This is a genomic window from Larkinella ripae (assembly GCF_054780775.1).
In genome coordinates, this window is sequence record NZ_BAAGVR010000009.1 from 1 (window position 1) to 55,157 (window position 55,157).

Below are 55,157 nucleotides of genomic sequence, written 5' to 3' on the forward strand. Positions count from 1 at the left end.
GCTTAAAGTATCTCTTCTCTTTTCACCCGCATCTGTCCACTTTAAGTTGACGATATACAGTTATTGTTTTTTGCCTTAGGTAGTTCAAAAGAAATTCAAATAGTTTTTGATATTCTTCTACAGACACATTGCCTTCGCTTATCAATGAACCAGTCATAATTGAAAATGCCAGATCTAAATTCTCTCCGTTAGCTATAAAATTGAAATATGGGATTGCAATTTGCTTTTCCATATTACTTCTGTGAGCAATGTAAGTATTCCTCAAATCCATAAGTTTTTCATGAGTATTGAGTAAATCATCCTCTCCTTTAAAGCAGTCTTTTTTGTTAAGGCTTGTAATGCCTGGGCCTGCACTAGTGAATAACTTGCCATAAGTGACAACAATTGTATACCAATAGCTTTGCAGAGTTAGCATTTCTTTTTCATCTGTATTTTCATTATCAGTTTTTGCATTTCCACTCTTGAGATAGTTCGACAATTTTACAATAAAATTTAAGTCATCCTGTAACAGTTTTAGCGGTGCAACTCTCTTCGCTAAATGAGGTGGTAAAATATATGCTGGGTTATCTGCGCTTTTTTCCTTAATTCGATTCTTTGCTATTTCCTCATTAGTTAGACCGTCTGAGATTTTATCAACTTTCATATTTTTAGATTCGGAGTTTAAATCTGAACGTTTCGATATTTCAGGTATGAATAAGCCGTTGTGCGACTGATCTTTAGCTGGCGTGCAATTTCAGAGACGGATACGCCGTCACGGTGCAGGGATTCGACCACCCTGGCCTGCCGTTTGGCTTCGTCGGTTAATCCTTCCGGACGCCCCAGAACAACCCCTTTCGCTTTTGCCGCAGCAACACCGGCGAGGGTTCGTTCTCGGATAGTTTCGCGTTCAAATTCAGCCAGGCTGGCGAAGATCCGGAACACCAGTCTATCCTGGGCAGTGGTCGTATCAATTGGGTCGTTTAGGCTGATCAGGCCGACCTCGCGCTTCTCCAGATCACCAACAAGCTCAATCAAGTGTTTTACATCCCGGCCCAGCCGATCCAGTTTCCAAAAGACAATGGTGTCGCCGGCGCGGACGTGTTCAATCATTTTGTCCAGCTGGGGACGCTGGGTTTTGGTACCGCTGATTTTCTCCTGGTAGATTTTCTCACAACCGGCTTTCTGAAGCGCGTTCAGTTGGAGGGAAAGGTTCTGGTCGAGGGTGGAAACTCGGGCGTAGCCAATTTTCATAAAACGGGTGTTCAAAAAAACGACCGGTTTCCTGAACACTGCTCCAGTGCGGCAAACCGGTCGTGATTCTTAAATATATGTGTTCAAAAAAACTGTTCAAAAAATCATGTTCAGGTTTTTAATAAATGGACGGTTTTTTGAACAGTTGCTTCAATGATTTAGAAGAAGTTTATTACTAAGGAGTATTAATCAGCAAATCGAGCGGTTTCCTGCACAATGCCATGAACTGAACTTTTTGAATTTTGCCTCTAAAAAACACGCCCCGCAGCGCCATTGGGCGGTTTCTCCATTCTCAAAAACTAGTTTCAATTCGGCACGTCTTCCGAATCCACCTAGGACAAGACCCATAACAAAGTGCGGCTATAACTAAACATCTCTGAACAGCGTTGACTTTCAGCGGGCAGAAGACCCGGTCGCCGTCAATCGCAGCGCTTTCACCTCGGCGATCTGCCCCTTCGGGACTGAGCTGGCCCGTAACACAATCCGCTGATTGCCCACGGGCAGCTCGAGTCTCCCCAGCGACAGCCACGCCCAGTCTTTCTCGTAGACTTCCTTGCGCGGAATTCGGTCCGGGCTGGCTTTTAAGGGCGGGTCGAAACCGCCTGGCAGGCTTTGGTGCACCGTCTGTTTAGCCGCTGTCACCGTCACTACCGCTCCCCGAGCCGCATCCGGCGCCGTGTACGCCAGGCTCAGTTGATACCCGCCCGGTCGCGTGACTACCACATCCCACCAAATCGAATCGGCGGGTGTCTGCCAGTTGATGAGCCAGTCGTTGGCCCAGCCGTTGCCTTGTTTGAAGCGCACCTGACCCGAAAACCGGGCCTCCGGTGCCTGCAACAGCACCCGACGAGCGGCCACCGGCGCAGGTCGGGACAAATCGAGCGCCTGGGAGACCTCCCCAAACCAGCGGTCGTAAGCCGCTTGCAGAGTTTGCACCTGCTGGGGCTGCCGGGCGGCCATATCGCTGGTTTGGGCGGGGTCGTCGAGCATATCGTACAGCTGGGTCTGCCCGTTACGCCGAACCAGCCGGTACTGAGCCGTGCGAACACCCCCCGGCTCGGCGGGAAGCCCCTGGCTGCTCATCCCGGCAACGTGCGTGAACAGCATGCGGTCAGCCAGCGTATCCGTCCGGCCCGTCAACAGGCCCCCCAGGCTGCGGCCATCGAGGGGATGGACGGCTTTAAAGCGCAGACCGCCTAAGTCAACCAGGGTCGGCAGCAAGTCAATGTGGGCCGCAATGGGCTGAATTCGGGTTTGGGGGCGGATTTTACCCGGCCAGCGCACAAACAGGGGCACGCGTACCCCCCCTTCGTCCACCGAACCTTTGATACCTTTCATATCCCCATTGAAGCGGTGGCCATTGGGGCCGTTGTCGGTGGCAAATACCACAATGGTATTTTGGCTCAACCCCAGTTGGTCCAGCTTAGCCAGCAGCCGGCCCACATTATCGTCCAGGTTTTCAACCATACCGTAGATGCTGGCTTCTTCATCACTGAGTCCCTTAGCCTTGTATTTATCAAAAAACCGGTCAGGGACCTGATGGGGGCTGTGGGGAGCGTTGTAGGGCACGTAACAAAAGAAGGGCCGGGATTGATGGGTTCCCATGAAGTGCAGAGCGGCATCGGTCAGGACGTCGGTGATGAATCCTTTGGTGGCGACCATCCGGTCGTTGTGTTGTAAGTGGGTGTCAAAGTAATTATTCCAGTGACCCGCACAAAAGCCCAGAAACTCGTCAAAACCCTGGCTGTTGGGGTCTTCGGGGGCGTGTTCGCCGTTGTGCCATTTTCCGAAACAGCCGGTCGCATAGCCGTTTTGGCGGAACACCTCCGCCAGCGTGAGTTCATCACTGCGCATGCGTTCCCAGCCCTGAGTCACCGAAACCGTGCCGGTGCGGAGGTGGTAACGCCCCGTGAGCAGACTGGCGCGCGTGGGTGCACAAAGGGGGCTAACGAAAAAGCGCTCGAACTGGGCTCCGCTACGGGCCAGCCGGTCGAGGTTGGGCGTTTCCACGAAGCGATTTCCGTGTAGACTCAGGTCGCCCCAGCCCTGGTCGTCGGTCAGGATGAACAGTACGTTAGGCCGGGCCGGGGCTGGCGAGGGAGCCGTTGCGGGCCGCCGGGCGATCCCGGCGCCGATGAGCAGGACCAGCCCACCCATCCAAAAAAAGTTTTTCATCGCTATCAGGTTAGGGGTCAACTCAGGCCGGTTTTGGCGTTTCAAAGGCTACGGTTTCGGCCGCGGGGCAGCCGCTTGAAAGAAACAAAAAGAACGCCGTAAGGCCGGTGATAAAAAGGCGGTTTTGGCTAACTGAAATACGGCTGCTTCCATCGGGCGTTAAAAGTAAGAAGGTTTGCTAATAAATTAAATAGAGGTGGCGGTAGATGCGGACGCGCCGAAGGCAGCGGGCCAGACTGGACGCTTATACTCGTAAGCTGATTGGTACTCTTTCTGACAGGCTGCCATTGTGCCCGGCATCAGCAGGGCGTAAACCAAAGAGGTCAGGGCTGTAAACCGATGCGAACAGGGATACATATTACACAGATCCGCTGACTTCAGCTTTTTGGAAGACCGTCCGGAACGGGCGAGAAGGCTGGATGGCCCGAGCACAAGGTGTTTGGAGCCGCCATTTTGGCATCGCGTGTGAACCAACGACCGAAAAGAATGATCTGTGAGTAGAGTTATGCACCTTGTCGCTTACTCGTATCGTACCAAGCCACCAACCGACTGAATCCGCAATTTGAACGCACCGAAATTCGTACGTAAACCCAGAATCCTATGCGTTTTTATTCCTTCCGTAAACCGGGCCTTTTTGGCCTTTGCGCCGTCGGACTCATCGCGATGAGCTTCTGGATCAGTCCGGCCGAGGCACAACCGGCTGGGGAACAGGCACGTCCACGCATTGTAGTGACGGCGGACCCCGAACTCGATGACAATAACTCCCTGATCCGGTTTCTGCTCTACAGTAGCGATCTTGACGTGGAGGGCCTGATTTATGCCAGTAGTCAATTTCACTGGAAAGGGGATGGCAAGGGAACCAGGTGGTTTGTGCCCGGCCGGGAGTATACCCGGTTTGGGTTAAACCGGTGCCCCTGTGAGTCGTGGCGGTGGGCGAAAGACGAACGCTTCATTCATGACGCCGTTGAAGCATATGCGAAAGTCTACCCGAATCTGAAAGTGCATAACTCCAGGTATCCCGCTCCCACGACACTCCTGTCAAAAATCCGGTATGGCAACATTGATTTTGACGGGGATATTTCTAAAAACTCTCCGGGATCGGACCTGATTAAGGCCCTGATGCTGGATGATAAACCGGGTCCGCTCTTTATCACCGCCTGGGGAGGGCAGAGCACGATTGCCCGGGCGCTCAAATCCATTCAGGAGCAGTACGAATATACCGCCGACTGGGACGCCATTAAAAAGAAAATCTCGCGGAAAGTCGTGCTGCTGCCTTCCGGCGACCAGGATGATACGTATGCCAGCTACATCAAACCGAACTGGCCGGAGATGGAATACCGGCAATTCCGAGGTGGACCCAACTACGCCTACGGAGCCCAGTTGGGCGCAAAACCCGAAAATACACCTTATTTGACGGCGCCCTGGCTGAAGGAAAACGTTCTGGAGCGGGGACCCTTGGGGGCTTTATACCGGGTTTGGGGCGATGGGAAACAAATGGTCGAAGACGATAAGCTGGATTATTTTGGACTGACCGGCTACACCGACGACGAGTTGAAGAAAATGGGCTACGTGGTGTGGATGCCGGTGCAACCGAAAGGCTCCTGGCTGGGCGAAGGGGACGACCATACGTTTATGAACATGCTGGGTAACGGCCTGCGGGCTTACGAAGCTGGTTCGTATGGGGGCTGGGGTGGTCGCGAGGTAGCCAGCAAGGGCGCTGGCAGTAGTTCTTTCTTTGCGGTTTCTCAGGATACCAGCGCCAACGCCATGGCAACTGCCCTGAGCACCTTAAATGCCCGCGAGAAGGATTCGGTCTACCCCAATTTTTTTCCGCAGGCACAGCGTGATTTTGCGGCACGTTTGAAATGGTCGGTAACCGCGAAGTACGCCAACGCCAACCATGCGCCGGTGGTAAGAATAGAAGGCCCTCTGACCGTACTGGCTTCGGCGGGAGAAAAAATACGATTGAATGGCGCCGTTTCCGATCCGGATGGACATACGGTTTCGATCAGCTGGTGGCAGTTTCAGGTGGGGAGTTATCCCGGTAAGGTGACGATCTCAAATCCGGCGTCAGCCCAGGCCGAAGTGCTGATTCCCGCCGATGCGGTCGGCGGCCAAACAATCCACCTCATTCTGGAAGCTTCGGATACGGGAACCCCAGCCCTGACCAGCTACCGGCGTGTCGTGGTCACGGTCCGAACGAAGTAACGGCACCGGTTTTCATCCCATTTTTAGCTCCATTCACCCCATTTTTTTATACTGCTTGTCGGAACCCGGTATTCTTGCCGGAGTTCACGGGCGCTTTCGAAGCGCATCCATCAGATCGCGTCGTCCGAAGCGGATCGCCAGGAGCGGTACGTCCGGTTTTTCGGAGGGATGCGATCTGAAATCAGACGTTGTCACCCTATTCATTAACCGGATCATGATCGGAAGCTACCTCAAAACATCGCGACGCAACTTGCTGCGCAACAAGCTGTTCTCGTTCATCAACATGGTTGGCCTGGCCATCAGTATGTCCGTCGGCCTGCTGCTGATCGCGTTTGTGCTCGACCTGCGTTCGTACGATAAGTTTCACGAAAAGGGAGAACGGATCTATCGCATCACCAGCAAACTGACGACAAATCGTGTACAGGACGGTAAGTTTGCCACCACGTCGATAAAAACCGGGAAGCTGATCCGGCAGAAAGTGACCGGCATTGAAGAGGTAGCTACTTTACGCAACGACTTTTCGCAGGACGCCCGGGTGGGCGACCAGATTCTACCCGTCAGGGGCTTCTGGGCGGAGCCGTCACTCTTCAGAATTTTCACCTTTCCGATGCTGGAAGGCAATCCCGAAACGGCACTGAAAAATCCGTACTCGATCGTTCTGACCGAGACGGCCGCGAAAAAGCTATTCGGCAGCGCCGACGCGCTGGGCAGGGTAATCAAATTCGACACCCTCGATTACCAGGTGACCGGTGTTATGAAGGACGTGCCTTTCTTTTCGCACATTCATTTTGAAGCGTTGGTGTCATTGTCGACGGCCGAGCAGCTTAACAAAAACAACCACGATTTCTCCGACTGGACCAGCATGTCGTCGAACTTCGTCTACCTGCTGCTGCCGCCAACGGCCAACAGGGCTTCCATCCAGTTGCAGCTTGACGCTCTTGCCCGGGAGGAAAACCGCACCGAAGAGGCCACGAAAATCCAGCTTGAGCTTCTTCCGCTGGACAAAATCGTGGTGGGGGAGAGTTTCCGATCCTCCGAGGGCGGGCCGGGCGCCGTGGGACCCCACATGCCTCCGCTTGTGCTTTGGATACTCGGCGGGCTGGCCTTCGTGGTGATCTTGTCGGCCTGTTTCAACTACACCAACCTGTCCATGGCCCGGGCCATGCGCCGTTTCAAGGAAGTAGGGCTGCGCAAAGCGATTGGCGCCGGAAAGAGTCAGGTATGGCAGCAATTCCTGGTCGAAGCGGTCATGATCGCCGTGGCGGCCCTGTTGCTTTCCTTCGTCCTGTTTCTCGTCCTGCGGCCACAACTCATCAGCCTGGCTCCGGAAATGCAGCGCACGGTGAAGCTCGCGCTGACTCCGGCAATGGTCATCGCCTTCCTCGTTTTTGCGGTCACTGTCGGGATGATTGCCGGTTTTCTGCCAGCTCTGTTCTTTTCCAAAGTCAGCGCGATCCACGCGCTCCGGAATGGGGTGTCGGTGAAAGGATTCAAATACGTCACACTCCGACGCGCGCTGGTGGTGATTCAGTACACGCTCACCCTGATTTTTATCACCACAACCGCCATTGGCTACGTGCAGTACAAAAACATCCTGGCCTTCGATCTGGGCTTCAACACCGAAAACATTCTGAACATAACCGTGCAGGGCAAGGCTGATGCCTTTCTGAAAGACCTGAGCGAAATGCCGGAAGTAACCGCATTATCGCGCTCGCTCATCATCACCAGCGTTGGAAACGCCTGGGGCGGGTTTGTAAAATACGACAATTCGCGCGACTCGGCGCTGGTCCTGACGAACCACGTCGACGAAAACTACCTGGCGCTGCATGAGTACAAGCTCCTGGCCGGGGGCAATTTCAGGGCACGACCCACCACAGCCGCGGCCGCCACCGAAGTGATCGTCAACCAGCAAGTCTTAAAACGATTTAACATTGGGAGCAACGACCCCGAAACCGCCATTGGCAAAGAGATTACGTTCAGCAATTTTCATGGAACCCGCAAAATGACCATCATCGGCGTCATGAAAGATTTTCACTACGGCAAGGTCGACAACCTCGTTGGGCCGGTCGCTTTCATGCCCTGGACGGCCGAAGACCGGACCGTTATCAACGCCAAAATACAAAGCAGAGATCTGCTGGCAACGAGAGCCAAAATTGAATCCGCCTGGAAGAAGTTTGATCGGGTGCATCCCATTCAGGCCGAATTTTACGACGAATCCATCGAAGAAGCGTACCGCGAATTTTCCGTCCTGATCAAAATCATTGGCTTTCTTTCCTTCCTGGCCATTTCGATTGCATCGATGGGCCTGTTCGGCATGGTAGCGTACACGACCGAAACCAGATTGAAGGAGATCAGCATCCGTAAGGTGCTGGGCGCCAGTTCGGGTAGTCTGATCTATCTGCTAAGTCGCGGTTTTCTGGTCCTGCTGTCGGTATCGGCCCTGATTGCGCTACCCGTAACCTACCTGTTCTTCGAAAAATTTGTGCTGACCCAATTCCCGTATCATACTCCCGTGCGGGTTGCCGAATTGTTCGCCGGTTTTCTGGCGGTTCTGCTGATTGCATTTCTGCTGATTGGATCGCAGACCATGAAGGCGGCAAAGAGCAATCCGGCCGAGGTTCTCAAAAGTGAATAAAGCGTACGGCCTGCTGCCGATAATCCTGGAGCAAAAACCGCAATCGTTTCGCAATCGGGTAGGAAAACCGGCATAGCCGGTTTTTTTATTTCAGCTGCTTGATTGACTAGTCGTTCGCAGGCAATGCTTCGCTGACGAACCCGAAATAAAAGGTATTTAAAAAAGTTGAAATAGTACTTACTACCTAATTAGGAAAAATAATTGGTCGGGTTTGGCTAAAAATCCATAAACCGCCCCATTTTCCCTTATTGCATAAAGCGTAGGTCGGCCATAAAAAAGCCTGATTTGGAGAGATAATACACAAATACCTCCTCAAATCAGGCCCAATCATACGTACATCTTATCCCATAAAATCGTTTTTTTAAGGAATCGAATTATCAGACAAGTTTCTTTTTTGTTTCTAAATTAATACAAACTTTAATGCAGTAACTAAGTAAAAAGACTTAATTTATTATTCGGTCGCTTTTTCTGACCAGAATAAACTTTGAGGAAGAAATAGGCTGGGAAACTGCTGAGCGACCAATGGTCGGAAAAGACTGCCAAGTTGGTAATGAGCAAGGAAATTGATTGTTTTACATGCGGCATCTGGTTCTTCAGTGGATTTCTTGAAGCCTATTCGGATAAAATCGGCATGGTACATCTCCGGCATGGCTTTCAAATAGAAATGTCTGGCAACAAGCTGATAAAATCAGCCTCTTCGTTTTATAATTTAACATCATTGAGTAAACTTATCCATCTTTATTTATAGTATTTATACTGTATTTTGTTTGGTTCTTAGGAGAAGATTGAATAACTATAAACAAGATATTCCAGGTTAAATCGCGCCAATCATATGAAAGCTGATCGTTATACGGTATGTAGTTTCGTTTGTTTCGTTTTTCTGTTGACGCAGTGTAAGCAGAACCAGGATCTTCCGCAAGCTCAGATTGATCAGAACGGGTTCTCAATTACTGATTTTTCTAAATCTCCACAGCTCAGCATTTCCAAAAATTGTACGGTTAATGGTCCGACCTTAAAGATGACGTATACGCTGGAAGAACCGGAAGCGGAGGTTGGCATCAATCAATACTTCGCAGTTGCGAAAGGATTTGAAAGTGAATTTTCTTTTTCGGGACAGGCCGGGCACTTTTTACAAATCAGGCTTTTAACGGAGGATGGTTTTTACAATCCTTATGGAATCAGTAATTTCCTCACTCAAAACAGTTTTAACATCGGCCATTCCATCACCAAACTTGTACAGGAAAGTTCATTACCATCTCTTTTTGATGGACAAAAGCATACCGTGAAGATTCAAATTCAGAATCAGAATGAGGTAGGTCTGGTAACAAAAATATTTGTTGATAACATGAACCAGGCGGCTTTTATTGGAGAAGACACCCTGGCGTTTGATCGAGATGAGTTATTTACGTCCGGGCCGCTGGCAAAGCGCCGGGTTAGTTTATTATTTTTCGGAAATTTCAATCAGGGAGATATCACCGTTTACAACTGGTCCTTCAAGCCCTTATGATTCACGGGCTGGAACTGACAAAATATACCCTAACTGGTGAATTATTTAAGCTGTCTAACGAGCAACCGGATCAGGTAAGCGAAGGTCAGACCGGCGAACGCACCAGCGCCACCCCAGAGGATGTCCCGCCAGTTAAAATACCGTCGGGGTAACAGCAACTGACCTGCTTCGGCCAGGATTGCAATGGCGGTTAGACCTATAAATGCGAGCAGCCACCTACCGGGTCGGGCGTTGGTGGAGGAGAGCCATAGGCCGGTAGTTCCGCCTAAAAAGAGAAATGGAATAGCCGTTCTCAAATCGCCGTTGGCGCGTCTGTCGGTCCAACGGGCCAGCCAGTGCGGAACGAACCACACCTTATCCATTCTAGGATCGGGTATCCAGCTTAAATAAAAAACAAGGGCAACCCCCAGCGCTACCAGCAAATAAACAATACGCATCCGTTTTTATACTTTTCACGAAGGTAGCGCGTATCCTCAGTTGGTGCAATCGGGGACTGCTTTTCTAGCTAGTTAAAACACAGATTATCGCCCTGGACTTTTCTAAGTAAAGGTGAAGCGGAAATTAGTTCTGATTAATATAAAAAGACGGCTGTGCTGGTTACCCCGTACCGACATGGGCCAACCGATTCAAAAATTTTCACTTCTTTGGCCCGGTTCGTATTAGTTAGTTCTCCGTACCGCCAATAGTCACCCATGATTTATTTAGTGAGGAAGTACATTGGGTCTATTAATCACCCCAAAAAGAAAAACCGGAGTCTTCTCCGGTTTTGTCAATGCCTTGGACGGTAATAACGGTGAGTAAAACAGAAGCGGTAGCGGAACAGGATTTCAGATCAGAAATGCTGACCGTTCCCGGGATCACTTTAATACTTTTAAGAAGCCTTTGTTTTTGTAGGGTTTTAGCGCAACGTGACCCTCATCAAGTAAAGGTTTTACAAATTTCGTTTGCACGACCCAGAAAAGCGGCTCACTCTGATGTCTTACCACTGAATAGTCTTTACCGGTGCTGAATAGCCGGTTGCACACACGCATCGCTTCCGCTTGATTGGCGTATTGATGGTTCTGAGCCTGGGATAATGCTTTGGCAAGCCGGCTCAACCGGAAATAAGAGCGAATAGATGTAATCATATTTTATACACGTTGAGGTATTTTTACTCAATTATCTGTAATTATCAGACAAACAAAAAATGTCTGATATACTTTTTGATAAAAAAGATAAAATCTTGCAGCGAGATGACAAAATAATGCAATCATCAAACGGTTTTTAAGACCAACAAAACCGCCGTCGCCAACCGGGAGAATCCTGAGAAGGCGGGAGCGCCTGCCCTACGGGCACTTGAATAAGATTACCACATGCCGTAACTTGTCGCCCGTGGGGATCGTGTCGTGCAGGCTTCCGTATCGAACAATGACCAGCAGGAGGGGCGTGGAGCCGATTCGTTCGTGGTCAAAAACAAATGATGAAACATAAACCTACGCCTGCCCGCCTTTCGGCGAAAAAGGCTTATCTACTGATTGCACTCCCTCTGTTGATGCTGGTATCCATGCTGCTGGGCGGCTTCGACCGGAAAAAACCGGGTGCCGCAATTTCCGGCGCGAATCCGCGGCCCAACATCATCGTCATTATGGCCGACGATTTGGGGTTTTCGGACATGGGTTGTTACGGGGGCGAAGTGCACACCCCGACGCTGGACTACCTGGCCAGCAACGGCATCCGGTACCGGCAGTTTTACAATACCTCGCGCTGCTGCCCAACCCGGGCGGCCCTGCTGACCGGCTTATACAACCAGCAGGCCGGCATTGGCAAAATGACTGAAGCAGAAAACGAAGCGGGCTACCGGGGACACCTGACGGACAATACCGTAACCCTGGCCGAAGTCCTGAAATCGGCGGGTTATCAGACGGCGATGACGGGCAAGTGGCACGTTTCCAATACCAACGTCCAGAAAAACCCGCAGGATCAGATGGCCTGGCTGAATCACCAGAAGGATTTCGGCGATTTTGCGCCCCTGAGTCAATATCCGACCAGTCGTGGTTTCGACCGGTATTTTGGCAACATCTGGGGCGTGGTCGATTTCTTCGATCCGTTCAGTCTGGTGAACGGCACCGAACCCGTCAAAACCGTGCCGAAAACCTATTACCATACCGACGCCATCAACGACACTGCCGTGGCTTACATCCGGTCGTTTCAAAAAACGGCGGCACCGTTTTTCCTGTATGTGGCCCATACGGCACCCCACTGGCCTTTGATGGCACCGCCCGCGGATATTGCCAAATACCGGGATACGTATAAAACCGGCTGGGAAACCATTCGGAAAAACCGGTATCAGAAAATGGTTAAGATGGGTTTGATCGATCCGGCCCGGACTCCGCTTTCAAAACGCTGGCAGGACGAAGCAAGCTGGGAAGCCAATCCTGATAAAGAATGGGACGCCCGGGCGATGGCGGTACATGCGGCAATGATCAACCGGATGGATCAGGGAATCGGTCGCATCATCCAAACCCTGCGCGAAACCGGCCAGTTGGAAAACACGCTGATCTTGTTTTTGTCGGACAACGGAGCCAGCCCGGAAAACTGTGCCGCCTACGGCCCCGGTTTTGACCGGCCGAACCAAACCCGGACCGGGCAGGAAATTGTTTATGACCTGAAAAAGCAGGTGATGCCGGGCGCGCAAACTTCCTATGCGTCCATTGGTCAGCGCTGGGCGAATGTGGCCAACACGCCCTTCGCCTTGTGGAAAGCCGAATCGTACGAAGGCGGGGTGCGCACGCCCCTGATTGCCTTCTGGCCAAAAGGCATCAAAGCGAAAAAAGGCGGTTTTAGCGATCAGGTTGGCCACGTTATGGATTTTATGAGCACGTTTGTCGAACTGACGGGCGCCCAATATCCCTCCACATTCCGGGGCCACGCCATCACACCAACCACCGGCCTGAGTCTGGTTCCTTCTTTTCAGGGAAAGAAAACCGGGGGACACCCGAACCTGTTCAACGAGCATTTTGGGGCGCGATACGCCCGGTCCGGCAACTGGAAACTGGTGTCGGCCAGCCGCGACACCACCTGGCAGCTGTTCAATCTGGCCACCGACCAGACCGAAACCCAGGATGTGGCCGCCCGGTATCCCGAAAAAGTGCGTGAGCTGGAAAGCCGCTGGCGTCGGTGGGCTACTACGCATCAGGTCTTTCCCAAACCCGGCAAAAAATAGGCGGTTTTGGGGTCGGGCGGTTTTCAGCAATCCGGTTCTATCGCCTTCCAGTCGCCTGGTTTTGAAGGCATTTCGGGGACGCAATTGATCCCGGTCCTGCTGCAATTCAGTAAATACTTCCCGCAGTTCGCCCACGAATCGTTTTCAAGGCGGTGGTCTGGCCGGTTACTTTTGGATGAACAAACAGTAACTCTCCAACAACACTACCTCATGAACGCAATGAAACACATTCTGTGGATGGCCGTGCTGCTAAGCGCAACGGCCTGTAGCAAACCCGAAATCGACGGGCCGGCCGACTCCGGAAAAACCGAACAGGGCATCGTCCAGGGGCGGGTGGTCGACGGCCAGGGCCAGGGCGTGGCCAATGCCGAGATCATCGCCAACAGCACCGATTGGCACAACAAAACCACCACCGGGTACACCGATGCAAAGGGAAATTACCGCTTCAAACTACCCACCGGCGTTGCCGAAGGCTCCTACACGGTCAGCGGTTCGGTAACGATCAAGTACCACAGCAAGAATTTTAAAATGGCGCTTTATGAGGAAAATTCGCGGGTGTTTTCGGCCTACGAGGGCGCGGTTCGCAATTTTGTGTTTCGGTTGACGGGCAAACGCACCGCCGATGACGACGAAACCGCCAGCCCGCTGGGAGCCACGCTGGAAGTGCATCACGATGTCAACCACCTCGAATCGGAGAACATTGAACTGACGCTCGAACCCGACGGCCCGCTGGTGGACGGCAGCACCGGCCGGAAAATTGTCACCATGATGCCAACCGCCGGGTATAACATCAAAGACATTCCGCTGGGGAAATACAAGATTTCGGCGCGCGACAAAGCCAGCGGGCAACGGCTGGGCGTAACCATCATGGATTCGTTCAAAGACTACGCGCCGTCGGTAACGGGTTTGTTCGAAGATGATGACTTCATTGGATCGGAACACTTCCGGCTGGGCCTGCTGGTGGGCGTTCTGTAAACAATTTAAATAAACGATTCGGCGTTGGGGCCATTTCCGAGGGCGACTCTAACGCGGTTCTGAAGCTCCAGATCCAGCAGCCGGGCGTATTCGGTCCATTCTTTTTCCAGACTTTTAAATTTGTCGCTTTTTTCCAGGTCTTTCTGGTCGAGTTTTTCGTCGGCATCCTTGTGGTAGGTCGCGGCCAGATCCAGGGCGTAGGAATACATATGACGGATTTCATCGAAAGAAAGCTCATTTAATGATTTCATGGAAACAGGAGTTAGTTCTGAAATACAAACCCGCAAACCGCCGGAAGGTTTTGCCCGATGAGGGGAAGGGGGATGTATTCCGGCAGTTGCGGGCTAATTAAACCCGCAGCGCCACCAGTTACCAGCTTTTCGCTACCAGTTACCAGTCTGTCGTTGTGGGCTTTGGGGCCGCCCGGTATTTTTGTTTCATCAAATGGCCATTCGCAGCTCAATTTCAGCCATTTTTATTCTTATTCATTACCGGCAAAACTACGGTGCTAGCCAAACCGAATTTTAAACAACTCTTACTACACACAACAATGAACACATCAATGCCTCCTGTCACCGGCGCTTCTCTGCTGGACAATTACGTTTCTGTCCTGAAAAAGTACAATGATTTTGAGGGTCGTGCCCGCCGTAGCGAGTACTGGTATTTCTTTCTGACCAATATCATCATCACCCAAAGTTTGAATTTTGTCAACATTCTGCTCTTCGATGGGCTGGCGGTGATCGGCTGGCTGAACATGCTGTTTAACCTGGCCATTCTGGTGCCGTCGATCGCGGTGGCCATCCGGCGGATGCACGATGTCGGTAAAAGCGGCTGGTTTGTGCTGGTTCCGATTTACAACCTGATTCTGGCCTGTACGGAAGGCGTGAAAGGAGCCAACGAATTCGGAAACGACCCGAAAGCCAAAGCGGCTCAGGTCGCCTGATTTCGAATCGACGCATCGCACGAAGGCCAGCCTGATTCATCAGGCTGGCCTTTGCCATTTTCGGGCTTCAGGGCAGCGGTTTTCAAAAACCGGTTTTCTGCTATTTCCGGACCGCTACCAGAAACAACCGGGGAAACGGCAGCAAAACCGTACCGTCCGGAAAAACCGGGTAAGCCCGCGCGATTTCCTGCTGATACTGCGCCAAATACGCCGATTGTTCGCTGGCATCGAGCGGTTCCAGAAACGGCCGGAGCCCGGTTCCCTTGAACCATTCGACGATGGCTGCGGCCCCGCCCGCGAGCGGGTGGAAATAGGTGGTGCGCCAGAGATCCAGCGCGCGGACTTTTGGCTGTAACAACCCGTAATACCAGTGGGCACCTTTGCGCTCCTGCCGGTTTTGCGCCTGCGCCAGTTTTTCGGCCCAGGGGCCGTTGCTGGCCACTTTGCGCATCAACTGGTGGGCCGGTTCTTCGAAATTGTCCGGCATCTGGATTACCAGGCTGCCACCGGGCGTCAGTTTGTTCAGCAACGCCGGGAGCAGCGACGCATGATCGGGAACCCACTGCAAAGCGGCATTGGCCAGAATAACATCAAAAGGTCCTTTATTGGCCCAGGTGGCAATATCGGCGATTTCAAACGCCAGATCGGGCAGCCGCCGACGGGCCGCTTCAATCATGTCCGGGGAGCTGTCCATTCCGGTAATCGTGGCCTCCGGAAAGTGTTGGCGAAGCAGTTCGGTGGAGTTGCCCGGACCGCACCCAATGTCGGCTGCGGTTATTACATTCATCGTCGGAATGCGGGCGAGCAGATCCTGAATCGGGCGGTTTCGCTCGGTTTCGAATACGGAATATTGTTTAGCTGACCAGCTCATCGGAAAGGCGGTTTTCGGTTCAACGGGTTTGCGAAGATAGGGCGGATCCGTTTAAATAAACGCTGACGATGGTTCAGCAATGAACCCGGTTTCGTCCAGTCGATTTGATCAATCGGAGCGGGGCTACCGGCCAAGTTGATCCACGGGCTTTTGAACCTGGGCCACTGCCGGTAGTGAATTTCCGGCCTGGAATTAATTTTGACGGCAGGCACCGATTCGACCGACTGTCCGGGCCGCAGTTCCGGCAAGCGGATCTGGCAGCGGGCAAAAAGCAGGATCTTTTTTTGCCTAATAACGGATAACGTATCGTCCTTTCCGCATTCAACTATCACGGCGCCATGAAAAAAGAAAGTCTTTTTGTCGCAAAAGCTCGTTTGAAGGTTGCAAAGAAAAAAAGTGGCCGCTCAGCCACTTTTTGGTTGAAATTAATGCGCTATCCCGATGAGTGGGAATTGCGAAGCGGCAGTGCCTGAGCGGTGAGTTGCCCGTTCCTTGTTTGCAATGCTGGATAAACGGCCGGTTTTAGGGGAGCCGTTGAAAGAAGCTGGAAACCTTATGCCGGATTCAGTCAAACTTCGGCCATACTGAACAGTTTTTCGATCTTGGCTAGTAAGTCCTTCAATACGAAGGGCTTGACCAGATAGTTAGTGGGAGAAGCCTCCAGAATAACCTGATGGGCGATGGGCAGGTCGGCGGAAGACATCAGAATGGTGGGAAAATAACGGCTGCTTTCTTTCAATTTCTCAAGAACTTCCAGGCCGCTAAAATACGGCATCAGTAAATCCAGCAGCAGCAGATCCGGTGATTCGGATCGAATCAAATTAATGGCATCCCGCCCATTTGTCGCGAGTGACACCAGGTATCCGGCATGAGTTAACTGAAACATCAGTAATTTACGAATATAGGGGTCATCATCAACAACGAGAATTCGGCGCTTTCTATTCATTTACGTTGGTTGTTAAAAAGAAGAGTTCTGGTTACAAATTGATACTGCAAAAAAAACTCGGGTATTGAAATGGGCCAGTCTGGATTAAAAAAATGGATACCAGATGGTCACTAGGTAGTGACAAAATAAAGACCATTTTGCTGGATTGCGACTTTTAGCCGATTCGATTTAAGCGGATTTTAATTGATTCGCGGGGAAGAGCTCTAAAGTTAACCGGGTTTTAATAAAAGCATCCCTTAACCAAGAATTAGGCCAGGATTACACAAAATGTCAATTTTTACTTTTTGGTAACTGGTTACGCCGATGATCAATTGTGCTTACGTAAAACCGGTAGAGAAGATCCTGAAATTGTCATCCTGACGCAGAAACGAACTACCGGAGTGAAGATCTGATTGGTGTAAGGGCGCTCAAAATGCCGCGTTCCTGGAGATGCTTAAGTCGCAAAGCGTTTTTTAAACCGGCTCTTACCAAAAAACGTTTTGGAGCCATTGCATCATTTTAACTGCCTTCCTGAAAAACCGCCGGTGCAATTGAGAGTTGTCTAGTGAAACGAGCAGCGCCATGTTTCTTTTTTTCTCCCACGTCGCTCTGGATGGTTCGGTGCACTCTCATTGCCTGGGCGATGCAGAGATTGAAATTCATATGGAATTACTGACCAGCTATGCCAACTATGGTTATGTGCTGCTTTCCGCCTTTCTGATCGATGAGGTCGGGCATCGCACGGATCTGCCGGTTGAGGTTTTCAATGGCGACCCCATTGGTCCGCACATGCGGGAATTGCAACAGGAATACTGCTTCGTGTTAGACTCATAACACTAACGCTGTAAAAGATTGCTTCAGACGGCTGGGATGAGGAGCGTCCGGGTCGCCGGATCGACCGGTTTTATTCCAACTGCTCGGGCAGGCAACGGACCGAATCCGGGGGATTTACCTCTCCGCCTTGAGGAAAGCCAGCCGGTTTTTTACGGATTCCAGAGCGGTTTTTGCCCGTACTAATTGTTGCTGGTATAAAGTAAGCATCGACTGATTCTGGTTAATGAGCACATTTCGTCGAAAGGTATCGGCAATTTTTTCACTCCGAATCCGCATCACCTCGATCCGTTCGATCATTTTGCCAAGCAGCGCGATCCGTCGCTCATAAAACCGGAGTCGCCTTTGGGTCAATGAAATAAGCCAGGGAATGCTGACAGAGGCTGGGTGAGCGGGCAATCCTAAAAGCCGCTGCCATTCTTTCTGTAAGCGTTTAATGGGTTTTGAGAAGCACTCGCCGTTAAAGGCTTCAACGGGAAGACTGATTACGTGGTTACTATTTTCCCGGTCCATCAGATAGGCGACCTGCAGCTGATTATTATCCATAGCCAGGAAACTGATCACATCAAAAGCATCTTCCTCATTGGGAAGGGCACAGGTAATTTCCTGCGGTTGCTTCTCACCATCCACCATATTGACCAGAAGCAAAATTCGATCTTTATCCATTGATTGTAGGTGTTAATGAGATTAAGATCACGTTTTACGAGTTCAGGCAAACCGGAAGTATAAAGATAAGAGAACAAACCAGAAATGAGCGGGCAGAGTCATCATTCTTACTATTTGGTAGTAAATGATCAGAGCGGTGTTCGGAATTCTGGAGAAACCCCGGCGGTAATGCACGAACTTTTCCTACCCATTAGGTATATACGTTATCGTGGATAAGTTATAAAATTGGTTGTAATACTCTTTTGACGCCGGGCTGATCAATTGCCGCAAACATTCGGTATAGGCTTGGCAAACCATTAGCGCAAACGATTGCTTCAGAGCCTTTTATTCTTCAACTCTATTGAATTTTATACCTAACTAATTGTAGGTTTTTGGGAAGCTTCTCCCGTCATAATCCAATTGTTCATACAGATAAGAAAATTTTAGGAAAGATTTTTTAGTTGTCTTCTTGACAATTAAAAAATAAATGTAAACTTTACAATTATAAAAAGCTGCCTTTCTTACTCAGGAAGTATAGGCTTAATGCAATGTCATTCCCTGGCACAGTACAGGCCATTGGCGTAACACCGGTGATTGCTTCGGCGGCTACCCCAACGACGCCGACGCTGAAAGAAACCCGGCTTTACGATGTGCCGACGCAGGCCGGAAAAGTTTATACGCTGGTGAAGCCGGAACCTGATTGTTGAATGGTAACCCTATGATGAAAATGATAAAACGATTCTACTCGGCGGTTTGCCTGGTCGTTGGTATTCTTCTGAGCAATGCCGTCGTTGCCCAAACGACTACGTTGGTTAACCCAATCCTGACCGGATTCTATCCCGATCCGAGCATTGTCCGGGTTGGTACGGATTACTACCTCGTTACCTCCACCTTTTCGTATTTTCCGGGCATTCCGGTTTTTCACAGCCGGGATCTGAAAAACTGGAAACAGATTGGAAACGTCATCGACCGGCCTTCCCAAATGGATTTTCTGGGTGAACCCCTGACGCGGGGCCTGTTCGCGCCCGCCATCAGCTATTACAAAGGCACGTACTACCTAACCTGCACCGACATCGATCACGACGGCAACTTTGTGGTGACAGCCCGGAATCCCGCCGGTCCCTGGAGCGACCCGGTGAAGATTCCGCAGGTGCGGGGCATTGACCCGTCCATTTATTTTGACGAAGAAACCGGCAAAGCGTATATCCTGTATAACAGCGAAGCGCCTGACCATAAACCGCTGTATTCGGGTCACCGGACGATCCGCATGTACGAATTTGATTACCAGAATCTGAAAGTGGTCGGGGAAGAAAAACAACTGGTGAATGGTGGGGTAGACCTCAGCAAAAAACCGGTCTGGATTGAAGCGCCCCACATTCTGAAGCGCAACGGCTGGTACTACCTCTACGCGGCCGAGGGCGGTACGTCGGTCAACCATTCGGAAGTGGTGCTGCGGAGCAGGGAGGTCTGGGGGCCGTATGTGCCTTTTGAGGGAAATCCGATCCTGACGCAGCGGGGATTGCCCGCCGACCGGAAAGACGCCATCACGTCGGCGGGACATGCCCAGTTTGTGGAGGGGCCCGATGGCAAAATGTACTCTATTTTTCTGGCCGTCCGGCCCTACGAAGGCGATTATTACAATACCGGCCGCGAGACGTTCATTGCGCCCGTGACCTGGACAAACGACTGGCCCATGATTGAGCATGGTGAAAAGGCTATTTCGTATACCTATCCGGTTAATTACAAGGAAGTTCAACAAAAAGGTGCACTGCCGCAATCGGGAAATTTTGCCTACACGCTGACGTTCGACAAGGAGCTGGACCCGACGCTGTTGTTTATGCGCACGCTGGATAAAACCGGGTATTCGCTCTCGAAAAACCGGGGCCTGACGCTGAACCTCAAACCCGAAACCGTCATGGATTTAGGCCATCCGGCGTTCATCGGCAAACGCCAGCAGCACCTTTACAGCACGGCGGAAACCGAACTGAGTTTTACGCCCAAAACCGATAAGGAAAAAGCGGGTCTGATCATTCTTCAGGATGAAGGCCATTTTTACTGGCTGTGTCAATCCCGATCGCAGGAGAAAGACGTGCTGCAACTTTACAAAAGCAAGCCCCGAACCAAAGAGCTGGAATTGCTGACCGAAGTACCGCTGACCGCAAAAACCGGGAAGGTGGGGCTGCGCATCAGCTCGCAGGGCGACACCTACCAATTTCATTTCTCGACCGATGCTAAAAACTGGACGCTGCTGAAAGACAAGGTCGACGCCAAATTCCTGAGTTCCAAAGTGGCCGGCAGCTTTATCGGCTGCCTGTACGGGATGTATGCCACCTCGTCGGGCGAAGCCAGCACCAATTCGGCTTCGTTCCGGTACCTGAAATACGCGGGGAATGATCCCATGTTCCCGAAATAAGAGCAGGGGTTGGTAACTGCGCAGAAACCAAACTCAACGGTCGTTCTCGTCCGCTTCGAAATCCCTAAACCAACAAACCGATGCGCCAATTTCTAAGTATTCGTATTTTGGCCTTGTGGAGCTTCCTGGGCCTTTCCGGCAGCACTTTCGCCCAGCCGCCCCGCGGCCCGCTGGTCATATCACCCCAGATCAACGCCGACAAAACCGTTACGTTTCGCTACCTGGCTCCGTCGGCCAAGGAGGTTAAGGTAAGCGGGCAGTTTTTAAAAGCACCCGTCGACATGAGCAAAGATGGGCAGGGCATCTGGAGCGTGACGGTGCCGCCCGTCAAACCGGATATCTATCCCTACAGCTTTCAAGTGGATGGCGTGACCGTCATGGACCCCGCCAACGTCGCGTTTTTCCCGAACGAGCGGTTTAAAGCCAGTTTGGTCGATGTGCCGGCCGATACGCCCCTGATTCACGCCCTGCGCGATGTGCCCCACGGGGCCATCAACTACGAATTTTATCCGTCGCTGGAAGGCACGACGGGTTCGCTGGTGGTGTATACGCCACCGGGCTACGACCAAAACCCGGCTAAAAAATACCCGGTTTTTTACCTCATCAGTGGCACCACGGATACGGAGGAAACCTTTTTTAAGGTCGGCAAAACGAATTTGATCCTGGACAACCTGATTGCGGAAAACAAAGCCAAACCGATGATCATCGTGATGCCCTACGGAAACATCGCAGCCCGGGTGGCCGAACAGAAGGGCGGTGCCAAACCCGCCGATCCCACGGTGCGGGATGGAGCCGATGCGGTCAGGCGGGCCACTGATTTCGCGACGGATCTGGTGAGCCGGGTCATTCCGTATGTCGAGAAAAATTACCGGACGCTCGCCAATCGGGAAAACCGGGCCATTGGCGGTTTTTCGCGCGGGGGCGGGCAGACCCTCCGCACGGCGTTTGGCAATCTGGATAAATTTGCCTGGGTGTGCAGCTACAGTTCGTACCTGTCGCCCGCCGAAATGGACCGGAGCTTTCCGCAAATCGGTGGGAATCCCGCCACTACGAACCAGCAGTTAAAGCTGTTCTGGGTGAGTGTGGGCAGCGACGATTTTCTCTACCCGGGCACCGTTGAATTTATGGACTACCTGAAGGCGAAAAAGGTAAATTTCAAAAGCCTGATTACCGACGGTGGTCATACCTGGATGAATGTCAAGAAGTACGTTGCCGAAACCGCGCCTTTACTCTTCCGCTAATCCGTCCAGCCTGATGAAAAGCACGCTCTATCTTCTTTCGGTTCTGCTGCTGGTTTCGGTCGTGGGCTTTGGGCAGCGCCCGCCCGCCATCAGTTCGCCCGACGTGCACCCGGATCACCGCATCACGTTTCGGTATTTTTCTAAAAAAGCGCAGAAAGTAACGCTGTACGGCGAGTTTCTGAAAGCACCGGTCGCCCTGACGAAAGATACATCCGGCATCTGGAGCGTGACGGTACCGCCGGTCAAACCGGATCTTTATCCGTACAGCTTTTCGGTCGATAGCGTTCAGATGGCCGACCCGAACAATACCTACCTCTTTGCGAATGAGCGCTTTAAACGCAGCATCGTCGATGTGCCGGGCGATCAGCCGCTCGTGCATTCGCTCCAGAATGTGCCGCACGGAAAAATCAGCTACCGGTTTTATCGATCAGGGACGTTGGGAACCACCCGGCAATTGCTGGTTTACACGCCACCCGGTTTTAACCCCAACGGCAAAACGAAATACCCGGTTTTGTACCTGATTCACGGCGGTTCGGATACGGAGGAAACCTGGACCAAAGTGGGCCGCGCCCACCTGATTGCCGACAACCTGATTGCCCAGGGGAAAGCCAAACCGATGCTCATTGTGATGCCCTACGGCAATGTCCGCCCGAGCCCGATGCCCGACTTTACCAAAGAGATGGTGACCGACATTGTGCCGTTCATCGAAGCGAATTACCCGGTCAGCAAAGACAGTAAAAACCGGGCGGTGGCCGGTTTTTCGGTGGGCGGTGGACAGACGTTAAACATTGGCCTGACCCATCCCGACACGTTTGCGTACATATGCTCGTATGCCCCCTATACCGCCACGGAAGAATTTAAAAAGAACTTCACCGACTGGTCGCCCAATGCCGGGCAGCTGAACGGACAACTGAAGCTGTTTACAATCAGTGTGGGCACCGACGATTTTCTGTATGAACCCGTCAAAAAGGACATCGCGATGTTCAGGGAAAAGGGCCTGAAGGTGGAGTCACAGATTGTGCCGGGCGGCCATACCTGGATGAACTGCAAGCTTTATCTGGCCACTACGTTGCCGCAGCTTTTTAAATAGGACATAGATACCCTTAATCCTTTACTACCATGACGCGTAAAACCATAGCCGGATTGTTTATCGCCGTTTTCATGAACGCACCCTGTTTCTCGCAGGCCAGCCAAACGGCGGTTCTGGAGGATTTTAAACCCTCCACGCTGAATCAGCCGGGGCAGGAATTCCCGCAGGTAAACTCCCAGGGCTACGCCCGGTTTCGGGTCAAGGCACCCCAGGCCGACAGTGTTCGGGTGAGCCTGGGATTGGGCGGTCGGGGAGGAACCAGACTCGCCAAAGGAGCCGACGGTTTCTGGACCGGCACCACCGAAGGCCCGCTCGACGAAGGCTTTCATTACTACCATTTAACCGTGGATGGCGGGATCTTCAACGATCCCGGTGCGTTGAATTACTACGGTTCGGTCCGGTGGGAGAGCGGCATCGAAATTCCCGCGCACGATCAGGCGTTTTACGCCCTGAAGGACGTGCCCCACGGCAGCGTGCAGCAGATTCTGTTTCCGTCCAAAAGCACCGGCACTTCGCGCCGGGCGTTTGTCTACACCCCGCCCGGTTACGAAAAAGACAAAGCCAAAAAGTACCCGGTTTTATACCTGCAACACGGCTGGGGGGAAGACGAAACCGCCTGGAGCAACCAGGGACGCGCCAATCTGATCATGGACAACCTGATCGCCGACGGCAAAATCAAGCCGTTTGTCATTGTGATGACCTACGGCATGACCAACGAGGTGAAATGGGGCCGCATAAAGGATTTCAAAATTGAACACTTCCAGACGGTTTTGGTCGACGAGCTGATTCCGTACGTGGATGCCAATTTCCGCACCCTGGCCACCAAGGAAAACCGGGCGATGGCGGGCCTTTCGATGGGCGGCATGGAAACCCACGCTATCACGCTCAACAAACCGGACGTTTTTGGATCCTACAGCCTTTTGAGCGGTGGCGTCTACACGCCGGACGAGCTCACCGGAAAACCCAAGGCCAAACTGATCTTCCTGAGCTGCGGCAGCAAAGAAAATCCCGACCGCGTCAGGAAGGCGGCTGCCGATTTGAAAGCGGCCGGTTACAACGCGGTTTCGTACGTTTCCGAAAAAACCGCCCACGAATTCCTGACCTGGCGTCGCAGTTTGCATGAGCTTGCTCCCCTGCTGTTCACCAAGTAAAAAGCCTGAAAACCGACCTGTCACATGAAGATTAGTTTATTTCTGAACCGGGCGTCCGTCGCCGTTGCGACTGCCTTTCTTTTATTCATTAACACGGCGGGTTATTCGCAAGTCCGCGAAAAAGAAATGCCCAAAGGGTTCGATCAGGTGCGCCCGGGCATTGCCACCGGTAAACTGGACTCGGTGCAGTACGCGTCAAAAACCGTCGGTACGAGCCGCAAAGCCCTGGTTTATACGCCACCGGGGTATTCGAAAAAAAAGAAATACCCGGTTTTGTATCTGCTGCACGGCATTGGGGGCGATGAAAAAGAATGGCTTCGGGGGGGCAATCCGCAGGTGATTTTGGATAATCTGTACGCGGAAAAGAAACTTGAGCCGATGATTGTGGTGATGCCCAACGGCCGCGCCATGAAAGACGACCGCGCCGTGGGCAACGTGTTTGACAAAGACAAGGTGGAAGCGTTCGCTACGTTCGAGAAGGATTAGCTGACCGACCTGATTCCGTTTGTGGAGAAAACGTACGCCGTCCTGAAAGACCGGGAACACCGGGCCATTGCCGGGCTGTCGATGGGGGGCGGGCAATCGCTCAATTTCGGTCTGGGGAATCTCGGTCAGTTTGCCTGGGTAGGCGGTTTTTCGTCGGCACCCAACACCAAAAAACCGGAAGAACTGGTGCCCAACCCGGAAGAAGCGAAAAAGCAGCTGAAACTGCTTTGGATTTCGTGCGGTGACGCCGACGGACTGATCCCGTTCAGCAAGCGCACCCACGATTATCTTTACGCAAACCACGTTCCGCACGTGTATTACATCGAGCCGGGCGTACACGACTTTAAAGTCTGGAAAAACGGCCTTTACCTGTTTTCCCAGTTTCTGTTTAAACCCGTTGACAAGGCTTCCTTAACCAGCTATACCCTGCTGGGCTCACCAGCCTCCACCAACATCCGGTCCGCCAAATACCCGCAGATTTTGCCCGACAACCGGGTGGTTTTTCGGGTCAAAGCGCCGGAGGCTCAGATGGTCCAGATTGATCTGGGCAAAAAGTGGGCGATGGTGAAAGACACCAGCGGTTTCTGGACGGTCACGACCGATTCCAGCAGCCGGGGGTTTCATTATTATTCGCTGCTGATCGATGGCGTGGCCGTTGCCGACCCGGCCAGCGAAACGTTTTACGGCATGGGACGGATGGCGAGCGGCATTGAAATTCCGGATCGGGACGGGGGCTATTACGCCCTGAAAGACGTACCGCACGGGGATATTCGGCTGAAACGCTACCTGTCAAAAACTTCAAACACCTGGCGCGAACTGTACGTTTACACCCCGCCGGGTTACGACCAGTCGGCCGAGAAATACCCGGTTTTATACCTGCTGCACGGCGGGGGGGAAGACCAGCGCGGCTGGGCCACGCAGGGGAAAACGGACCTGATTCTGGATAATCTGATTGCGGAAAAAAAAGCGAAACCGATGCTGATCGTCATGCTCGACGGGAATGTGAACAATGCCGGAGGGCTGGCTGGCTTCAACGAAACTGTGTTGCGGGCGTTTGAAAACGAATTGAAACAGGGCGCCATTCCGTTTGTCGAAAGCAACTTCCGGGTGCAGGCCGACGCTAAAAGCCGGGCCCTGGCGGGGCTGTCGATGGGCGGGTTGCAAACCCTGTACGCCGGAATCAAAAACACCGATCTGTTTTCGGCCCTGGGTGTGTTCAGTTCGGGCTGGTTTGCCAACAATCCCAAGCTGTCCGACCCGCAGTACGAATTCATGAAAGCCAACGCCGGCACGATCAACGGCAACCTCAAGAACCTTTGGATTTCCATGGGCGGGAAGGAAGACATTGCCCATCAGAATTGTCAGCTCATGCTGAAAAAATTTGATGAGCTGGGCATCAAGTACCAGTACAGCGAGTACGCGGGCGGCCACACCTGGCCGGTTTGGCGGCACGATTTACTGGGATTTTCACAGGTGCTTTTTAAGTAAAAACCGGGTACCGCAGGTCCTATATAAACGCATCAAAATCAAATGAAAAGAACGTTCACCACTGCTTTGGCAGCGGGCCTGCTGGGGGCCTCGCTGACCGCCCTGGCGCAAACCAACGGGGGCAGGACGCCGGTTTCGCAGCCGCTCGTCTCGCACATTTACACGGCCGACCCCTCCGCGCACGTTTTTAACGGTAAAATTTACATCTACCCCTCCCACGACATCGATGCCAAGAACGTCAGGGAAGATGACGAGGGCGGGCATTTTGCCATGCGCGACTACCACGTACTGTCGATGGACAAGATCGGCGGCCCCGTCAAAGACAATGGCGTTGCGCTGGATCTGAAAGACGTTCCCTGGGCGGGACGCCAGTTGTGGGCGCCCGATGCCACGGTCAGAAACGGGACCTATTACCTTTATTTTCCGGCCAAGGACAAGCAGGATATTTTCCGGATCGGCGTGGCAACCAGCAAAAGCCCGACGGGGCCGTTCAAGGCCGAACCGGACCCTATCCTGGGCAGTTACAGCATCGACCCTACGGTTTTTCAGGATACCGACGGCAAGGCGTATCTGTACTTTGGGGGCATCTGGGGGGGACAGTTGCAGCGCTGGGACAACAATCAGTACAACCCGAAAGGCGCGTTAAAGAAAAAAGAGGAGGTGGCGTATCAGCCCCGCATGGCCCGGTTGAGCGCCGACCTGAAAAGCTTCGCCGAACCGGTTCGGGAGATCCGGATTCTGGACGAAAATGGCAAGCCGTTTCTGGAGAAAGACAACGACAAGCGGTTTTTTGAAGCGGCCTGGCTCCATAAATACAACGGCAAGTATTACTTCTCGTATTCGACCGGCGACACCCACAACCTTTGCTACGCCACCGGTGACAACCCGTACGGCCCCTTTACGTACAAGGGTATCGTATTAAAACCGGTTCTTGGCTGGACCAATCACCACTCCATTGTGCTGGTTGATAAAAAATGGTATCTATTTTACCACGACGTTCAGCTCTCCGGCAAAACCCACCTTCGGAATGTAAAAGTAACCGAGCTAACCCATAACCCGGATGGAACGATTAAAACCATCGATGCTTACAAGTAAGTTGATACCTGATTTGAAACAAAACCGGTTAGGTCTCAACGACCTGCCCGGTTTAATCAGCCTCTACCCCATTCGACCATGCGAAAACTAAGCTCTTATGTGCTGATTGCGTTGACAGTCGGTTTTATAGCGCCTGAAAAAGGGCTGAAAGAGTACTACAAAACCTATTTTCCGATTGGCGTGGCCGTCAACCCGCGCATGGTGCAGCCCGGCCCGGATGCCGAGTTGATCAAAACCCATTTCAACAGCATGACACCCGAAAATGCGATGAAGATGGGGCCGATTCATCCGGAAGAAAACCGCTATAACTGGACCGATGCCGACGCCATTGCCAACTTTGCCCGGCAGAACGACATTAAGCTGCGGGGGCACACGCTCTGCTGGCACAACCAGACGCCCCGCTGGTTTTTTACCGATTCGACAGGGAAAACCGTGAGCCGGGAGGTGTTGCTGACCCGATTGAAACGGCATATTTCGGACGTAGTAGGTCGCTACAAGGGCAAAATTTACGCCTGGGACGTGGTCAACGAAGCCGTTCCCGACGCCGGGCCCGAGCTGTACCGGAAGTCAAAATTTTACGAAATCATTGGCGAGGAGTACATCGAGAAAGCGTTTGAATTTGCCCACGAAGCCGACCCCTCCGCCCAATTATTTTACAATGATTACAATACCGAAAATCCATCGAAGCGGGACCGGATTTATCAGTTGGTCAAGAAACTGAAGGACAAGGGGGTTCCTATTCACGGCGTAGGGCTCCAGGCGCACTGGTCTATTTACGAACCTTCCGCGCAGGAGCTCGAAGCATCCATTCTGAAATTCGCCAGTCTGGGCCTGAAGCTGCAGTTTACGGAAGTGGATTTGTCCGTTTACCCCAAAGAACACGAGCGCCGGGCCCGTCGTGAAACGGACAAAAGCGAGTTTACACCGGAAATGAATGACCGGCAGGCCGCTCAATACAAAATGGTATTCGACCTGTTCCGCAAGCACCGCGATAAAATTACCGGGGTAACCTTTTGGAACCTGAGCGACAAATATTCCTGGCTGGACAATTTTCCGGTTCCGGGTCGGAAGGATTATCCGTTGTTGTTTGACCAGAACGGCCAGCCCAAGAAGGCCTTTGAAGGGGTAGTGAAGTTTTAGCGAAGCAAAAACCTAGTTCTTAAAGTTGGCCCGGAAGCTCGATGGGGAGTCTCCCGTCTTCACCAGGAATAGCCTGCTGAAATAAGCCGGGTCTTGATAACCCAGGTCATAGGCAATTTCCTTTGCCGTCAGGGACGTGTGTACCAGCAGTCGTTTGGCTTCCAGGATAATCCGGTTTTTGATCACCTCATTCGGCGGTGGCAGCCGCAGGCGGTTAAATTTGTGCGTGATGGTTTTGGGCGCCATGCAGAGAAAATCAGCGTAATCGGCGACGGTGTGTTTGGCTTTATAATGCTCTTCCACCAGCCGGGTAAAGGTGCGAAACAACTCCAGATCGCTTTGCTGTTCGGTCACTGCGTTGTCCAAATGCTGCCTTTTCCAGGAGCGCGTGGCCCGGATCAGCAGTTGTTTGAGGTAAGTCCGGACCATTTCCTCCAGCGAACTGTCGTTCAGGTTAAATTCCTGGATCATTTCCGTGAACAGGTACTCGAGAAAAGCTTTTTCTTCGTCCGAAGCTTCTACTTTGGGCATGTTCCGGATGTTGTTGAACAGCAGACCATCGCAGGCCACCTCCTGATCGTGGATTTGAATGCAATAGAAATCGCGGTTGTAGAAAATGAAATAGCCACTTTCCGGACCAGCTTTCTCCATTTGTAGGTATTGGTTGGGACTGATAAAGAAAAGGGTCGGCCGCTGCGTTTCATAAACGGAAAAATCCACCCTAAGCTTGTAACCAGCTGGCAGATAGAGGATTTTAATGTATTGCTTATAGAGGGGGCCGTTGATGATGTCCGTCTGATCCGGATTTACGGGCAGTAGTCCCAGGGTCCTTAAATTCGTATTGAACAGGGTTTTACTCATGTCTAAAGACGCACAGGAATGGTTTTTTTTCTCCGATCCGATAGAGGATGGCGGTATCTGGGAAGCTACTACCCGCTTCCCAGATACCGCCAGGCGCTTAGCTTCGGGCAAATTTTTCAAGCTCGGCGTTAAATTTATCCATTTCCTCCAAGAAAAGGCCATGGCCGCTCTTTTCAAATCGGACCAGGTATGAGCCTTTGATTCGTTTGTGCAACTGTTCCGCCTGGGCGAAATCACACAATTTATCGTTCACGCCATGAAATATTGCCACCGGCATTTTGATTGTAGCCAGCGCCGGGCGAAGGTCGAGGTCGCGTAATGCCGTAATTGCTTGCGTGGTCGCGTAGGGTGAGGCATCCAGGTTAATACTTTCGAGCCATTTGATCGATTCCTGGGAAAGCCCCCCTTCCTGCCCGGCAAAGCCTTTGCCAAAACCGGCTACCAACTGCTGCCGGTTGGTTTTGGTCTGCTGGATCAGCGCAGCAGCGTCCTGGTCGGAGATGCCATACGGATAGCCATCCCGTTGTTTCCACGACGGACCCGATGAGCCGAATAACGCCAGCTTGCCGATGTGTGCCCCGTTGTATTTAGTCACGTAGTGGAGCGTTACGGCGCTGCCCATCGAAAAGCCCCCGAGTACGGCGTTCTCAATTTTCAGTTTTTCCAACACCACTTTGATATCGTCGGAGAACGTGTCAAAATCGTATTTTCCGTAAGGTCGGTCGGATTTACCGAAACCGCGCAGGGAAATGCCGATCACCCGGAATCCTTTTTCAACCAGGTACTGATACTGGTATTCATACATCGCGTTGTTCAGCGGCCACCCGTGGATGAGCACCACGGGCTGGCCCTTGCCCAGATCAATCACGTGCAGTTTTACATTTTTTTCTACTTCAATGTACTCTTCCCGGCCTGCTGCCGCCGGCTTGCGGGTTTGTGCAAATAGCGATTGGCTGTAGATAAGAGTCAAAACTAATCCGATGGTCAGTGCAATGGTTTTCATGTGAATCGTATGTTTGTGTTAAAAAGTAATCCGCTAGCTGTTAGCAGATTGTCGTTGGATTCGACATTGCAAAGGTGGCACACGAAACCGCCGGGAAAAATGGATAAAAGGCCAAGCGCCTTGTACATTTTTCCCTGACCTCCGTTTGGGACAGCTTGCGGGTGGCATTGGCGGTTTTCGCCTGCTGGGAGCAGGCAGGTAACTTCATTTCGCGTAAAAAATCGCTAGTTGATCCAATCGCTTTTTAACAAGGGGGTTTTTCATGGGTTCGAAACGGGCCAGCTCGGCTTTGTCTTTCGTGACCACCACATAAAAAGGCTGATTCAGCCGGGTAGTCAGGTGATGGATCGTGGCCAGTTCAGCGATATCCTCAAACCAGGCAGCCATGGCATACAAGGAAGGGTACGGTGTCTGGGCGAGCTTCCGGTACACGTCCGCTGCCTGGCTGATGGGCACGGTCTGGCCGCTTCGGAAACGGGTTTGTTCCAGCAGCGAATCAAGGTATTGCGGGTCGGGGGTATTCATCGTGCGCCAGACCTTTTTTGTGAACGGGGTTGGTTCAACAACAGCCTGTCTTTCGGAAGGATGAGGAGTAAGTTCCAGCACCGCGTCGACAAGGTGCGTAGCCTCGTGCATCAATACGTAAATGAGGGCGTCCAGGTCGCCTCCTTCAACACGCAGGGTATACCTGGCATCACCCGCCTGCTCAAAGCACGTATTTTCTTTCTTCGAGGCCCACTCTGAAATGGTTTCGTCCAGTAAGCCCGCCCGGAAGGTAATGTTGAATTGCTTCGGTACACGGCCTGAATCAACCGGCGACGTTAAGGCGGTATTGGGCATGTTATCCATAAAGCTGATGCTGTGCAAATGCTGTTGCAACATGCGCTGATGCAAAGGCGGCAAGAGGGCAAACGCTTTCTTCACCTTTTCCCGTTGAGCCGCCGTTAAATTCCGGTTAAGGGGCTTCATTCCTGCCGCCCGGAACAGGCGGAACACACTTTCAGGAGCCGGTTTTATCCGCTGCGAGGGCTCACTTTTGTCCGTGTGATTCGCCGTTTGCGCCGAAGAAAATGCCGGGAAAAACAGCATGGCCAACGCGAATAGTGCTACTGTGAATCCCGGTTTTGTGATCATAATTGGGTTCAATGGATAAGCGTTTGGTGGTTTTGCGGGATGCTCCGGGAAGAAACCTTCTTTCTCCCGGAGCCATTTCCGCGAAGATACAGGCTTCACGGTTATTCCGTGATCCGTAACGAGCGGATTAGTGCATGAGTCAGTTCAAAGTGATGTTGCATCACGGCCGGGCTTCCGGGAAATGTGCCGGTTACTTCCACCGTGAGCACGGCCTTCGAGCCGGTTTGGGGGAAATCCTTCAGGTTTAACCGCATCTGGTTCTTTGGGGTCGTCTGCTGGATCCACGGCTTCATTTCGGCTCTGCCCGCCCAGGACGAGCCTTCATCCGAACCGGTGACTTCCTGGGTGAAGTGACGGTCTCCCTTATATTTCTTCGGTCAGCTTTTTAACCTCCCGAAGAGCCATCTCCATCAGATTTTGTCCGTGTTTTTCAATCAACAGTTGCTGCTCCTGCATTAGCGCATTGTAGTCGCTGTTGGTCAGTAAGGAGAGCAGACGAACCTGGTTGGATAAAATAACCTGCTGGGAGGCTGCCGTCTGGCAAACCAGGGGAAGAATGGTTTTTAACAAAGCATTCGTGATGTGTGATTGCATGATCGGTAGTTTTTGAGATGATCTCAGTTGACAAATGGATCCAATTGGAAGGCGGTTTTATCCGGAAGCTCCCGTTATTTATTCGTTTCCTTGACATCTTCCAGAATGTTTTTGACCAGCTGCAGCACCTCCCGGCCCGTCATTTTTACCAGTTCCTTGTTGTAGAGTTGCTGCTTTTCCCACTCCACTTTTTCAACCCGGTATTCCTTGACGGTTTTCTTTAATTCCCGGGTATTTTGATGCACGTAGGCCGTGATCCAGGCGGGTGTAAAGTCGGGCCACTCGTCAAATTCCGGGTCAAGTTTGTTTTGCTTGTAGCGAATGAGCTTTTCCAGCGCTGGGAAAACAATGGCTTCCAGCAATTCGGGGCTCTGATGCAGAACCGAATCCTCCGCATCCGGCTTACGGGTTTCTCCCAGGTATTTATCCAGTACGTCTAACTCATCGGTTGACAAAAGCTGATTCATCGGTTGTTGGCCCAGGGGCCGTTTATGGTGTCGATATGCAGATAAGCCCAATCCGCCCGGAAGTGTTTACCGGGTTGATCAATTCTTCCGATTTCCTGAAACCGCCTTTCAATCCCCGACAGTCTGCTCCATAATACCCTTGATTCCGCTTCAACCTGCCAACATTTTCACCGCTGTTCGGTTTTAAGGGCATGGCTACCCCAACCAAACCGACTACGGATCTGTCGCTGACCGAAACCAGTGGTAAAGAACGTCTCCAGGCCTCCCTGACCGATTACATCACTTTCCTGCGCCGACAGCCCGCCGTTTGCGGCTCCCCCGAACAGCAGGAGACGCTGATTAAGCACGTGGCCCGGGGAAACGAGTTAATCAAACTGGTGGCGGCTGAGCGTTTGAAAATCACGCGGCAGCTCGATCAGGAGAAGCACGACTGGATGGAAGTTGAAAAGCAAATGACGGCGCCCATCCTGGAAGCGATGCAACCCCTGAAAGACGCCGTTGAGCATTACAACCGGGAGGTGCTGCGGGTACGGGAGCATCAACAGGCCGAAGCCCGCCAGCAATCGGCCCAGGCGGCTTCGGGCGAAACCACCTGGATAACGCCGGAGGTCACTTCGCTGCCCAAGGGCGTTCAGTTGAAATGGACTTTTGAGATTACCGATCCGAACCAGGTTCCCAACGGATACTGGATCATCGATGAAGCGGCCATTAAAACCGCCATCGCCGAAGGGGTTCGGCAGATTCCAGGGGTTCATATTTACGAAGAAGCCATTACGACGTTTCGCAAGTAAGGAGCTGATGACCTGACGGCGGGGCTTTCCGGATGCACCAGCCAAACACTGCCCGGCGAAGACGGGTTATATTCCCAATAAAAATAACCAGCAAGGCCCGTCATGAAAGCGTTACTCCTTTTCGTCAGTATAAACCTGGAGGTTGGATCAGCCGATCGGTTCCCTAAAACCGCATCGGGTCAGGAACCGGCTAAGTCCGTGACCGTGGCGCAGGGAGAAGTCGGCCGCTGGGCGGGCAACTGCCGCCGGTGCAGCCTGGAAAAACGGGCCTGGCCTGCCGTCAATGGCACCTGCTATTATCCGGTGGACATGGACATGAAAGCGGGGCGTTACACCATCTCCCGCCGGACCACCGGGGGCAAACTGGAAACCGCTCAACTGATTGTTACTGAAACGCCCTGCCGGCAGGAAGACCTAAAGAATTTCCCCAAAAAAGAATACGTAACGATATCGGCGGAGAACCAATCCCGGGCCGCCAAAGAAGCCGCCGTGATCAAACCCCTGATTGGCTACAAGGCCGATGTTCGTCCGGCGGTTTTTGATTTGCCCGTTGGGAAACCTTCTAAAAATCTGCCGAAAGGGGAGGGCAACTTTGGGGCCTGCCGAACCTTGGAGGGCCAGCCCCGCGACCGGCATACCGGGCAGGACTATCCGGTTTCCGCCGGCACGTCAGTCATCAGCGTGGGCAATGGACGCGTCTTGCTGGCTGCCGATCATTTTTACAGCGGCAAGGCCGTTTACATCGATCACGGCAACGGACTGATCAGCGAATATTTTCACTTGAAAAGCTACCAGGTAAAGGCGGGGCAAACCGTCACCAAAGGGCAGGTGATTGGTCAGGTGGGCGAAACGGGTCGGGTAACGGGTCCGCACCTGCACTTCGGAGTGCGTTGGCACGGAGCCTGCGTCAATCCGGGTTATTTGCTGGTCGATCCGTCCGATTTGCCCCAGGTGAAGTTATAAACAGAGGGCCAGGCAATTCCACTAGATCGTCCGTAAACGAGTCCATCCGAATTCATTTGAATTTTTTAAAGACTTCCGGCATCGTTTCGGGGTCAAGGCTCGCCATATCCACCAGCTTTAACGACTTGACCATTTTCAGTGTCGACGTTTTATACTTCTGAAAATGCGGTGATTTCAAATGAGCCTGGTAGGCAGCCCGGTTGGCGTACAGTTCCAGCAGCCTGATTTGGGTTGGATTTTCCCGCTGAAACATCGGGAAGATCGCAATGACGCCAGGCTCCTGTTTTACGGATGCGGCCGCTTCCTCTTTCAGAATGGCCTTATAAGCTTCCAGGTGCTCCGGCGCGACCTCAATTTCCGCAATTCGCACCATCAGATCCGGTTCGATGACGGGTGCAATCGGCTTGTCCAGGAGTTTTCGTAAGGCGTTCGCCTGGGTTCGGCTGATGAACGTTTCGATTAACCCGGCCACCTGCACCAACTGGCGTTCGGTCAGGCCGGTATTCATTCCCATTTTGAGGTGCGCCTGTGCCTGGGCGGTCACGCCCGGCATAGCTGCCAGGGCCGAAATGGTAATTAATTCCCGTTGCCGGTGGGTCAGCACATCACTGTCGAATACGTCGGCGAAAAGGTGTTCCTTCAAGAATGTATCGATTCGCGGGGCGAATGCACCAAAACCGGGTGCTGGTTTCGACTGTGGTGTTTTTGTCAGTTCCTCCAACACCTTTCGGCCCCGCTCGTAGGGATTGGGTTGGTCGGTAAGCGGTCGATAGTCTTTTCCCACCGGATCCCGAATGCCCTTCGCTTTGCGTTCCTCCAGCACCGCCATAAACGTGTTGATGCCGTTCAGACTTCTTGGAAAACCGCAATAGGCGTATACGTGCACCAGGATTTCCTTGATTTCATTGACCGTAAGACCAGCCTCCAATCCTGCGTTTACCTGTTCTTTCAGCCGATCCAGATCACCGGTAGCGGTTAGGGCCGAGATGACGACAATGCTTTTTTGTTGAGCATTTAATTCCGGATCAGCGGGGGGCTGGGCATTCAGGGCAGTTGTCGGAAGCAGGAGCACAAAAAACAGAAGTCCCTTAAACCGGTTGGTTTTGCTCATCGTTGCGATTCGTTCGTTTTTACTGACTGCCCGGTAGTCGTCGTCTAAAACCGGGTTTTATCCCAACCACGTTGATTGCTCCCGGGTAACGACTAACCCCTTTCGGGCGGTATACCATCGGGCCGCCGGGCGGTTGGCCCCGGCTTCAATCGACAAAGGCTCCCTTCGTGCTTGCTCGGTGGGCCTGTTTTTAAATCGTCTTCACAACTTTTGCGGGAATACCGGCCACGACCGTATTCGGGGGTACGTCGCGACTCACTACCGCACCCGCAGCCACCACCGCGTTTTCTCCCACCGTTACGCCCGGCAGAATGGTGGCTCCGGCGCCAATCCAGGCATTGCGTTTGATCAAAACCGGCCTGGGAATCAACGTCTGACGATCAGCCGGGTTAATCGGGTGGTTCTCCGAAGTCAGGTTAACCCGGGGGCCAATCTGCACCTCGTCCTCAATTGTGATGCCGCCAATATCCAGAAAAGAACAGGCGTGATTGATAAAGACATTTTTGCCAAGACGAAGGAACTGGCCAAAATTTGTATAAAACGGCGGAAAAACCGTCGTTGACGCATCAATCTCGCTGCCCGTGATTTCACTCAACCGGTTGCGCACCTCGTCAACATGGGTTGCCGTCGCATTCATCTCGACGCAGAGCCGGATGGTCCGGGCCACCACGGCCGCAAACCGGGCATACTCCGGATCATCCTTTCGCAGGATCTCCCCGGCCCGCAGCCGCTGAAAAAGGTCCAAATCTGTTGGTTCATTACTCATCCTCTTCTCATCTAACTGTTGTTGCCGCGGGTCAATGCGGTCTAAACCTTCCGAAGCAGCTTATCGGGCGAAATCGGTAAGTCACGAACCCGCTGACCCGTAGCGTTGAAAACCGCATTGGCGACGGCCCCGGCAAAACCGATCAGGGCAATTTCACCCATGCCTTTAGCTCCCATCGGGTTGATGATCGGGTCGGGTTTGTCGATCATGATCGTCTCAATGGCCGGTACGTCAGCGTGGACGGCCACGTGGTAATCGGCTAAGTTGTTATTGACAAACCGGCCGAACCGGTGGTCGATGACGGCTTCTTCGGTCAGGGCCATGCCGATGCCACCCGCCACCCCGCCGATCATCTGGCTGGCTGCAGTTTTGGGGCTGATAATCCGACCCGAATCCGCCACGCTGACGGCTTTCGACACCCGGACTACCCCCGTCAAAGGATTCACCCGCACCTGCACAAAATGCACCGAAAACGAATACATCGAATACTTCTGGTGGTCCGGCCCCGCTTTTGATTCCTTCGTTCTATCGATCACCGTCAGGTTGTTAGCCTGCATCAACGCACTGACGGCCACTTTTTTGTCCGGTTCCTTCTCAACCGAAAGAATCCCATCGGCCAGCGTCAGTTCACCGGCCTGTCGTCCGGCCAGGACACCCCCGTCTTTCGCTGCCAGTTCGATCAGCGCCTGTTTGATGGCAGTGCAGGCATCAAAAACCGCCGAGCCCACCGCCGAAACAATCGCTGAGCCGCCCTGGCTGGGCGCTTTTGGCAGGGAGGTGTCCCCGTATTCCACCTTGATCTTTTTAACCGGAACCCCCAGCACGTTGTGGGCAATCATGGTCAGGGCGGTTCCCGTGCCCGGCCCGATATCGGTTACCGCACTCTGGAGCGTCAGCGAGCCGTCGGCTTTTAGCAGGGCGCGGGCACTGGCTTCCCAGCGGAACGCATTGAACACGCCCGTGCTCATGCCGTAGCCAACCAGCCAGCCGTCCTCGCGCAGACTACCCGGTTCGTTTTTACGGTTTTTCCAGCCAATGGCTTCGGCTCCTTTCTGGTAAGCTTCCCGAAGGTGTTTGCTGGAATAAGGCCGGTTGTGTTCGGGATCGGTTTCGGTGTAGTTGCGCAAACGGAATTCAATCGGGTCGAGGTTCAGTTTATGGGCCATTTCATCCATCGCCGATTCCAGTGCAAAAGCGCCTGTGGCTTCGCCCGGTCCCCGCATCCAGATGGGCACGCTGCGGTCGAGTCGCACGATCCGGTAGCGGGTGCTGACGTTGGGGCAAGCGTACATGAATTTGGTCATGTTGACCGTTGCTTCCGTAAAGTCCTCGTAACGGGCCGTTTCGGCCGTGGCCGCGTGGGCAATCCCGATTAATTTGCCGTCCTGATCAGCACCCAGCTGGATCGTCTGCGTGGTATAGGGACGGTGGCCTACGAGGGTAAACATCTGGCTACGGTTCACCACCAGCTTCAGCGGGCGTCCGATTTTGCGGGCAACGGCAACAACCGCCGTTTCCTGCGGCCAGGTCCGCAGCCCCATCCCAAATCCGCCCCCCGTGAATTCGGTGTGGACATGGATGTTCTTCGGGTCCAGTTTAAAAGCCTGCGCCATGGCGTTTTGCGTGGCATTCACGCCCTGCGTTTTGGCGTAGATCATCAGCGTATCGGCACCCGTCCAGTGGGCCAGAATCCCGTGCAGTTCCATCGGGTTATGCACTTCGATGGGAATGGTGTAATTGGCTTCCAGCGTAACCGGGGCCGTCTGAAAGGCGTCGGCTTTTCCGCGTGAATAATCACCCGAGCCACCGCCGGGCGTAATGCCATCGGCGAGGTGTTTGTGCAAATCCGTACGAGCCGCCTGTTTAGCGTAGGTGGCTTTAACGAGCGAACCCGCGTAGGTGGCCCGCTCGTAGGTGTCGGCCACCACCAGAGCAATGGGTTGTCCGTCAAACAGAATTTTGGGGCTGCTCAGGATGCGGTAGGTTTCTTCCGTCTTGGGTTTGGGGGGTGGTCCGTCGGCCTGCCCCCCAACGGGGGCGTCCCAGCCCGGAATGGGGGGCATGTTCTGGTGGGTAAACACCCCCAGCACCCCCGGTGCACTCCGGGCTTTTTTGGTATCCAGGCTGCTGATGGTGCCCCGGGCAATTTCGCTGCCGACAAGGACGCAGTAAGCCGTATTGGGCAATTCGAAATCAGCGAAATATTTGGCCCCGCCGGTGACCTTCATCCATCCATCCACCCGGTCAATGGGTGGATTTTTTGTTTCTTTTGTCATGATCAGGCGGTTTTGGTGGCGGTTTTCAGGGCTTCGACAATCGAGTTGGGGGCCAGTGACAGCTTAAAATCGTTCTCGCCGTAGCCTTTGGCGCCTTTCATGGCTAGCGTTGCTGCCTGTTCAAAGGTGGCTTCGGTGGCTTCTTTGCCTTTTAAAAACTGCTCGGCTTCAGTAAGTCGCCAGGGTTTATGGGCGACGCCACCCATCGCCAGCCGGACGTCCTGAATGGTCTTGCCTTTCAGGTCAAGTCCAACCCCCACCGACACCAGCGCGAACGCATACGAAGCCCGGTCGCGGACTTTGAGGTAGTAGGAATGGTCGGCAAACCGATTCGTTGGCAGATCGACCGAACTAATCAGTTCGCCGGGCAGCAGCGTATTGTCTTTTTGGGGCATTTCGCCGGGCAGCCGGTGAAACTCGCTGAACGGAATCCGGCGGTCGCCCTTGGGTCCCGACACGTTTACGGTGGCATCCAGAGCCGCCAGTGCAATGCACATATCGCTGGGGTGAACCGCAATGCACTTGCTGGAAGTTCCGAAGATGGCGTGCATCCGGTTAAAACCGCCAATGGCACCGCAACCCGCGGGGCCGTTGGGCTGACCCTTGTCGGGACCGGCCTGCACCGGGCCGCGCTTGTTGCAGGGTAATGAGGTGTCGTAGAAGTAGGAGCAACGGGTTCGCTGCATCATGTTTCCACCGACGGTCGCCATGTTCCGAAGCTGCGCCGAAGCGCCCGTGTTGAGCGCCATCGCCAGAAGCGGGAAATGCTTTTTGACCAGCTCGTGGTCGGCCACGGCGGAGTTTTTAGCCATGGCCCCGATGCGCACCCCCGTGGCGGTTTTTTCAATCGTCGCCAGCGGCAGCTTATTGATATCGACCAGCCGCTGGGGAACGATAACCTGGCGCTTCATCAGGTCGATGAGGTTGGTGCCGCCGGCCAGAAAGTAGGTGCCGCTTTCTTTTGTCACCGCCGAAATGGCGGCTTTAGGGTCCGTAACCCGCGTAAATTGAAATGAATTCATCGCTTTTTTCCTCCCTGTTTAACGTCCCAAACCGCATCCACAATGTTGGCGTAGGCTCCGCAGCGGCAAATGTTACCGCTCATGTATTCGCGGATTTCCTCCGGTGAATTAGCGTGACCTTCCTGAATACAAGCCACCGCCGACATGATCTGGCCGGGCGTGCAGTATCCGCACTGAAAACCGTCGTACTTGATAAACGCTTCCTGCATCGGATGCAATTGATCCTCTTTGGCCAGGCCTTCAATCGTCGTCACCTGGCTGCCTTCGGTCGTCATCGCCAGCGTCAGGCAGGCATTGACCCGCTGTCCATCCACGTGAACCGTACAGGCTCCGCACTGGCCGTGGTCGCAGCCTTTCTTGGTGCCCGTCAGGTGGAGTTGTTCGCGCAGCAAATCGAGGAGCGTAACGCGGGGTTCGATCGACACGGTTTTCATCGTTCCGTTGATCGTGACCTGAAGCGGCAAGGGGTCGGAAACGTCGGATCCCTTCTCATTGAATCCGGTATCGATGGCTTTCACGGCAACGGGCGGAGTCAGGGCCAGCGCAGCCAGGGCGGACGATTGCTTTAAAAAATTCCGGCGGGACGAGTCAGGCATTTCCAACTCGTCACCGGGGTGTTCGTTCTGAGGCATACAGCAAAGGTTCGTGAGGTTGTTGAATGATTGGTACCGCACTCGGAACTGGATTCCCGAACCCGGCCGCATTAGGAACTGCTTTACGCTAAACACACCCGCAACGGTTATGTTTCTGAACCAGCGGCCGGAGCCCGGCCCGACGCCTTTTCAGGGCTGACAGACTCCATAAACGGTTCATTTCAGGAATCAAAGGGACGCTTACAACGTCGCCATGTCGATGACAAACCGGTAGCGCACATCGCCTTTCAACATTCGCTCGTAGGCGGTATGAATGTCCCTGATGTCGATGAGTTCGATGTCCGAAACAATGTTGTGCTCGGCGCAGAAATCCAGCATCTCCTGCGTTTCGGCAATGCCGCCGATGCTTGATCCGGCAATGCTTTTGCGCCCCGGAATTAAACTAAAGGCTAATAGGGCGGAAGGTGTTGGTGGCGCTCCCACGCAGATGTGGACACCGTCCGTTTTGAGCAGATTCAGGTACTGGTTATAATCGTGCTCCGCCGACACCGTATCGAGAATAAAATCGAAATAGCCCACGGTAGACGCAAGTTGGGCTGCATCGCGCGTGACAACAAATTTATGCGCCCCCAGTGTTCGGGCATCCGCTTCTTTGTCCGGCGACGTACTCAGCACGGTAACTTCGGCGCCTAAGGCTACGCCGAATTTCACGCCCATGTGTCCCAGGCCACCCAACCCCAGCACGGCCAGTTTATGACCCTGGCCAACCTTCCAGTGTTTCAGGGGCGAATAGGTGGTAATACCCGCACACAGTAGCGGAGCCGCTGCCGCCAAATCCAGTTGGTTAGAAATGTGCAGGACGAAATCTTCGTTTACAACAACCGTATTGGAATAACCGCCATAGGTAGGCGTTCTTTTATCCTGCTCCAGACTGTTGTAAGTCAGTGTGTTGCCGTTAGAGCAATACTGTTCCAGCCCGCGCTTACAGTTCTCGCAGTAGCGACAGGAGTCGACCATGCAGCCGGTACCGGCCAGATCACCCGCCTTGAATTTGGTGACGTGGCTGCCCACCGCCACCACCCGCCCCACAATTTCGTGGCCCGGTACCATCGGAAAGAGGCTGCCACCCCACTCGTCGCGAATCTGGTGCAGGTCGGAATGGCAAACCCCGCAGTAACTAATATCAAATTGGACGTCGTGAGGCCCCACCTCCCGGCGCTGGAAATTCCAGGGCGCTAAGTCTGACTCTTTCGTTTGAGCCGCGTATCCTTTTGCTGTAACCATATTCATTGACGCCGGAGCGGTTTGTGTCGTTTTGATTCTGAAAAATTTAGAAGCAAAGGTACCGCCCGGAAAGGTGCGCCGGGTAAAAGGATTCAAACCAATACTTATACATTTCAAACTTCGGCCTGCCGAAAGGCGCGTGGATTGGTACCCGTGAACTTTTTAAAGAAGTTGTTGAAATACGAAGGATATTCAAAGCCCAGCGCGTAGGCCACATCCGAAATATTCCAATCGGTATGGTGGAGCAGGGCCCGGGCTTCGCTGATCACCCGTTCGGCAATGTGGGCCGTGGTCGATTGACCGGTTACCTCGTTGACGGCCCGGTTCAGGTAATTAACGTGGACATTCAGGCTTTTGGCGTAGTCCTGCGCCGTGGTCAGTTGCAGCGGACGGTCGATGGTCTCAATTGGAAATTGGCGTTCTAGCAATTCGAGAAAAACGGAGGTAATGCGCGATGCCGCATTCGTGTGGTGATCAAAGTTCTGGGAAGGCTCTAATTTGAGGGCTTCGTGAATGATCAGGTGGATGTAATTGCGGATCAGATCGTCTTTGTACAAATACGTGGTCTGCTGCTCCTCGATCATTTTCTGGAAGATGGCGTTCAAAAACTCCCGCTGCTGCGGGCTTATGGTTAGGATGGGAGTGCCGCTGAGCTTGAAAAAAGGGGAGTTCTGCAAGCTCTCCGACCGGTCCGACAGCTTCAAGGAATCCTCCGAAAAAAGGCAGGTATACCCCACATAGGTGGTCGAGATCGTTTCCCAGGAATACGGGATGTGCGGGTTGCCAAAAAACAAAACCGTATCGTTCGCTTCAAAACTCCGGTCCGCGTAATGGATGATGCTTTTGCCGGTGGTCAGGCAGATTTTGTAAAAATCTTTCCGGCTGTAAATGCGGGTGGCGTTGCTGTCACTCTCGATCGGGAAGACATTGAAGCCTTTTAATTTGAGTTCCGTATTGAACTCCGAAACCGAATGGGTCCGTTGATTTGCCATGCCCAAAGTTATGAAATTCAAATCAACTTTCGTTCCCACTGCCGTGTTCTTAATGGTTGTGCCCAATTCCTGCCGTACGTTGAGCGGATGCCCGAAGCGTACGACCATGAACGATTCATCAGCCACTTGATTAGGCAAAAATCTGCCCAATCGATCCTGAATGAAGGCCTACGTTGATACGGTTTTCTTACCACAAGGTTCAAAAAGCAGGTTAGATATTTTGGTGATTTTTTTGTCTTTTTGTATGAACGTTTCGTGCAGGCCTTAAAAACCGTAGTTCACAGAAAGATGATTCCAATCGGCAGACGAGATTTTTTAGCCCAGCTAGCCCTGTTTACCGCAGCGGTTTCTGTTCCGCACGGTGGTTATTCCATTGGTAGCCCACCGGATGAATTCCTTGAAACGGAAACGGCTCATGGCCGCATCCGTGGGGTGCGGAAAGATGGCGTTAATCTGTTCAAAGGAATTCCGTACGCCGGGCGTACCTCCGGTGATCGCCGGTTTCGCCGGGCTGCTCCCCTCGAGCCCTGGACGGGCGTTCGGGATGCGTTGCAGGTGGGGCCACCGGCCATTCAGCCGCCCCGTCGCCATGAGCCCACTCCCTCGGAAGATTGCCTTTTCCTGAACGTCTGGACTCCGGCCAATGACAACCGCAAACGGCCGGTCATGTTTTACAGCCACGGGGGCGGTTTTGTAATTGGCTCGGGCGCATCAGCCGGGCAGGATGGCTCCAATCTGGCCCGCAACTTTGATGTGGTCGTGGTTCAAACCAACCACCGGCTGGGACTGCTGGGCTTCCTGTACCTGGATGAGCTGGCCGGGACTGACTACGCCGGGTCGGGCAACCTTGGCCTGCTCGACATCACGGCGGGCCTGAAATGGGTGCGGGAGAACATTGGCCGGTTCGGGGGCGATCCTGATAATGTGATGATTTGGGGTGAATCCGGGGGCGGGGCCAAAACCGCCTGTCTGTACGCCATGCCAGAAGCGGCTCCGTATTTCAATAAAGCCTCCATCGAAAGTGGACCGGGGGTGCGGATGACGCCCAGGGAAGTCGCGGCCGAAACCACCGCCACGCTGCTGAAGGAACTGAACATCGCACCCAAAGACTGGCGAAAACTCCTGGACGTGCCAGCCGCTGAGCTGCTGGCGATGCAGGGTAAGTTGCCGTTTATCCCACCTTTTCAGGAGAAGAACCGGAATCAGGGCGTGATGCGTCGAAATTACGGCGGATTTGGCCCCGTGGTCGATGGCGTTGTGTTACCCCATCATCCCTTTGATCCGGCCGCCCCGGCTATTTCCCGCAACAAACCGCTTTTGGTGGGCTGGAATGAGGATGAATACACCTTCTTTGCCTGGGAGCGCAAAGACACCGCGTTTGCCAACCTGGATTTCGACAGCCTGCCGAAAAAACTGGAACCGCAGTACGGTGCCGATGCGGGGAAAATCGTCGATACGTACCGCCGGGCCAACCCCGGGGCGTCGGCTCCGGCCATCTACGTTGCGGTTTCGTCCATCACCATGATGGGCCTGGGATCGGTCGATATTGCCGAGAAAAAAGTGAAGCAGGGCGGGGCACCCGTCTACCTCTATAATTTTGGCTACAAGTCCGAAAAGAAAATTCCGGGCACCGATTATGCGATGGGAACACCCCACGCCATGGATATTTCGTTCAAGTTCAACAATGAACTTCCACCCCGCGACGGCTCCGAGCCTAAGGAAAGTTTCTTCGGTGGCAACCGGCCCGAACGGTTTGTGGCTTCGCGGCATTTCGCCGAATTGTGGACGACCTTCGCCCGGACCGGCCAACCGGCGGCCAAAGACGTTCCGGTGTGGCCCGCCTATAATCTGAAAACCCGCCCGACGATGCGGATCGATGCAGACTGCCAGATCATTGAAAACCGGTTCAATCAGGAGCTTGCCCTGTGGCGGGCCCTTGGGAAACTATAGTGGACTTCCCAGGCTCCCTCCTTGAATAGAGCTACCCTCAATATTCAAATTTTCGAAACCCGCCCGGCCGTCGGATGGAAGGGCTGCCTCCTGCGTTGGGATAAAAACCAGCGTCAATCCGGCAAGCTGCTCGCCAAGGTCTTCCCGCCAGTTCGGCTATTCACCCGGCGGGGTCCGCCAGAAGATCGGAGAATCAGGCAGATGGTAACCCTTTCAAAGATGTTTGCAACGTGCGCAAAACAGAATGTGTGCCCGGATGACGAGGTTTGTGCTGTCGAACCAACGTTTCGTTAGGGTTATGAATACTGTTTTTTGCTGGCCGCTGATTTGCCTGGCCTTCGTCGTGGTTTCCTTTATCCAGCCGCCCGAAACCCTGGTGGGGCGGTGGCAACAAAAAACCGCAGGGGGCAACACCGTGGTGACGGTTTTTCGGTCCGATGGCACCAATGACATCTTTATCAATGGCAAAACATTTGTCAGTGGGAAGTACTATATTCGGCAGGATACGCTGAGGTATGCCGATCCCCTCTGTAATATGGCGTATTACGGTACGTATAAACTCGACTTCTTCGCGCCGGATTCCCTGCGATTGACGGTTCTTGAAGATACGTGCCGCGGCCGACGCCGGGGTTTTGACCGGGTCACATTGGGTCGGATGAAGCCCGCTAAGCCATGAAAAGCTGTGCCTGGGGACTTCTGGCACTTGGAGCGAGCAGTATACTGGGGGCGGTTTTTAAAGCCGATGAACCGACCGATAAAGTGGCCCTGGGAAAGCGGTTGTTCTTTGACCCGATTCTTTCTCGTAATCGCACGGTCAGTTGCGCCAGTTGCCACCGCGAGGAGTTTGCCTTTGCCGATACGTCGGCGGTGAGTGTGGGCGTGTTTGGTCGTAGCGGTAACCGGAACACCCCTTCTGCCATGAATGTACGGTTACAGGCCAATTTTTTCTGGGATGGCCGGGCGGCTACGCTGGAAGAACAGGCGTTGATTCCCATTGCCAACCCCAATGAAATGGATTTACCCGTTGAGGTGGCGGTTAAACGCCTGAGCCGGAATGAAATGTACCGGGCTACTTTCAGGCGGGTGTTTGGCGAGCTACCGACCAAAACAAATCTGGCCCGGGCCCTGGCCGCTTTTCAGCAAACGCTGGAAACGCCGGACACGCCGTTTGATGACTGGCGAATGAACGACAACGAAACCGCCGTGAGTGAATCGGCCAAACGGGGATTTGCCCTGTTCAATGGCAAAGCGAACTGCGTGCAGTGTCATTTCGGGGCGAATTTCAATAACGCCGAATTTCGGAACATCGGGCTGTTCGACGGCAAGACGCTAACCGACAGCGGGCGGGCGGCAATTACGAAAAAAACCGCTGATCTGGGTAAATTTAAAATCGGTCCGCTTCGCAACGTGGCCCTAACGGCTCCCTATATGCACAACGGAATGTTCAAAACCCTGGCCCAGGTCATCGCCTATTATAATGATCCCGATCAGATCGTAGCGAACCCCATTAACCGGGACCCGCTGTTGAATAAACCGCTGGGATTAACGAATAGTGAAATGAAAGACCTGGAGGCTTTTCTGCAATCCCTGACGGATAACCGCTTTCGCTATCGCCGATGATCCGCTTTTTCTTTTTCCTGTGGCTGCTCCCCGGGTTGGCCCTCGCCCAGCCGGCTGTTCGGATTGACCGTCTGCCACCGCAAGGCATTCTGCTCAATCAGGGCTGGAAGTGGCAGGCCGGCGACCAACTGGAATGGGCCACCCCCTTGTATAACGACCGGGGGTGGAAAACGATCGACCCTACTCAGGATATCATGAATCTGGCGGAGGTTCGGCGGGCCGCTACGGGCTGGTTTCGGATTCGGCTGGTCGTTTCTGCCGCCGTCCGTACCGAATCCCTGGCGCTTCTGGTCGAGCAGACCGGGGCGTCTGAAATTTATCTGGATGGCCGGTTGCTGTACCGGTTTGGGCAGGTGGGGGCGAAGGGGCGGGCAATAGGGGCTTATGATCCCAGAGGTCTGCCTCTTTCGTTTTTAATGGGAACGGATTCCCTGCACACGCTGGCCATCCGGTTTTCGTTTGCCAACGACCTGCCCTATACCGTCTCATTCGCCCGTCAGAACCGAAATCCGCTCCTTCGGGTGACGCTCAATGGAGTCACGAATGCGGTCCGGTACGACCAGGTACACCGCCAGGGCGGATTACCGCTTGATTACCTGAAGATGGGTATTTATTTTATCCTGACCGTCCTTCACCTGGCTCTTTATCTCTACTACCCGGTCCAGCGGGCCAATTTGTACTTTTTCCTGTATGCGTTGTCCTGCCTGTTTACGTATGGGCTCCAGGTTTATTCCATTGGTGTGAATTCGGTGGAAACGCTGCAACACATTCGGATTGCGATCGGTATTTTCACGACGCTGTTTCAGCTCCTCCAACTCCGGGCTTTATACAGCTTGTTTAAACGACCGCCGGGTGGTCCATACTGGTTTTTGACGATTTATTTCCTGAGTTGCATTCCCCTGACCGTTTGGCCCTACCGGCTGGGATTGAATTACGGGCACGGGCTTTTTTACCTGCTTTGTTTTGGGGAATCGCTCCGGGTGACCGTTTTAGCCGCCCGGCAGAAAAAACGGGGCGCGGGAATCATCGGGCGGGGTGTTGTGGTAGCGCTGGTCTTCACCGTAATTCATTCCCTGCTGCTCCCGTACGGATCGACTTTCCGGGATCAATTTTTTCTAACCGGCAAGGCCTGGTATTTTGTTCTCCAGCATCTTCCATATAACCTCAGTAACCAGAGTATTCCGATTGCCATTTCGTTGTATCTGGGTCTGGAATTTGCCTTCACCAGCCGAACGCTTGGGACCAAGCTGGCCGAGATCGAAGACCTCTCCGCCCAAACGCGGGCGCAGGAAGCTGAAAAACTCCAGCTGGTTGCCCGCCAGAAGGAACAACTGGAGCAAACCGTGCGGGAACGTACCGATCAACTCCAGCGGCAGACGGACAAATTGCAGGAGATGGATGCGTATAAATCCCGGTTTTTTACCAACCTGACCCACGAATTCCGCACACCCCTCACCTTGATTCTCGGTCCGGCTGAGCAGGTTCTGGCGCAAACCGCCGAGTCCCAGACCAGACAACAGGTTGAGCTTATCCAGCGAAACGCCAGCCGGCTGCTGCGGTTGATTAACCAACTGCTTGATCTGAGTAAACTCGAAGCCGGTAAGATGAGCTTGAGCACCGCGCCGGGTGATTTAGTGAGTCTGGTCCGTGGTACGCTGCAATCGTTCGAGTCGGTCGCTACTCAGAAAGCGATTACGTTGCAGTTTACGACCACTCAGCCGCAACTGGTGGTGCATTTTGACCAGGATAAGCTGGAAAAAATTCTCTATAACCTCCTGTCCAATGCGCTAAAGTTTACACCGGCCGGCGGAGCCGTGTGGGTGTCGCTGGCCGGTGACGATTCCCGCCCGGAAAGTGGAATACAACTGAGCATCCAGGATACGGGCGTTGGTATTCCGGCCGCCAAACAGCCTTATGTTTTCGACCGCTTCTACCAGGCCGATGTCTCAGACACCCGCGAACAGGAGGGCACCGGGATTGGGCTGGCGCTCACGAAAGAACTGGTTGATTTGCACGGGGGGAGCCTGCACCTTAGCAGCCGGGAGGGGTTCGGCACCCTCGTCGTCGTTCAATTACCCTTACAGCCCGGTTCGCCTGAGGTCGCGATTACCGAACAGGCGTTTCGGCCCGATCAAACGATAAGTTTACCTTCGGCTCTCCCTGCGGAATTGGAAGATGCACCCTTGGTGCTGCTCATTGAGGATAATGACGATGTGCGGGCCTTTATTCGCTCGTCGTTGAAAAGCACCCCGGGCGTTGCCTCCTACCGGATTCTGGAGGCCCCCAACGGGGAGGCAGGCCTTCAGCTGGCCCAGCAGCAGGTACCCGATCTGGTCATTACCGATTTGATGATGCCGAAAATGGATGGCTACGCCGTTTGCGCCACCCTGAAGCGGGACGAACGAACCAGTCATATTCCGGTCGTCATGCTGACGGCCCGGGTTGATTTGGAAAGTAAACTCGAAGGACTGGAAACCGGGGCGGATGTCTATCTGGCCAAACCCTTCAACCAGCGGGAACTGCGGGTCCAGATCACCAATCTATTGCGGGTGCGCCACCAGTTGCGGGAGCGCTATAGCCGGGCTACGCTGGGACAAAGCACGCCGGGTCGGCAGGATTTTTGGCAGTCGGCTGCCCGTGCGATGCCCTCGATGGAGCAGGTGTTTTTGACCCGGGTTCGGACGGCCATTGAGAATCACCTGGATGATGAGCAGTACAGTGTCGAACGCCTGAGCGACGCGGTGGGAATGAGCCGGACCCAGCTCCACCGCAAACTCAAAGCGCTCACCAACGAGGCTCCCGGCGATCTGATTCGCATTCTGCGGCTCCAGCGGGCTCATGAGCTGTTGAGTGGGAACGTCGGGACGGTGGCTGAGGTGGCCTATCAGGTCGGTTTTGGCAATCCGGCTAATTTCTCGACGAGTTTTTCCCGCCAGTTCGGGTATCCGCCCTCCGAGGTGCGCAAAAAACCGGGACCGTCGCAAGGACAGTGAACATTTTCAAACACATTTGGCAGAAACGCAAATGGAGCCCTGGAAGCGGTTGACTTGTTTTGCCTACTGCTTTCCAAGTCCCCTCTCAGAAGGTGACCCGAGCGGCCCAACCAATCAGCCACCTTTAAGACCCCGTTTTCATGCGTCCGCTGTCCATTCGTTCCAAAACCGTCCTGAAGTGCCTGCTCTTGCTTTTAATCCCCATTTTGCTGCTGGGCCGCCTGACAGCCTTCGCCCAGCAGAGTCCGCGAACGGTGCAGCAGGTGCGGACGGCTATCAATGTAAATCCGAAACGGCTGCAAACCCCGCCCACCGACGTTTTCAAAACCGAAGTCCGTAAGATCTGGTCGGGGACCGATTCCATTCCGATTCAGATTTACTACCCCAGTGCCAGACCGAATCTGCCCATCCTTTATGAAGTACACGCTGGGGCGTTTATCCTGCGGATGTTGGATTTGAACGCATCGCGGGTAAACGTTATCCCACGAATTTCTAACTACGCATTCTATGGGGCCCGAATGGTACCTCCGATGGGCAGCGACCGGGAGCATTCTTTTCTTATTGTTCCTGCCACTACCGAAAGTATCCGCTCAGGATTCGGCCCGGTTATGGCGCCGTCCGAATGGTCTGAAAACGAATCTGATCGCTCCATTCTCCCTGTTTTATGAACGGGCTCTCACTCAACGCTTTGCCCTTCAAGGCAGCATACGCTGGTTACGCTATCGAAACCCGCATCCGGAAAACTTTGTCAATGTGGCCGTTGAAGGTCGGCTTTATTTGGACAATCGGAACTGGCTTCGGTCGAAAGGACATCCCGCCGGTTTTTACGTAAGTCCTTACCTTAAAGCGCGCCGGTTGCAACTCATCAATGAAATAGGCTACGGTTTTAACAAGGTTGGGGATCTTGATGAGGTAATTATCAGGTCCATCGGGTGCGGGGTAACGGTCGGTCATCAGTGGGTCGCCCGCCGTGGCTTTACGGGCGATCTGTTTGTGGGAGCAGGGGCGTTGCCTCAAACTTTAAGTGAGTATCGCCACACCCAACGGTACGGTACCGTTAGATCAACGAGCGGTTTTGAATTTCACAGCATCGACCTAAGAATTGGAATCTGTTTGGGATGGGCCTTTCGGTAAGCACCTACCCGCGAGTAGGATCTCGAATAGAAGTCAGAATGCTTCCAACGATGTATGAAAAGACGACCAACCAGTGATCAAGCGTAAACAGCCGTGATGCCACTAAGTAGGCGGTTTTTTAAGACGATCTTTCTGAAAGCACAAAAGCTTTCCAAAACAGGTCCAACGAGATTTCTAGCCTGGCGACGACAACGACCACAAAATTCCATATTTATTGATCCTTCAACATGAAAAAAAAGCTCTGGCTACTACTGGCCACCCTCGCCGTCACCAGTTCCCTTTTCGCTCAAACGCCAACTCCGGAGCAGTGGAGAATGAGCGTTGCCCAAGCCATTCGCAACTTTAAAATACCACCCGCAGCGGTTGGATCGGTGGAGAATCGGCGGGTGTCAGGGACGCCCGATTCCATTCCGGTTCGAATTTATCGGCCGGCTGCGGGGGGGACTAATTTGCCCCTGATCTATCATATCCACGGCGGGGCCTGGGTTGCGGGTGATCTGGATACCCACGATAATATCTGCCGACGCCTGTGTCTGGAGGCCAACGCGGTTGTCGTGGCAGTTCATTATCGCCGTCCGCCCGAAAACCCGTATCCCGCTACCAGTGATGATGTGATGCGGGTACTCAGCTGGATTGAGGCCAATCGAAACCGGCTCAGCCCCAATGGGCCACTCATCCTGTTGGGAGATAGCGCCGGTGGTAACTTTGTGGCTTCTGCCTCGTTGCGTAACGCCGATGCCGCCAGGCCAGTACCCATTGCCGCTCAGATTTTAATCAACCCCGCCCTGGACATACGTCCCAATTCGCCAACCTTCAAACTGTACGAACAGGTTATTCGCTGGGGGGTGCCCGACCTGGCTACAACGAGCGATCCCTACGTATCCCCCTTGGTTTCGACCAACCTGAAGGCAATGCCCCCGACGAGTATTGTCGTCAATGAACGGGATGAGTTGCGGGAGGACGGCGTACAGATGGATCAGAAACTGCGCGCAGCGGGGGTGAAAAGTGTACTGTTCGAGCAGAAGGGGGTGGGGCATTTCGGTCCGGTTTGGTGCGCTGATCATGCCACGGTTAAACCGGCGCTGGCGTTTGTGTTGGAACAGATTAGGGCAATTAGCCAAAATAACAAAGCGCCGAACAGGTAGAAACCGGACCTGAATCTTTAACCCTCCTTGATTTTACAACGTGATACCACGGAAGTGCCAATACCGGGTTACGGTTTTTGAAAATTACGGCTTTCCTTGCCGAACGATGCCGCGATGCAAGCCAGGAAGGTGAACTAACTGGAGTGGGGCGAGCCCATCATGATAAATAAGGGCAACTAAGTCCTGTGTGTTTCATCATGTAGCCTTCTTAATCAACATAGCGGGTCAGAACCCCATTAATCAATTCTGACTTTTGGGCTCAATTCGTTTCAAGACGGACACAGACTTATTTGTGGTCAAATAGGGTAGTCCAGAAATAGGCAGCTTTGACTGGAAAAGTGGAGTTTGTTCTGTATAGCCAACCGTTATTGTTGCCTACCTCACTTTAAATCCTATAGGTAAGTGAGTTTGCATAAAAAGGCGGTTTCGTCCTGTTGATGCTACTTAGCCATTTACATGCTTACCTTAATCTGTCCAAAATAGTACATCGGCTGTCCGATTCTGGACAGGGAAAAATAATTCATTTCTATAAAAACGCTTTACTGATGCTCTGAAGCCCTGTTTGGCGGGCTGGCTTGCTATTTGCTATGCAAATGAGAAACATAGCCTAAGGAACTATGAAAGGTGAACAATTGGGCGAATTTGAGGAGTTAGTCCTGCTGACTATCGCCCTCCTTTACGATAATGCGTACAGCGTAGCCGTTGTGGAAGAACTGGGTTCGCGGTTAGAGCGATCCATGAGTTTAGGTGCCGTTCACCGGACCATGCAGCGGTTGGAAGAAAAAGGACTGGTTCATTCCCGGTTTGGCGAGACCAGTGCCGAACGGGGCGGTCGACGAAAACGACTGTATACGGTCACGGTGGCCGGGGAACGGACCTTGCAGGAATTGCGCCGGATTCGCCAGGAATTGTGGTCGGGTATTCCCAAAACCGCCTTTGGCGGACCTGCCATATGAACCGACACTCCACACCACGCCCTTTCCGGTGGGCTCAGCGTTTTCTTAAGGTAATCACCGCTTCCCACCTTCAGGAGGAGATTCTGGGTGATCTGGACGAATTATTTCAGAAACGCTTGCGACGAGTTGGATACCGAAGCGCCCAGGTATGGTACCTGGTGGATATGCTGCTCCTGGTACATCCCAGGCTTTGGCGCCGGGAAATCAATTCCAACTTTAAGACTCGGTTTTCAAGATTCAGTGACGTTGCTGACCCCTCCTCTTTTTCTACGATCATGATTCGTAATTATTTCAAAATCGCCTGGCGTAACCTGGCCAAAAACAAGGTGTATTCCTTCATCAACCTCTTTGGTCTGGCCATTGCCGTAGCCTGCTGTTTGTTGATCGGGCTGTTCGTCCAGCACGAGTGGAGCTATGATCGATTTCACGCCAAAACCGACCGGCTTTACCGGACGTGGACGCTGGAAAAATACAAAGGTGAAGTGTTTACCAACGTTTCGCAACCGTTTATTCTGGGTCCTACGCTGCAGGAAACGTTCCCCGAGGTTGAGTCCTATTGCCGCATCGTTACCACGAATGTCAACATTCGCAAAGGCACCGAGCTATTTAACGAGCAGATCCACACGGTCGATCCCAGCTTTTTCCAACTCTTTGATTTTCCCCTGATTCGCTCAAGCCGCGCCAATCCTCTGGCCGAATTAGGCAGTGTGGTGTTGACCGAAGAAGTGGCCCGGAAGTATTTTGGTGATCGAGACCCGCTGGGGCAAACGCTTCAGATGCAGGTCGACAGCGTCATGCGCCCATTCACGGTGACCGCCGTGGCCAAATCGGTCCCGACGGCCTCGAGTATTCAATTCGACTTTCTAATCCCCCTGGAACACACCCTGGCCCTGCGCTCCGAGCGGGCCCGCAAAAGCTGGTTCAACGTATCACCGGAAAATTATGTATTGCTACGGGTGGATGCCAACCCAGGTTCATTAACGGCTAAATTTCCGGCAATGCTTAAAACGGTACTGGGGGATCGGTACCAGGAAGATGGCTACCTCATCAACCTGCAACCCCTGGCCGACGTCCACCTGAATAGCGCCCGCATCGACGGCCTGGAGCCGGAGAGTGACCCGGTTTATTCGTACACGCTGGCCAGCATTGCCCTGTTCATTCTGATCATTGCCTGCATCAACTTCATGACCTTGTCACTGGGTCGGTCGGTTAGCCGGGCGCGGGAAGTCGGCGTTCGCAAGTCGCTGGGGGCGCTGCGCCGTCAGTTGATCAATCAGTTCTGGGGCGAAGCGCTGCTGATGACGGCCCTGGCGGTCCTGCTGGGTTTCGGACTGGCGTGGGGCGTGTTGCCTTTGTTTAACCAACTGGCGGGGAAGGTGCTTCGGCTGCGGCTCGATCTGACGACGCTGGCCCTGGTGCTGAGCCTGACCGTCCTGGTGGGGCTGATTGCGGGCAGTTATCCGGCCCTGGTTTTGTCGTCGTTCCGACCCGTTGAGGTTTTGAAGGGAAAACTCAATCTGAAAGGCGATCGAAACTGGTTTCGGCGATCCTTGATTGTTGTGCAGTTTACGCTCTCGGTTTTTTTGATGATTGGCACATTGGGACTGAATCAGCAGCTGTCTTTTCTAAAGCACAAATCGCTGGGCTACCAGCAGGAACAGATACTGGTGGTTCCGGTTAGCAAAGGGGGCGACAAAGGCCGGCAGATTGTGGAGCGGTATCGTCAGGCGTTGGCCAGCCGCAAAGAAGTCGTGGACGTGGCAGCTTCGGCTTTTCCCTTTTCCGCCGGCTGGGGTGACATGGGGTATACCGATGACCAGAAGGTCTACCGGGAGTTTCAATTCAATGTAGTGGATCCGCACTTTATTCCCACCTACGGAATTACCTTGGTGAGCGGACGCAATTTCGACCCCGCCAATTCCGCCGATGCATTTGGTGGCTTGATTGTCAATCAGGCTTTTGTAAAGCAATTCGGCTTGAAAGATCCGTTGAACCAGCGGTTGTCGGGGAAATGGCACGACCACCGGATCATTGGCGTAACGGAAGACTTTCACTATGCTTCCCTGCACTCGAAAGTAGAGCCGCTGGTCTTGATGATGCGCTCGGATTCGGTTTTCAATCACATTGAAAACGCGAACTTTTCCTCCTCCAGTATGCCGGATCTTTCCATCAAGCTGACCGCTGGTACGATGGCTGACCACTTGGCGTTGCTTGAAGAAACCTGGAAAGCGGTGGTTCCGGACGAGCCGTTTGGATACACCTTTCTGGATGAAAGTCTGCAACGGCAATACGAGGCTGAGCAGCGTCTGAGCCGCATCGTTACGATCGGATCGGGCCTGTCGATTCTGATTGCTTGCCTGGGTTTATTCGGACTGGCGACACTGGCGGTGATCCGCCGGACCAAAGAGATCGGAATCCGCAAAGTCTTTGGCGCCAGTAATTGGCAGGTGGTGGGTCTGTTGTCGCAGGATTTCCTGAAATTAGTGCTGGCAGGCATTGTGGTGGCTTCGCCTTTAGCCTGGTACGCGCTGGAGAACTGGCTCCAGGATTTTGCTTACCGGATTGCGGTTCAATGGTGGGTTTTTGCCCTGGTGGGCGTGGTGGCAGTGTTGGTGGCTTTTCTAACCATCAGTTTGCAGAGTATCCGAGCCGCCCTGATGAATCCGGTCAAAAGCCTGCGATCGGAATGAGAGTTTTGACTTCATTCAACCAAAAAGCACCAGCGCTCCTGGTGCTTTTTGGTTGAATTACTTACCAGTCCGAATGCGTAACTTATCTGGATTGCGCAGGTATAATAGGCGCGTAATCGCTGTGGCCTCCCCACCAAGGTAGGTCACCGAGTCCAGCTCTCCCGTTTTCCGGTGGAAGATCAAGCTGGCGGGCCGCCCGTTGACAAATGCCGGTTGGTGGAAAAATTCGTGGCGCTGATTTTCTGGATGCTGTAGAATGCCCGTCAAAAACGTCAGCACTTTCTCCTGACCAAACAGCGGTTTTAGCCCGGCCTGGCGTTTTCCCCCACCGTCGCTGAACAACTCAATATCCGATCGGAATAATTGGCTGAGTGCAGTGCGATCCTGCTGCTGGAGGGCGACCAGAAACGCGTCCGTGAGGGCCCGCTGCGTGGCGGCTTCTACGGGCCGGTTTTTGGAGTAGCCCAGTTTTTCGTGGGCCCGGTGAAAGACCTGGCGGCAGTGTATATCGTCAACTTAAAGTGGACAGATGCGGGTGAAAAGAGAAGAGATACTTTAAGC

The 55,157-nt window shown here is 53.3% G+C and carries 48 protein-coding genes and 2 pseudogenes; 28 read left to right on the plus strand and 22 right to left on the minus strand.

Going from position 1 to position 55,157, the window contains the following annotated elements:
- Window positions 1-22: 22 nt before the first annotated feature.
- From ACYVHX_RS06520 to ACYVHX_RS06530, 3 genes are all read right to left on the minus strand, one after another.
- The gene (locus ACYVHX_RS06520; protein ID WP_460670826.1) at window positions 23-643 is read right to left on the minus strand and encodes a hypothetical protein; all 621 of its coding nucleotides are present in this window, start codon (window positions 641-643) and stop codon (window positions 23-25) included.
- A 17-nt stretch (window positions 644-660) separates the two neighbouring features.
- Window positions 661-1,245: a recombinase family protein gene (locus tag ACYVHX_RS06525; RefSeq protein ID WP_460670827.1), complete on the minus strand. Its 585-nt coding sequence runs from the start codon at window positions 1,243-1,245 to the stop codon at window positions 661-663.
- 378 nt (window positions 1,246-1,623) lie between these two features.
- The gene (locus ACYVHX_RS06530) at window positions 1,624-3,405 is read right to left on the minus strand and encodes an arylsulfatase (protein ID WP_460670828.1); all 1,782 of its coding nucleotides are present in this window, start codon (window positions 3,403-3,405) and stop codon (window positions 1,624-1,626) included.
- 600 nt (window positions 3,406-4,005) lie between these two features.
- Here ACYVHX_RS06530 and ACYVHX_RS06535 point away from each other — a divergent pair.
- The 3 genes from ACYVHX_RS06535 to ACYVHX_RS06545 all read left to right on the plus strand — a co-directional run bounded on the left by ACYVHX_RS06535 (window position 4,006) and on the right by ACYVHX_RS06545 (window position 9,755).
- A complete protein-coding gene (locus tag ACYVHX_RS06535) occupies window positions 4,006-5,613 on the plus strand; it encodes a DUF1593 domain-containing protein (RefSeq protein WP_460670829.1) in 1,608 nt (535 codons plus the stop codon).
- Window positions 5,614-5,827: 214 nt separating this feature from the next.
- Window positions 5,828-8,248 (plus strand): ABC transporter permease, encoded by a 2,421-nt coding sequence (locus tag ACYVHX_RS06540; RefSeq protein ID WP_460670830.1) that lies wholly within the window; start codon window positions 5,828-5,830, stop codon window positions 8,246-8,248.
- A gap of 832 nt (window positions 8,249-9,080) precedes the next feature.
- Window positions 9,081-9,755: a hypothetical protein gene (locus ACYVHX_RS06545; protein WP_460670831.1), complete on the plus strand. Its 675-nt coding sequence runs from the start codon at window positions 9,081-9,083 to the stop codon at window positions 9,753-9,755.
- 41 nt (window positions 9,756-9,796) lie between these two features.
- On the opposite strand, the gene ACYVHX_RS06550 is transcribed toward ACYVHX_RS06545, so the two are convergent.
- Window positions 9,797-10,192, minus strand: coding sequence for a VanZ family protein (locus ACYVHX_RS06550; RefSeq protein ID WP_460670832.1), 396 nt, complete (start codon window positions 10,190-10,192; stop codon window positions 9,797-9,799).
- A 420-nt stretch (window positions 10,193-10,612) separates the two neighbouring features.
- On the minus strand, window positions 10,613-10,882 hold the full coding sequence (locus ACYVHX_RS06555) for a hypothetical protein (RefSeq protein ID WP_460670833.1): 270 nt from the start codon (window positions 10,880-10,882) through the stop codon (window positions 10,613-10,615).
- Between the two features lie 332 nt (window positions 10,883-11,214).
- Between ACYVHX_RS06555 and ACYVHX_RS06560 the strand changes: the two genes are divergently transcribed.
- Window positions 11,215-12,957, plus strand: coding sequence for an arylsulfatase (locus ACYVHX_RS06560; RefSeq protein WP_460670834.1), 1,743 nt, complete (start codon window positions 11,215-11,217; stop codon window positions 12,955-12,957).
- A 210-nt stretch (window positions 12,958-13,167) separates the two neighbouring features.
- A complete protein-coding gene (locus tag ACYVHX_RS06565) occupies window positions 13,168-13,932 on the plus strand; it encodes a carboxypeptidase-like regulatory domain-containing protein (RefSeq protein WP_460670835.1) in 765 nt (254 codons plus the stop codon).
- 5 nt (window positions 13,933-13,937) lie between these two features.
- Here the strand turns inward: ACYVHX_RS06565 and ACYVHX_RS06570 are convergent, their stop codons facing one another.
- Window positions 13,938-14,183 carry a hypothetical protein gene (locus ACYVHX_RS06570; RefSeq protein ID WP_460670836.1) on the minus strand — a complete coding sequence of 82 codons (246 nt, stop codon included), beginning with the start codon at window positions 14,181-14,183 and terminating at the stop codon, window positions 13,938-13,940.
- Window positions 14,184-14,494: 311 nt separating this feature from the next.
- Between ACYVHX_RS06570 and ACYVHX_RS06575 the strand changes: the two genes are divergently transcribed.
- Window positions 14,495-14,875, plus strand: coding sequence for a DUF805 domain-containing protein (locus tag ACYVHX_RS06575; RefSeq protein ID WP_460670837.1), 381 nt, complete (start codon window positions 14,495-14,497; stop codon window positions 14,873-14,875).
- A 100-nt stretch (window positions 14,876-14,975) separates the two neighbouring features.
- Here the strand turns inward: ACYVHX_RS06575 and tam are convergent, their stop codons facing one another.
- Window positions 14,976-15,746: a trans-aconitate 2-methyltransferase gene (gene tam / locus ACYVHX_RS06580; RefSeq protein WP_460670838.1), complete on the minus strand. Its 771-nt coding sequence runs from the start codon at window positions 15,744-15,746 to the stop codon at window positions 14,976-14,978.
- Window positions 15,747-16,084: 338 nt separating this feature from the next.
- Here tam and ACYVHX_RS06585 point away from each other — a divergent pair, with 338 nt between their 5' ends.
- The gene (locus ACYVHX_RS06585) at window positions 16,085-16,219 is read left to right on the plus strand and encodes a hypothetical protein (protein ID WP_460670839.1); all 135 of its coding nucleotides are present in this window, start codon (window positions 16,085-16,087) and stop codon (window positions 16,217-16,219) included.
- A gap of 95 nt (window positions 16,220-16,314) precedes the next feature.
- Here the strand turns inward: ACYVHX_RS06585 and ACYVHX_RS06590 are convergent, their stop codons facing one another.
- The gene (locus tag ACYVHX_RS06590; protein ID WP_460670840.1) at window positions 16,315-16,692 is read right to left on the minus strand and encodes a response regulator transcription factor; all 378 of its coding nucleotides are present in this window, start codon (window positions 16,690-16,692) and stop codon (window positions 16,315-16,317) included.
- Window positions 16,693-17,253: 561 nt separating this feature from the next.
- Here ACYVHX_RS06590 and ACYVHX_RS06595 point away from each other — a divergent pair.
- Window positions 17,254-17,505: a hypothetical protein gene (locus tag ACYVHX_RS06595; RefSeq protein WP_460670841.1), complete on the plus strand. Its 252-nt coding sequence runs from the start codon at window positions 17,254-17,256 to the stop codon at window positions 17,503-17,505.
- Between the two features lie 114 nt (window positions 17,506-17,619).
- Here ACYVHX_RS06595 and ACYVHX_RS06600 read toward each other — a convergent pair whose 3' ends face one another.
- The gene (locus ACYVHX_RS06600; RefSeq protein ID WP_460670842.1) at window positions 17,620-18,168 is read right to left on the minus strand and encodes a hypothetical protein; all 549 of its coding nucleotides are present in this window, start codon (window positions 18,166-18,168) and stop codon (window positions 17,620-17,622) included.
- A 527-nt stretch (window positions 18,169-18,695) separates the two neighbouring features.
- Here ACYVHX_RS06600 and ACYVHX_RS06605 point away from each other — a divergent pair.
- The 8 genes and pseudogenes from ACYVHX_RS06605 (at window position 18,696) to ACYVHX_RS06640 (ending at window position 28,251) form a co-directional block, all read left to right on the plus strand.
- Window positions 18,696-18,854 carry a hypothetical protein gene (locus ACYVHX_RS06605; protein WP_460670843.1) on the plus strand — a complete coding sequence of 53 codons (159 nt, stop codon included), beginning with the start codon at window positions 18,696-18,698 and terminating at the stop codon, window positions 18,852-18,854.
- A 20-nt stretch (window positions 18,855-18,874) separates the two neighbouring features.
- Window positions 18,875-20,560 (plus strand): glycoside hydrolase family 43 protein, encoded by a 1,686-nt coding sequence (locus ACYVHX_RS06610; RefSeq protein WP_460670844.1) that lies wholly within the window; start codon window positions 18,875-18,877, stop codon window positions 20,558-20,560.
- Between the two features lie 80 nt (window positions 20,561-20,640).
- Window positions 20,641-21,801 (plus strand): alpha/beta hydrolase-fold protein, encoded by a 1,161-nt coding sequence (locus ACYVHX_RS06615; RefSeq protein ID WP_460670845.1) that lies wholly within the window; start codon window positions 20,641-20,643, stop codon window positions 21,799-21,801.
- 13 nt (window positions 21,802-21,814) lie between these two features.
- A complete protein-coding gene (locus ACYVHX_RS06620) occupies window positions 21,815-22,891 on the plus strand; it encodes an esterase (RefSeq protein ID WP_460670846.1) in 1,077 nt (358 codons plus the stop codon).
- 29 nt (window positions 22,892-22,920) lie between these two features.
- Window positions 22,921-24,042 carry an alpha/beta hydrolase-fold protein gene (locus tag ACYVHX_RS06625; RefSeq protein WP_460670847.1) on the plus strand — a complete coding sequence of 374 codons (1,122 nt, stop codon included), beginning with the start codon at window positions 22,921-22,923 and terminating at the stop codon, window positions 24,040-24,042.
- A 126-nt stretch (window positions 24,043-24,168) separates the two neighbouring features.
- Window positions 24,169-26,016 (plus strand): annotated as a pseudogene (locus tag ACYVHX_RS06630) (alpha/beta hydrolase-fold protein).
- Between the two features lie 42 nt (window positions 26,017-26,058).
- Complete coding sequence (locus tag ACYVHX_RS06635; RefSeq protein WP_460670848.1) at window positions 26,059-27,111, plus strand: glycoside hydrolase family 43 protein; 1,053 nt, start codon at window positions 26,059-26,061, stop codon at window positions 27,109-27,111.
- A gap of 78 nt (window positions 27,112-27,189) precedes the next feature.
- Window positions 27,190-28,251: an endo-1,4-beta-xylanase gene (locus ACYVHX_RS06640; protein WP_460670849.1), complete on the plus strand. Its 1,062-nt coding sequence runs from the start codon at window positions 27,190-27,192 to the stop codon at window positions 28,249-28,251.
- A gap of 12 nt (window positions 28,252-28,263) precedes the next feature.
- On the opposite strand, the gene ACYVHX_RS06645 is transcribed toward ACYVHX_RS06640, so the two are convergent.
- From ACYVHX_RS06645 to ACYVHX_RS06670, 6 genes are all read right to left on the minus strand, one after another.
- The gene (locus ACYVHX_RS06645) at window positions 28,264-28,902 is read right to left on the minus strand and encodes a helix-turn-helix domain-containing protein (protein WP_460670850.1); all 639 of its coding nucleotides are present in this window, start codon (window positions 28,900-28,902) and stop codon (window positions 28,264-28,266) included.
- A gap of 307 nt (window positions 28,903-29,209) precedes the next feature.
- Window positions 29,210-30,115, minus strand: a complete 906-nt coding sequence (locus tag ACYVHX_RS06650) for an alpha/beta fold hydrolase (RefSeq protein WP_460670851.1) — start codon at window positions 30,113-30,115, stop codon at window positions 29,210-29,212.
- 204 nt (window positions 30,116-30,319) lie between these two features.
- Window positions 30,320-31,249 (minus strand): hypothetical protein, encoded by a 930-nt coding sequence (locus tag ACYVHX_RS06655; protein WP_460670852.1) that lies wholly within the window; start codon window positions 31,247-31,249, stop codon window positions 30,320-30,322.
- Between the two features lie 101 nt (window positions 31,250-31,350).
- Entirely contained in the window at window positions 31,351-31,542 is a 192-nt protein-coding gene (locus tag ACYVHX_RS06660) for a hypothetical protein (protein ID WP_460670853.1), read from the minus strand.
- 70 nt (window positions 31,543-31,612) lie between these two features.
- Window positions 31,613-31,843 carry a hypothetical protein gene (locus ACYVHX_RS06665; protein WP_460670854.1) on the minus strand — a complete coding sequence of 77 codons (231 nt, stop codon included), beginning with the start codon at window positions 31,841-31,843 and terminating at the stop codon, window positions 31,613-31,615.
- Between the two features lie 74 nt (window positions 31,844-31,917).
- A complete protein-coding gene (locus ACYVHX_RS06670; RefSeq protein ID WP_460670855.1) occupies window positions 31,918-32,310 on the minus strand; it encodes a hypothetical protein in 393 nt (130 codons plus the stop codon).
- 191 nt (window positions 32,311-32,501) lie between these two features.
- Here ACYVHX_RS06670 and ACYVHX_RS06675 point away from each other — a divergent pair, with 191 nt between their 5' ends.
- Both ACYVHX_RS06675 and ACYVHX_RS06680 read left to right on the plus strand, forming a co-directional pair.
- Entirely contained in the window at window positions 32,502-33,101 is a 600-nt protein-coding gene (locus ACYVHX_RS06675) for a hypothetical protein (protein ID WP_460670856.1), read from the plus strand.
- 102 nt (window positions 33,102-33,203) lie between these two features.
- Window positions 33,204-34,064: a M23 family metallopeptidase gene (locus ACYVHX_RS06680; RefSeq protein WP_460670857.1), complete on the plus strand. Its 861-nt coding sequence runs from the start codon at window positions 33,204-33,206 to the stop codon at window positions 34,062-34,064.
- 52 nt (window positions 34,065-34,116) lie between these two features.
- Here the strand turns inward: ACYVHX_RS06680 and ACYVHX_RS06685 are convergent, their stop codons facing one another.
- The 7 genes from ACYVHX_RS06685 to ACYVHX_RS06715 form a co-directional block, all read right to left on the minus strand.
- Window positions 34,117-35,175, minus strand: coding sequence for a carboxymuconolactone decarboxylase family protein (locus ACYVHX_RS06685; RefSeq protein ID WP_460670858.1), 1,059 nt, complete (start codon window positions 35,173-35,175; stop codon window positions 34,117-34,119).
- A 190-nt stretch (window positions 35,176-35,365) separates the two neighbouring features.
- On the minus strand, window positions 35,366-35,941 hold the full coding sequence (locus tag ACYVHX_RS06690) for a DapH/DapD/GlmU-related protein (RefSeq protein ID WP_460670859.1): 576 nt from the start codon (window positions 35,939-35,941) through the stop codon (window positions 35,366-35,368).
- Between the two features lie 41 nt (window positions 35,942-35,982).
- Window positions 35,983-38,217 carry a xanthine dehydrogenase family protein molybdopterin-binding subunit gene (locus ACYVHX_RS06695; RefSeq protein WP_460670860.1) on the minus strand — a complete coding sequence of 745 codons (2,235 nt, stop codon included), beginning with the start codon at window positions 38,215-38,217 and terminating at the stop codon, window positions 35,983-35,985.
- A gap of 2 nt (window positions 38,218-38,219) precedes the next feature.
- Window positions 38,220-39,239, minus strand: coding sequence for an FAD binding domain-containing protein (locus ACYVHX_RS06700; protein ID WP_460670861.1), 1,020 nt, complete (start codon window positions 39,237-39,239; stop codon window positions 38,220-38,222).
- Window positions 39,236-39,871 (minus strand): (2Fe-2S)-binding protein, encoded by a 636-nt coding sequence (locus ACYVHX_RS06705; RefSeq protein WP_460670862.1) that lies wholly within the window; start codon window positions 39,869-39,871, stop codon window positions 39,236-39,238. Before ACYVHX_RS06705 ends, ACYVHX_RS06700 begins: the two co-directional genes overlap by 4 nt.
- A 201-nt stretch (window positions 39,872-40,072) precedes the next feature.
- On the minus strand, window positions 40,073-41,116 hold the full coding sequence (locus ACYVHX_RS06710; protein WP_460670872.1) for an NAD(P)-dependent alcohol dehydrogenase: 1,044 nt from the start codon (window positions 41,114-41,116) through the stop codon (window positions 40,073-40,075).
- 113 nt (window positions 41,117-41,229) lie between these two features.
- Window positions 41,230-42,216 (minus strand): helix-turn-helix domain-containing protein, encoded by a 987-nt coding sequence (locus tag ACYVHX_RS06715; RefSeq protein WP_460670863.1) that lies wholly within the window; start codon window positions 42,214-42,216, stop codon window positions 41,230-41,232.
- Between the two features lie 180 nt (window positions 42,217-42,396).
- Here ACYVHX_RS06715 and ACYVHX_RS06720 point away from each other — a divergent pair, with 180 nt between their 5' ends.
- The 10 genes and pseudogenes from ACYVHX_RS06720 to ACYVHX_RS06765 all read left to right on the plus strand — a co-directional run.
- Entirely contained in the window at window positions 42,397-44,058 is a 1,662-nt protein-coding gene (locus ACYVHX_RS06720) for a carboxylesterase/lipase family protein (RefSeq protein ID WP_460670864.1), read from the plus strand.
- Between the two features lie 298 nt (window positions 44,059-44,356).
- The gene (locus tag ACYVHX_RS06725) at window positions 44,357-44,734 is read left to right on the plus strand and encodes a hypothetical protein (RefSeq protein WP_460670865.1); all 378 of its coding nucleotides are present in this window, start codon (window positions 44,357-44,359) and stop codon (window positions 44,732-44,734) included.
- Window positions 44,731-45,678: a cytochrome-c peroxidase gene (locus ACYVHX_RS06730; RefSeq protein ID WP_460670866.1), complete on the plus strand. Its 948-nt coding sequence runs from the start codon at window positions 44,731-44,733 to the stop codon at window positions 45,676-45,678. The genes ACYVHX_RS06725 and ACYVHX_RS06730 overlap by 4 nt, the downstream gene beginning before the upstream one ends.
- Window positions 45,675-48,671: an ATP-binding protein gene (locus ACYVHX_RS06735; RefSeq protein WP_460670867.1), complete on the plus strand. Its 2,997-nt coding sequence runs from the start codon at window positions 45,675-45,677 to the stop codon at window positions 48,669-48,671. Before ACYVHX_RS06730 ends, ACYVHX_RS06735 begins: the two co-directional genes overlap by 4 nt.
- A gap of 507 nt (window positions 48,672-49,178) precedes the next feature.
- Window positions 49,179-49,805, plus strand: a complete 627-nt coding sequence (locus tag ACYVHX_RS06740) for a hypothetical protein (RefSeq protein WP_460670868.1) — start codon at window positions 49,179-49,181, stop codon at window positions 49,803-49,805.
- A 227-nt stretch (window positions 49,806-50,032) separates the two neighbouring features.
- Window positions 50,033-50,950 (plus strand): alpha/beta hydrolase, encoded by a 918-nt coding sequence (locus ACYVHX_RS06745; protein ID WP_460670869.1) that lies wholly within the window; start codon window positions 50,033-50,035, stop codon window positions 50,948-50,950.
- Between the two features lie 617 nt (window positions 50,951-51,567).
- On the plus strand, window positions 51,568-51,906 hold the full coding sequence (locus ACYVHX_RS06750; RefSeq protein WP_460670870.1) for a PadR family transcriptional regulator: 339 nt from the start codon (window positions 51,568-51,570) through the stop codon (window positions 51,904-51,906).
- Window positions 51,903-52,097, plus strand: a pseudogene (locus ACYVHX_RS06755) (permease prefix domain 2-containing transporter); the annotation flags it as partial. The gene ACYVHX_RS06750 and the pseudogene ACYVHX_RS06755, both read left to right, overlap by 4 nt.
- Before the next feature lie 84 nt (window positions 52,098-52,181).
- Entirely contained in the window at window positions 52,182-54,596 is a 2,415-nt protein-coding gene (locus tag ACYVHX_RS06760) for an ABC transporter permease (protein ID WP_460670873.1), read from the plus strand.
- Between the two features lie 363 nt (window positions 54,597-54,959).
- Window positions 54,960-55,157 (plus strand): hypothetical protein (locus ACYVHX_RS06765; RefSeq protein WP_460670871.1); only part of this gene is annotated, 198 nt, incomplete at its 3' end.

What these genes read in the sequence shown, in the direction of transcription:
- ACYVHX_RS06520 (WP_460670826.1), bottom strand. Translation starts at nt 643, where the DNA reads ATGAAAGTTGATAAAATCTCAGACGGTCTAACTAATGAGGAAATAGCA.
- ACYVHX_RS06530 (WP_460670828.1), bottom strand. Translation starts at nt 3,405, where the DNA reads ATGAAAAACTTTTTTTGGATGGGTGGGCTGGTCCTGCTCATCGGCGCC.
- ACYVHX_RS06535 (WP_460670829.1), top strand. Translation starts at nt 4,006, where the DNA reads ATGCGTTTTTATTCCTTCCGTAAACCGGGCCTTTTTGGCCTTTGCGCC.
- ACYVHX_RS06540 (WP_460670830.1), top strand. Translation starts at nt 5,828, where the DNA reads ATGATCGGAAGCTACCTCAAAACATCGCGACGCAACTTGCTGCGCAAC.
- ACYVHX_RS06545 (WP_460670831.1), top strand. Translation starts at nt 9,081, where the DNA reads ATGAAAGCTGATCGTTATACGGTATGTAGTTTCGTTTGTTTCGTTTTT.
- ACYVHX_RS06550 (WP_460670832.1), bottom strand. Translation starts at nt 10,192, where the DNA reads ATGCGTATTGTTTATTTGCTGGTAGCGCTGGGGGTTGCCCTTGTTTTT.
- ACYVHX_RS06555 (WP_460670833.1), bottom strand. Translation starts at nt 10,882, where the DNA reads ATGATTACATCTATTCGCTCTTATTTCCGGTTGAGCCGGCTTGCCAAA.
- ACYVHX_RS06560 (WP_460670834.1), top strand. Translation starts at nt 11,215, where the DNA reads ATGAAACATAAACCTACGCCTGCCCGCCTTTCGGCGAAAAAGGCTTAT.
- ACYVHX_RS06565 (WP_460670835.1), top strand. Translation starts at nt 13,168, where the DNA reads ATGAACGCAATGAAACACATTCTGTGGATGGCCGTGCTGCTAAGCGCA.
- ACYVHX_RS06570 (WP_460670836.1), bottom strand. Translation starts at nt 14,183, where the DNA reads ATGAAATCATTAAATGAGCTTTCTTTCGATGAAATCCGTCATATGTAT.
- ACYVHX_RS06575 (WP_460670837.1), top strand. Translation starts at nt 14,495, where the DNA reads ATGCCTCCTGTCACCGGCGCTTCTCTGCTGGACAATTACGTTTCTGTC.
- tam (WP_460670838.1), bottom strand. Translation starts at nt 15,746, where the DNA reads ATGAGCTGGTCAGCTAAACAATATTCCGTATTCGAAACCGAGCGAAAC.
- ACYVHX_RS06585 (WP_460670839.1), top strand. Translation starts at nt 16,085, where the DNA reads ATGAAAAAAGAAAGTCTTTTTGTCGCAAAAGCTCGTTTGAAGGTTGCA.
- ACYVHX_RS06590 (WP_460670840.1), bottom strand. Translation starts at nt 16,692, where the DNA reads ATGAATAGAAAGCGCCGAATTCTCGTTGTTGATGATGACCCCTATATT.
- ACYVHX_RS06595 (WP_460670841.1), top strand. Translation starts at nt 17,254, where the DNA reads ATGTTTCTTTTTTTCTCCCACGTCGCTCTGGATGGTTCGGTGCACTCT.
- ACYVHX_RS06600 (WP_460670842.1), bottom strand. Translation starts at nt 18,168, where the DNA reads ATGGATAAAGATCGAATTTTGCTTCTGGTCAATATGGTGGATGGTGAG.
- ACYVHX_RS06605 (WP_460670843.1), top strand. Translation starts at nt 18,696, where the DNA reads ATGTCATTCCCTGGCACAGTACAGGCCATTGGCGTAACACCGGTGATT.
- ACYVHX_RS06610 (WP_460670844.1), top strand. Translation starts at nt 18,875, where the DNA reads ATGATAAAACGATTCTACTCGGCGGTTTGCCTGGTCGTTGGTATTCTT.
- ACYVHX_RS06615 (WP_460670845.1), top strand. Translation starts at nt 20,641, where the DNA reads ATGCGCCAATTTCTAAGTATTCGTATTTTGGCCTTGTGGAGCTTCCTG.
- ACYVHX_RS06620 (WP_460670846.1), top strand. Translation starts at nt 21,815, where the DNA reads ATGAAAAGCACGCTCTATCTTCTTTCGGTTCTGCTGCTGGTTTCGGTC.
- ACYVHX_RS06625 (WP_460670847.1), top strand. Translation starts at nt 22,921, where the DNA reads ATGACGCGTAAAACCATAGCCGGATTGTTTATCGCCGTTTTCATGAAC.
- ACYVHX_RS06635 (WP_460670848.1), top strand. Translation starts at nt 26,059, where the DNA reads ATGAAAAGAACGTTCACCACTGCTTTGGCAGCGGGCCTGCTGGGGGCC.
- ACYVHX_RS06640 (WP_460670849.1), top strand. Translation starts at nt 27,190, where the DNA reads ATGCGAAAACTAAGCTCTTATGTGCTGATTGCGTTGACAGTCGGTTTT.
- ACYVHX_RS06645 (WP_460670850.1), bottom strand. Translation starts at nt 28,902, where the DNA reads ATGGAGAAAGCTGGTCCGGAAAGTGGCTATTTCATTTTCTACAACCGC.
- ACYVHX_RS06650 (WP_460670851.1), bottom strand. Translation starts at nt 30,115, where the DNA reads ATGAAAACCATTGCACTGACCATCGGATTAGTTTTGACTCTTATCTAC.
- ACYVHX_RS06655 (WP_460670852.1), bottom strand. Translation starts at nt 31,249, where the DNA reads ATGATCACAAAACCGGGATTCACAGTAGCACTATTCGCGTTGGCCATG.
- ACYVHX_RS06660 (WP_460670853.1), bottom strand. Translation starts at nt 31,542, where the DNA reads ATGAAGCCGTGGATCCAGCAGACGACCCCAAAGAACCAGATGCGGTTA.
- ACYVHX_RS06665 (WP_460670854.1), bottom strand. Translation starts at nt 31,843, where the DNA reads ATGCAATCACACATCACGAATGCTTTGTTAAAAACCATTCTTCCCCTG.
- ACYVHX_RS06670 (WP_460670855.1), bottom strand. Translation starts at nt 32,310, where the DNA reads ATGAATCAGCTTTTGTCAACCGATGAGTTAGACGTACTGGATAAATAC.
- ACYVHX_RS06675 (WP_460670856.1), top strand. Translation starts at nt 32,502, where the DNA reads ATGGCTACCCCAACCAAACCGACTACGGATCTGTCGCTGACCGAAACC.
- ACYVHX_RS06680 (WP_460670857.1), top strand. Translation starts at nt 33,204, where the DNA reads ATGAAAGCGTTACTCCTTTTCGTCAGTATAAACCTGGAGGTTGGATCA.
- ACYVHX_RS06685 (WP_460670858.1), bottom strand. Translation starts at nt 35,175, where the DNA reads ATGAGCAAAACCAACCGGTTTAAGGGACTTCTGTTTTTTGTGCTCCTG.
- ACYVHX_RS06690 (WP_460670859.1), bottom strand. Translation starts at nt 35,941, where the DNA reads ATGAGTAATGAACCAACAGATTTGGACCTTTTTCAGCGGCTGCGGGCC.
- ACYVHX_RS06695 (WP_460670860.1), bottom strand. Translation starts at nt 38,217, where the DNA reads ATGACAAAAGAAACAAAAAATCCACCCATTGACCGGGTGGATGGATGG.
- ACYVHX_RS06700 (WP_460670861.1), bottom strand. Translation starts at nt 39,239, where the DNA reads ATGAATTCATTTCAATTTACGCGGGTTACGGACCCTAAAGCCGCCATT.
- ACYVHX_RS06705 (WP_460670862.1), bottom strand. Translation starts at nt 39,871, where the DNA reads ATGCCTCAGAACGAACACCCCGGTGACGAGTTGGAAATGCCTGACTCG.
- ACYVHX_RS06710 (WP_460670872.1), bottom strand. Translation starts at nt 41,116, where the DNA reads ATGGTTACAGCAAAAGGATACGCGGCTCAAACGAAAGAGTCAGACTTA.
- ACYVHX_RS06715 (WP_460670863.1), bottom strand. Translation starts at nt 42,216, where the DNA reads ATGGTCGTACGCTTCGGGCATCCGCTCAACGTACGGCAGGAATTGGGC.
- ACYVHX_RS06720 (WP_460670864.1), top strand. Translation starts at nt 42,397, where the DNA reads ATGATTCCAATCGGCAGACGAGATTTTTTAGCCCAGCTAGCCCTGTTT.
- ACYVHX_RS06725 (WP_460670865.1), top strand. Translation starts at nt 44,357, where the DNA reads ATGAATACTGTTTTTTGCTGGCCGCTGATTTGCCTGGCCTTCGTCGTG.
- ACYVHX_RS06730 (WP_460670866.1), top strand. Translation starts at nt 44,731, where the DNA reads ATGAAAAGCTGTGCCTGGGGACTTCTGGCACTTGGAGCGAGCAGTATA.
- ACYVHX_RS06735 (WP_460670867.1), top strand. Translation starts at nt 45,675, where the DNA reads ATGATCCGCTTTTTCTTTTTCCTGTGGCTGCTCCCCGGGTTGGCCCTC.
- ACYVHX_RS06740 (WP_460670868.1), top strand. Translation starts at nt 49,179, where the DNA reads ATGGGGCCCGAATGGTACCTCCGATGGGCAGCGACCGGGAGCATTCTT.
- ACYVHX_RS06745 (WP_460670869.1), top strand. Translation starts at nt 50,033, where the DNA reads ATGAAAAAAAAGCTCTGGCTACTACTGGCCACCCTCGCCGTCACCAGT.
- ACYVHX_RS06750 (WP_460670870.1), top strand. Translation starts at nt 51,568, where the DNA reads ATGAAAGGTGAACAATTGGGCGAATTTGAGGAGTTAGTCCTGCTGACT.
- ACYVHX_RS06760 (WP_460670873.1), top strand. Translation starts at nt 52,182, where the DNA reads ATGATTCGTAATTATTTCAAAATCGCCTGGCGTAACCTGGCCAAAAAC.